At 73.0% G+C, this 56,658-nt stretch carries 55 protein-coding genes (2 of these 55 running past the window's edge); 27 read left to right on the top strand and 28 right to left on the bottom strand.

All coding sequences use genetic code 11. The features are described from left to right. The 7 genes from H7X46_RS08225 to H7X46_RS08255 form a co-directional block, all read right to left on the bottom strand. Positions 1-834, bottom strand: the beginning of a protein-coding gene (locus H7X46_RS08225; RefSeq protein ID WP_186358838.1) for an AMP-binding protein. Its footprint begins 1,701 nt before the window's first position; only the first 834 of its 2,535 coding nucleotides appear in the window; its start codon is at positions 832-834; its stop codon lies beyond the left edge, outside the window. Positions 835-866: 32 nt separating this feature from the next. After that, positions 867-1,931 carry an ABC transporter ATP-binding protein gene (locus tag H7X46_RS08230; RefSeq protein ID WP_186358839.1) on the bottom strand — a complete coding sequence of 355 codons (1,065 nt, stop codon included), beginning with the start codon at positions 1,929-1,931 and terminating at the stop codon, positions 867-869. Continuing rightward, positions 1,928-3,601 (bottom strand): iron ABC transporter permease, encoded by a 1,674-nt coding sequence (locus H7X46_RS08235; RefSeq protein WP_186358840.1) that lies wholly within the window; start codon positions 3,599-3,601, stop codon positions 1,928-1,930. The genes H7X46_RS08230 and H7X46_RS08235 overlap by 4 nt, the downstream gene beginning before the upstream one ends. Then, positions 3,598-4,608, bottom strand: a complete 1,011-nt coding sequence (locus H7X46_RS08240; RefSeq protein WP_186358841.1) for an extracellular solute-binding protein — start codon at positions 4,606-4,608, stop codon at positions 3,598-3,600. The genes H7X46_RS08235 and H7X46_RS08240 overlap by 4 nt, the downstream gene beginning before the upstream one ends. Positions 4,609-4,737: 129 nt before the next feature. After that, the gene (locus H7X46_RS08245; RefSeq protein ID WP_222131236.1) at positions 4,738-5,592 is read right to left on the bottom strand and encodes an SMP-30/gluconolactonase/LRE family protein; all 855 of its coding nucleotides are present in this window, start codon (positions 5,590-5,592) and stop codon (positions 4,738-4,740) included. Positions 5,593-5,639: 47 nt separating this feature from the next. Then, positions 5,640-6,980 carry a permease prefix domain 1-containing protein gene (locus H7X46_RS08250; RefSeq protein ID WP_186358843.1) on the bottom strand — a complete coding sequence of 447 codons (1,341 nt, stop codon included), beginning with the start codon at positions 6,978-6,980 and terminating at the stop codon, positions 5,640-5,642. A 3-nt stretch (positions 6,981-6,983) separates the two neighbouring features. Further along, positions 6,984-7,343: a PadR family transcriptional regulator gene (locus tag H7X46_RS08255; RefSeq protein WP_186358844.1), complete on the bottom strand. Its 360-nt coding sequence runs from the start codon at positions 7,341-7,343 to the stop codon at positions 6,984-6,986. 629 nt (positions 7,344-7,972) lie between these two features. Between H7X46_RS08255 and sbnA the strand changes: the two genes are divergently transcribed. Genes sbnA through H7X46_RS08290 form a run of 7 tightly spaced genes read left to right on the top strand, consistent with a single transcriptional unit; the run spans position 7,973 to position 17,390 of the window. Next, positions 7,973-9,022, top strand: a complete 1,050-nt coding sequence (gene sbnA, locus H7X46_RS08260; protein WP_370588656.1) for a 2,3-diaminopropionate biosynthesis protein SbnA — start codon at positions 7,973-7,975, stop codon at positions 9,020-9,022. Then, a complete protein-coding gene (locus tag H7X46_RS08265; RefSeq protein ID WP_186358845.1) occupies positions 9,022-10,821 on the top strand; it encodes an IucA/IucC family protein in 1,800 nt (599 codons plus the stop codon). The genes sbnA and H7X46_RS08265 overlap by 1 nt, the downstream gene beginning before the upstream one ends. Further along, positions 10,818-12,131, top strand: coding sequence for an MFS transporter (locus tag H7X46_RS08270; RefSeq protein WP_370588657.1), 1,314 nt, complete (start codon positions 10,818-10,820; stop codon positions 12,129-12,131). Before H7X46_RS08265 ends, H7X46_RS08270 begins: the two co-directional genes overlap by 4 nt. Beyond that, positions 12,128-13,720, top strand: a complete 1,593-nt coding sequence (locus H7X46_RS08275; protein ID WP_186358846.1) for an IucA/IucC family siderophore biosynthesis protein — start codon at positions 12,128-12,130, stop codon at positions 13,718-13,720. The genes H7X46_RS08270 and H7X46_RS08275 overlap by 4 nt, the downstream gene beginning before the upstream one ends. Then, on the top strand, positions 13,717-15,441 hold the full coding sequence (locus tag H7X46_RS08280; RefSeq protein ID WP_186358847.1) for an IucA/IucC family siderophore biosynthesis protein: 1,725 nt from the start codon (positions 13,717-13,719) through the stop codon (positions 15,439-15,441). Before H7X46_RS08275 ends, H7X46_RS08280 begins: the two co-directional genes overlap by 4 nt. Beyond that, positions 15,431-16,216 (top strand): HpcH/HpaI aldolase/citrate lyase family protein, encoded by a 786-nt coding sequence (locus H7X46_RS08285; RefSeq protein ID WP_370588658.1) that lies wholly within the window; start codon positions 15,431-15,433, stop codon positions 16,214-16,216. Before H7X46_RS08280 ends, H7X46_RS08285 begins: the two co-directional genes overlap by 11 nt. Next, entirely contained in the window at positions 16,209-17,390 is a 1,182-nt protein-coding gene (locus tag H7X46_RS08290; protein ID WP_186358848.1) for a type III PLP-dependent enzyme, read from the top strand. Before H7X46_RS08285 ends, H7X46_RS08290 begins: the two co-directional genes overlap by 8 nt. 3 nt (positions 17,391-17,393) lie before the next feature. Here the strand turns inward: H7X46_RS08290 and H7X46_RS08295 are convergent, their stop codons facing one another. Next, complete coding sequence (locus H7X46_RS08295) at positions 17,394-18,437, bottom strand: ornithine cyclodeaminase (RefSeq protein ID WP_222131238.1); 1,044 nt, start codon at positions 18,435-18,437, stop codon at positions 17,394-17,396. Between the two features lie 159 nt (positions 18,438-18,596). On the opposite strand from H7X46_RS08295, the gene H7X46_RS08300 reads away from it, so the two are divergent. Beyond that, entirely contained in the window at positions 18,597-19,523 is a 927-nt protein-coding gene (locus tag H7X46_RS08300; protein ID WP_186358849.1) for an iron-siderophore ABC transporter substrate-binding protein, read from the top strand. Between the two features lie 921 nt (positions 19,524-20,444). On the opposite strand, the gene H7X46_RS08305 is transcribed toward H7X46_RS08300, so the two are convergent. From H7X46_RS08305 to H7X46_RS08325, 5 genes are all read right to left on the bottom strand, one after another. Further along, positions 20,445-20,684, bottom strand: a complete 240-nt coding sequence (locus tag H7X46_RS08305; RefSeq protein ID WP_186358850.1) for an acyl carrier protein — start codon at positions 20,682-20,684, stop codon at positions 20,445-20,447. Positions 20,685-20,718: 34 nt separating this feature from the next. Further along, positions 20,719-21,111, bottom strand: a complete 393-nt coding sequence (locus tag H7X46_RS08310) for a DUF2267 domain-containing protein (RefSeq protein WP_186358851.1) — start codon at positions 21,109-21,111, stop codon at positions 20,719-20,721. 42 nt (positions 21,112-21,153) lie between these two features. Further along, positions 21,154-21,714, bottom strand: a complete 561-nt coding sequence (locus tag H7X46_RS08315) for a hemerythrin domain-containing protein (protein WP_186358852.1) — start codon at positions 21,712-21,714, stop codon at positions 21,154-21,156. Between the two features lie 107 nt (positions 21,715-21,821). After that, a complete protein-coding gene (locus tag H7X46_RS08320) occupies positions 21,822-22,496 on the bottom strand; it encodes a DUF6766 family protein (RefSeq protein ID WP_186358853.1) in 675 nt (224 codons plus the stop codon). Positions 22,497-22,590: 94 nt separating this feature from the next. Further along, positions 22,591-22,968, bottom strand: a complete 378-nt coding sequence (locus H7X46_RS08325; RefSeq protein WP_186358854.1) for a hypothetical protein — start codon at positions 22,966-22,968, stop codon at positions 22,591-22,593. An 83-nt stretch (positions 22,969-23,051) separates the two neighbouring features. Between H7X46_RS08325 and H7X46_RS08330 the strand changes: the two genes are divergently transcribed. The 7 genes from H7X46_RS08330 to H7X46_RS08360 all read left to right on the top strand — a co-directional run bounded on the left by H7X46_RS08330 (position 23,052) and on the right by H7X46_RS08360 (position 28,721). Next, positions 23,052-23,855 carry an SDR family oxidoreductase gene (locus H7X46_RS08330; protein WP_186358855.1) on the top strand — a complete coding sequence of 268 codons (804 nt, stop codon included), beginning with the start codon at positions 23,052-23,054 and terminating at the stop codon, positions 23,853-23,855. Positions 23,856-24,047: 192 nt separating this feature from the next. Next, a complete protein-coding gene (locus H7X46_RS08335; protein ID WP_186358856.1) occupies positions 24,048-24,683 on the top strand; it encodes a YbhB/YbcL family Raf kinase inhibitor-like protein in 636 nt (211 codons plus the stop codon). A gap of 131 nt (positions 24,684-24,814) precedes the next feature. Further along, on the top strand, positions 24,815-25,594 hold the full coding sequence (locus H7X46_RS08340; protein ID WP_186358857.1) for a hypothetical protein: 780 nt from the start codon (positions 24,815-24,817) through the stop codon (positions 25,592-25,594). Between the two features lie 42 nt (positions 25,595-25,636). After that, complete coding sequence (locus H7X46_RS08345) at positions 25,637-26,449, top strand: YqjF family protein (protein ID WP_186358858.1); 813 nt, start codon at positions 25,637-25,639, stop codon at positions 26,447-26,449. A 99-nt stretch (positions 26,450-26,548) separates the two neighbouring features. Further along, positions 26,549-26,725, top strand: coding sequence for a CDGSH iron-sulfur domain-containing protein (locus H7X46_RS29050; protein WP_370588659.1), 177 nt, complete (start codon positions 26,549-26,551; stop codon positions 26,723-26,725). Then, complete coding sequence (locus tag H7X46_RS08355; protein ID WP_370588660.1) at positions 26,722-27,759, top strand: iron-containing redox enzyme family protein; 1,038 nt, start codon at positions 26,722-26,724, stop codon at positions 27,757-27,759. The genes H7X46_RS29050 and H7X46_RS08355 overlap by 4 nt, the downstream gene beginning before the upstream one ends. Further along, positions 27,756-28,721 carry an L-histidine N(alpha)-methyltransferase gene (locus H7X46_RS08360; RefSeq protein ID WP_186358860.1) on the top strand — a complete coding sequence of 322 codons (966 nt, stop codon included), beginning with the start codon at positions 27,756-27,758 and terminating at the stop codon, positions 28,719-28,721. Before H7X46_RS08355 ends, H7X46_RS08360 begins: the two co-directional genes overlap by 4 nt. A gap of 99 nt (positions 28,722-28,820) precedes the next feature. On the opposite strand, the gene H7X46_RS08365 is transcribed toward H7X46_RS08360, so the two are convergent. Continuing rightward, positions 28,821-29,555, bottom strand: coding sequence for a GntR family transcriptional regulator (locus H7X46_RS08365; RefSeq protein WP_186358861.1), 735 nt, complete (start codon positions 29,553-29,555; stop codon positions 28,821-28,823). Between the two features lie 275 nt (positions 29,556-29,830). On the opposite strand from H7X46_RS08365, the gene H7X46_RS08370 reads away from it, so the two are divergent. The 4 genes from H7X46_RS08370 (at position 29,831) to H7X46_RS08385 (ending at position 35,400) form a co-directional block, all read left to right on the top strand. Beyond that, positions 29,831-31,210, top strand: coding sequence for a M24 family metallopeptidase (locus H7X46_RS08370; protein WP_186358862.1), 1,380 nt, complete (start codon positions 29,831-29,833; stop codon positions 31,208-31,210). Then, entirely contained in the window at positions 31,207-32,829 is a 1,623-nt protein-coding gene (locus tag H7X46_RS08375; RefSeq protein ID WP_186358863.1) for a thiamine pyrophosphate-dependent enzyme, read from the top strand. The genes H7X46_RS08370 and H7X46_RS08375 overlap by 4 nt, the downstream gene beginning before the upstream one ends. Before the next feature lie 40 nt (positions 32,830-32,869). Next, on the top strand, positions 32,870-34,183 hold the full coding sequence (locus tag H7X46_RS08380) for an MFS transporter (protein ID WP_222131240.1): 1,314 nt from the start codon (positions 32,870-32,872) through the stop codon (positions 34,181-34,183). A gap of 68 nt (positions 34,184-34,251) precedes the next feature. Further along, positions 34,252-35,400 (top strand): Glu/Leu/Phe/Val dehydrogenase, encoded by a 1,149-nt coding sequence (locus tag H7X46_RS08385; protein WP_255426099.1) that lies wholly within the window; start codon positions 34,252-34,254, stop codon positions 35,398-35,400. A 126-nt stretch (positions 35,401-35,526) separates the two neighbouring features. Here H7X46_RS08385 and H7X46_RS08390 read toward each other — a convergent pair whose 3' ends face one another. After that, the gene (locus H7X46_RS08390; RefSeq protein ID WP_186358864.1) at positions 35,527-36,366 is read right to left on the bottom strand and encodes a carbon-nitrogen hydrolase family protein; all 840 of its coding nucleotides are present in this window, start codon (positions 36,364-36,366) and stop codon (positions 35,527-35,529) included. A 55-nt stretch (positions 36,367-36,421) separates the two neighbouring features. After that, entirely contained in the window at positions 36,422-37,621 is a 1,200-nt protein-coding gene (locus tag H7X46_RS08395; RefSeq protein ID WP_186358865.1) for an amidohydrolase family protein, read from the bottom strand. 459 nt (positions 37,622-38,080) lie between these two features. On the opposite strand from H7X46_RS08395, the gene H7X46_RS08400 reads away from it, so the two are divergent. The 3 genes from H7X46_RS08400 to H7X46_RS08410 are packed head-to-tail and all read left to right on the top strand — an operon-like array spanning position 38,081 to position 40,471. Next, positions 38,081-38,707: an allophanate hydrolase subunit 1 gene (locus H7X46_RS08400; RefSeq protein ID WP_186358866.1), complete on the top strand. Its 627-nt coding sequence runs from the start codon at positions 38,081-38,083 to the stop codon at positions 38,705-38,707. Further along, positions 38,704-39,591 (top strand): biotin-dependent carboxyltransferase family protein, encoded by an 888-nt coding sequence (locus H7X46_RS08405; RefSeq protein ID WP_186358867.1) that lies wholly within the window; start codon positions 38,704-38,706, stop codon positions 39,589-39,591. Before H7X46_RS08400 ends, H7X46_RS08405 begins: the two co-directional genes overlap by 4 nt. A gap of 31 nt (positions 39,592-39,622) precedes the next feature. Then, on the top strand, positions 39,623-40,471 hold the full coding sequence (locus H7X46_RS08410) for a MurR/RpiR family transcriptional regulator (RefSeq protein ID WP_186358868.1): 849 nt from the start codon (positions 39,623-39,625) through the stop codon (positions 40,469-40,471). Between the two features lie 174 nt (positions 40,472-40,645). Here H7X46_RS08410 and H7X46_RS08415 read toward each other — a convergent pair whose 3' ends face one another. The 9 genes from H7X46_RS08415 to H7X46_RS08455 form a co-directional block, all read right to left on the bottom strand. Then, positions 40,646-41,422 carry an SDR family NAD(P)-dependent oxidoreductase gene (locus H7X46_RS08415; protein ID WP_186358869.1) on the bottom strand — a complete coding sequence of 259 codons (777 nt, stop codon included), beginning with the start codon at positions 41,420-41,422 and terminating at the stop codon, positions 40,646-40,648. After that, positions 41,419-41,907 carry a RidA family protein gene (locus H7X46_RS08420; protein WP_186358870.1) on the bottom strand — a complete coding sequence of 163 codons (489 nt, stop codon included), beginning with the start codon at positions 41,905-41,907 and terminating at the stop codon, positions 41,419-41,421. Before H7X46_RS08420 ends, H7X46_RS08415 begins: the two co-directional genes overlap by 4 nt. Before the next feature lie 30 nt (positions 41,908-41,937). Beyond that, positions 41,938-42,723, bottom strand: a complete 786-nt coding sequence (locus H7X46_RS08425; protein WP_186358871.1) for a glutamate racemase — start codon at positions 42,721-42,723, stop codon at positions 41,938-41,940. Positions 42,724-42,739: 16 nt separating this feature from the next. Then, positions 42,740-44,020, bottom strand: coding sequence for an MFS transporter (locus tag H7X46_RS08430; RefSeq protein WP_370588661.1), 1,281 nt, complete (start codon positions 44,018-44,020; stop codon positions 42,740-42,742). 190 nt (positions 44,021-44,210) lie between these two features. Next, on the bottom strand, positions 44,211-45,005 hold the full coding sequence (locus H7X46_RS08435; RefSeq protein ID WP_186358873.1) for a LamB/YcsF family protein: 795 nt from the start codon (positions 45,003-45,005) through the stop codon (positions 44,211-44,213). A gap of 38 nt (positions 45,006-45,043) precedes the next feature. Continuing rightward, complete coding sequence (locus H7X46_RS08440) at positions 45,044-46,267, bottom strand: pyridoxal phosphate-dependent aminotransferase (RefSeq protein WP_186358874.1); 1,224 nt, start codon at positions 46,265-46,267, stop codon at positions 45,044-45,046. A gap of 45 nt (positions 46,268-46,312) precedes the next feature. Beyond that, positions 46,313-47,020, bottom strand: coding sequence for a GntR family transcriptional regulator (locus H7X46_RS08445; protein WP_186358875.1), 708 nt, complete (start codon positions 47,018-47,020; stop codon positions 46,313-46,315). A 102-nt stretch (positions 47,021-47,122) separates the two neighbouring features. Further along, on the bottom strand, positions 47,123-48,661 hold the full coding sequence (locus tag H7X46_RS08450) for an FAD-dependent oxidoreductase (RefSeq protein WP_186358876.1): 1,539 nt from the start codon (positions 48,659-48,661) through the stop codon (positions 47,123-47,125). 71 nt (positions 48,662-48,732) lie between these two features. Further along, positions 48,733-49,326, bottom strand: a complete 594-nt coding sequence (locus tag H7X46_RS08455) for a TetR/AcrR family transcriptional regulator (protein WP_186358877.1) — start codon at positions 49,324-49,326, stop codon at positions 48,733-48,735. A 161-nt stretch (positions 49,327-49,487) separates the two neighbouring features. Here H7X46_RS08455 and H7X46_RS08460 point away from each other — a divergent pair, with 161 nt between their 5' ends. From H7X46_RS08460 to H7X46_RS08480, 5 genes are read left to right on the top strand one after another with little or no spacing between them, the layout of a single operon-like run. After that, positions 49,488-50,822 (top strand): cytochrome P450, encoded by a 1,335-nt coding sequence (locus H7X46_RS08460; protein ID WP_186358878.1) that lies wholly within the window; start codon positions 49,488-49,490, stop codon positions 50,820-50,822. A 29-nt stretch (positions 50,823-50,851) separates the two neighbouring features. After that, positions 50,852-51,052, top strand: a complete 201-nt coding sequence (locus H7X46_RS08465; RefSeq protein WP_186358879.1) for a ferredoxin — start codon at positions 50,852-50,854, stop codon at positions 51,050-51,052. Continuing rightward, positions 51,049-52,782 (top strand): GMC family oxidoreductase, encoded by a 1,734-nt coding sequence (locus H7X46_RS08470; RefSeq protein ID WP_186358880.1) that lies wholly within the window; start codon positions 51,049-51,051, stop codon positions 52,780-52,782. Before H7X46_RS08465 ends, H7X46_RS08470 begins: the two co-directional genes overlap by 4 nt. Continuing rightward, positions 52,779-54,011 carry an NAD(P)/FAD-dependent oxidoreductase gene (locus tag H7X46_RS08475; protein ID WP_186358881.1) on the top strand — a complete coding sequence of 411 codons (1,233 nt, stop codon included), beginning with the start codon at positions 52,779-52,781 and terminating at the stop codon, positions 54,009-54,011. The genes H7X46_RS08470 and H7X46_RS08475 overlap by 4 nt, the downstream gene beginning before the upstream one ends. Further along, the gene (locus tag H7X46_RS08480) at positions 54,001-54,627 is read left to right on the top strand and encodes a TetR/AcrR family transcriptional regulator (protein WP_186358882.1); all 627 of its coding nucleotides are present in this window, start codon (positions 54,001-54,003) and stop codon (positions 54,625-54,627) included. Before H7X46_RS08475 ends, H7X46_RS08480 begins: the two co-directional genes overlap by 11 nt. 46 nt (positions 54,628-54,673) lie before the next feature. Here H7X46_RS08480 and H7X46_RS08485 read toward each other — a convergent pair whose 3' ends face one another. The 3 genes from H7X46_RS08485 to H7X46_RS08495 all read right to left on the bottom strand — a co-directional run. Next, positions 54,674-56,020: an MFS transporter gene (locus H7X46_RS08485; protein WP_186358883.1), complete on the bottom strand. Its 1,347-nt coding sequence runs from the start codon at positions 56,018-56,020 to the stop codon at positions 54,674-54,676. Between the two features lie 73 nt (positions 56,021-56,093). Then, positions 56,094-56,618, bottom strand: coding sequence for a nuclear transport factor 2 family protein (locus tag H7X46_RS08490; RefSeq protein ID WP_186358884.1), 525 nt, complete (start codon positions 56,616-56,618; stop codon positions 56,094-56,096). Then, positions 56,615-56,658 carry the 3' portion of a phosphotriesterase gene (locus H7X46_RS08495; RefSeq protein WP_186358885.1) on the bottom strand. The gene runs 931 nt beyond the window's last position, so only the last 44 of its 975 coding nucleotides appear in the window; the start codon falls outside the window, past its right edge — the gene reads right to left on this strand; the stop codon is at positions 56,615-56,617. The genes H7X46_RS08490 and H7X46_RS08495 overlap by 4 nt, the downstream gene beginning before the upstream one ends.

A 56,658-nucleotide genomic window follows, 5' to 3' on the forward strand; every position in this document is an offset into this window, starting at 1 on the left:
CAGCCGCCAGCCCTCGGCCCGGCCGCGCCGGGCCACCGTGCGGACCCGTTCCGGATCCAGCCGGCCGCCGGCCTGGGTGACGTAGCGCAGCGACGGCAGCGGCGGCCAGCCGAGTGCGTCGAGCTGGTCGAACGTGTGCGGCACCCCGTGCAGGCTCGTCACCCCGTACGCGCGGGCGGTGTCCCAGAACGCGGGCTCGGTCACCGGCGTACCCGGCAGGACCAGCGCGGCCCCGCGCAGCAGGTTCGAGTGCAGCACCGACAGGCCGTAGCAGTAGTGCAGCGGCAGCATCGCCGGCGCCCGATCGGTCTCCCGGACGTCGAGGTAGTCGGCGATCGACTCGGCGTTGGCCTGCACGGCGCTCGCCGGCAGCCGGACCAGCTTGGGTGATCCGGTGGACCCGGAGGTGGTCAGCAGCAGTGCCAGCTCCGGGTGCAGCTCGTGCGCGCTCCCGGGACGGCGCGGGCTCAGGTCCCAGCCGGATCCCTGCGGTGCGGCCACCACGTCCGGGTCGTAGGCGGCGGTGAGCGCCGCGAGCCGGTCCGGGGCGGGGGAGCTGAGCAGCACCGGGTGCCCGCCGCGCACGGCTCCCAGGTAGGTCACCAGCGGGTCGACACCGGCTCCGGCGGCCACCAGCACCAGCCTGCGCTCCGGGCCGAGCCGGTCGGCGACGTCGTCGACCCGGTCGGCGAGCTCCCGGTAGTCCAGTGCGGTCCCGTCGGCGGCGAGCACCGCCGTCCGGTCACCGTGCGTACGGAGGTCGCGGACGAACCCGACCGTGTCGGTCCCCCGGACGGCCGTACCGGTACCGATCACGTCGTCAGGTCCGGACACCCTGACATTCGATAAGGGAAGGCTCACCATGGCTAGCCGCCGAACGAGCGACGGCGGGCCGCGACGGGTTCCGGCGCCTCCCGGGAGTCGTCGTGCGGGACCGGTGTCGGGGAGCGGCCCTCGGCGATCCGGGCCACGACGCGGTCGCCGACCCGCAGCGACGTGCTGTCCGGCAGCAGCGCGCGCAGCGTGCGGCCGGACCCCAGCCGGACCGCGTAGAGCGTGAACCCGCCCCGGAACTCCCGGTCCAGGACGACGGCGTCGCCGTCCGGGGCCGCCCGCAGCGTGACGTCGTGCGGACGCAGCATCACCAGGTCGCCGTCGGCCTCCGCGACCGCCCCGATCTCGCCGGCGTCGGCGGCGGGCAGGAAGTCGGCCTCCCCGAGGAAGGTGGCCACGAACCGGTTGCGCGGGGTGTGGAACACCTCCGGCGGCGTGCCGAGCTGCTCCACCCGCCCGGCACGCAGCACCGCCACCCGGTCCCCGACGGCCAGGGCCTCGGCCTGGTCGTGGGTGACCAGCACGGCCGTGGTCCCGGTGCGGCGCAGGACGGCGACGGTCTCCGCCCGGACCTGGTCGCGCAGCCCCCGGTCGAGGTGCGCGAACGGTTCGTCGAGCAGGAGCACCGCCGGCTCGGGCGCCAGCGCGCGGGCCAGCGCGACCCGCTGCTGCTCCCCGCCGGAGAGCTCGTGCGGGTAGCGCCCGGCCAGGCCGGCCAGGTTCACCAGCTCCAGGACCGTGCGGACCCGCTCCCGGCGTTCCGCGGCCGGGCGCCCGTCGAGCCCGAACGCGACGTTCCCGGCCACGTCCAGGTGCGGGAACAGGGCGTGGTCCTGGAAGACGACGCCGACCCGGCGGCGCTCCGGCGGCACCCAGGTGCCGGGGCCGGCGACGAGGCGGCCGGCGAGCCGGACCGTGCCGGCGTCCGGCCGGTCCAGCCCGGCGATCAGCCGCAGCGCGGTGGACTTGCCGCACCCCGACGGACCGACCACGGCCAGCAGCTCGCCGTCGCCGACCCGCAGGTCCAGCCGGCGTACCGCGTCGACCTTCCCGTAGCGGCGGCCCACGCCGTCGAGGGCCAGCACCTCGGCGGTCACGACGGCACCCGGGTGCGGGGCACCAGCAGCAGCACCGGCACGACCGCGACCAGCACGATCGTCAGGGCGGGCAGCGCGGCCGCCTGCCAGAAGTTCTCCGAGGCCAGCAGCCACACCCGCACGGCCAGCGTGTCGAACCCGGACGGGCGCAGCAGCAGCACGATCGGGAGCTCCTTGAGCACGTCGGCGATCACCAGGACGAGCGCGACCCCGATCCCGGCCCGGACCTGCGGCAGGTGCACCCGGGTCAGCACCCGCCGGGGTGGTGCGCCGAGGCAGAGCGCCGACCGGGTGGTGGCGGGGCCGAGCCCGGCCAGGCTCGCGTCGATGCTCTGGTGGCTCAGGGCGAGGAACCGGACCAGGTAGGCGTAGAGGATCCCGGCGACCGAGCCGGTGGCGAGCAGCCCGGTGCCGCCGGGCACGCCGAGCGCCTCCAGCGCGTCGTCCAGGCCGGCGGTCACCACCAGCACCCCGATCCCGAGGACGACACCGGGGACGGCGTAGCCGACCGTCGAAAGCGGGGCGGCGAACCGGACCAGCGGGCCGGGCGCCATCCGCCGCCCGTGCACCACGACCAGCGCCACCGCGGTGCAGCCTGCCGCGGTCAGCACGGCCAGCAGCAGGCCGTTGCCCAGGTGCTCGGCGAACCGGGCGGCCCCGCCGGAGCCGTGGCCCCCATCGGCGAGTGCCCAGCCGGCCAGCCGCAGCACCGGGAGCCCGAACGCGGCGGCCAGCACGACCGCGCACGCCGTGGTGGCTGCCGCGGCCCGCCGGCCGTGCAGCGCCACGGCCGGGAGCCCGCGCCCGGTGCCGCCGGCGCGGTCGAACCGGGCACGGCCGCGCAGCCGTCGTTCGGCGGCCAGGACCAGCAGCGCGAACACCAGCACCACGGTCGCCAGCCCGGCGGCCGCCTGCCGGTCGAAGGTCCCCTTCCACACCTGGTAGACGCCGACCGAGACGGTATGCAGGTCGAAGTACTGCACGGTGGCGAAGTCGGTGAGGGTCTCCATCAGCACCAGCGCGACCCCGGCCGCCAGCGCCGGGCGCGTCATCGGCGCGACCACCCGCAGGCCCGCGCGGGTGTGCCCGGCGCCGAGCGCGCGGGCCGCCTCGTAGCCGGCCGGGGCCTGCTCGGCCAGCGCGGCGCGGGCGAGCAGGTAGACGTAGGGGTACAGGCACAGCGTCAGGACGACGACGGCGCCGGCCAGCGAGCGGGGCTCCGGGAACCAGGCCTGCGGGCCGAGCAGCGACCGCCACGCGGTCTGCACCGGGCCGGTGTAGTCGACCACGGACAGGAACGCGAAACCCAGGACGTAGGCGGGCATCGCCAGCGGGAGCACCAGCAGCCAGGAGAACAGCGTCCGGCCCGGGAACCGGTGCGCCGCGACCAGCCAGGCCAGGCCGCCGCCCAGCAGCAGGGTCCCGGCGCCGACACCGACCATCAGGGCGAGCGTGGTCGCGACCATCCGCAGCATCGCCCCTGTCCCGAGCGCCGACCACGCGTCCGGCACCCGCAACAGCCCCTCCGCGCCCACCCCGAGCACCGGCAGCAGGGCCAGCGCCGCGGCGGCCACGACCGCGAGCCGCCAGCTGCGCCGCTCACCGGTGCCGAGCAGCCGGGACCGGGCCGCGCCGGGCGCGGTGACGTCAGGGAGGGGTGGCGCGCTCACCGGTAGCCGGCTTCGGCCATCAGCCGGACGGCCTCGGCGTTACCGCCGCCGTAGTCCTCCGCGTCGACCGGCGCGTACCGGAACGCACCCCAGCGCGCGATGGCGGGCTCGGGCGGGACCGACGGGTTGGCCGGGAACTCGTGGTTGCCGTCGACGAACGGGCGCTGCCCGGTGGTGGCCAGCCACTCGACGAACCGGCGGGCCAGCGGCGGGTTGTCCGAGTGCGCGACGATCCCGGCCCCGGAGATGTTCACGTGGACGCCGCGGCCCTGCTGGCCGGCCCAGTAGGGCGCGACCGGCAGGTCCGGGCGCTCGGCCAGCAGCCGGGCCAGGTAGTAGTGGTTGGTGACCCCGACGTCGCAGCCACCGGCCGCGACCTCCTCGAGGATCTGCACGTCGTTGTCCCGGATGCGCACGCCGTTGGCCACCCACCCGCGGACGACCTGCGCGGCCCGGTCCCGCCCCAGCTCACCGATCATGCTCGCGACCAGGGCCTGGGTGTAGGAGCTGTTCGCGGTCCGCATGCACACCCGGTCCCGCCACTTCGGGTCGGCGAGGGCCGCGTAGGTGTCGACCGGGTCGAGCTCGCCGGGCTGCACCCGCTGCGGGTTGTACATCACGGTGCGCACCCGCATGCTCAGCCCGTACCAGTGGCCGTCCGGGTCGCGCAGGCCGGCCGGGACGGCGCCGTCGAGCACCGGGGAGCCGGCCGGGGCGAGCAGACCCTCCCGCTCGGCCAGCCACAGGTTGCCCGCGTCGACGGTGAGGAACACGTCCGCCGGGGTGTCCTCGCCCTCGGCCTTGAGCCGTTCCCGCAGCTCGGCGTCGCTGCCGTTCAGGATCTCGACCGGGATCCCGGTCTCGTTCGTGAACTGGGTGAACGCGCGTTCCAGGTCGTAGTGCCGGCCGGAGTAGACCTGGACCGTGTCCGGGTCGGCCCCGCCGACGCCGCACCCCGCGACCAGCAACATCAGGGCGCCGACGGCGGCGAGCGCGGCTGTGCGCATGGAGTCTCCTGCCCGACCCTGGGATAAGTGAGGCTTACCATCACGAGGTGTGGTTTGCCTGTCAAGAGTGATCCACGCGGGTGGTAGAGGTGGGTCGCGGATCGGTTCGTCCGAGGGGCGGAGGGCGGCTCAGCCGGCTGCCGGTGACGCGGCTCGGCCCCGGGGCGCCGGGAACCGGGCGGCGATGCCGGTCGGGCCGTCCGGCTGCTCGTCGCCGAAGACCTGCCCGACGACGTACAGCCGCGGGTCCGGGCCGTCGTCGAGCACGCAGGAGAAGGCTCCCCGGTCGAACGGGACCGTCGCGAGCACCTCGCCGCCCTCGCGGACCCGCACGCAGTGCGCGTGGCCGACGTCGGCGTACCACAGCGCCCCGTCGCGGTCGAGGCAGATGCCGTCCGGATGGTCGCCGGGCGTGGCCGCCCAGACCCGCCGGTCGGCGAGCCGCCCATCGGCGTCCACCGTGTACGCGGTCACCTGCTCGGCGTAGGACTCGGCCACCAGCAACGTGGACCCGTCCGGGGTGACGGCCATGCCGTTGGGGAACGCGAGACCGTCGGCGACCCGGGTGACGGAGCCGTCCGGGCGGACCAGCGCGATGATCCCCGGCGCGAACTCGCCGGCCGGGAAGTCGAACCCGATGTTGTTCACGTAGGCCCGGCCGTGCCCGTCGACGACGATCTCGTTCCACGGCGTCGTGGCCTCCCCGGACAGGTCGGCGTGCCGGGACAGCGCGCCGCCGGGCTCCCGGCGCAGCACCGCACGGTCCGTCGAGGAGACGAGCAGCAGGCGCCCGTCGGGCAGGAAGTCGATGCACAGCGGGAACGAGGCGACCTCGGCCTCGACCGCGCGCGTCCCGTCGGGGGCGAGCGACCACACCCGTCCCGCGCCCCAGTCGCTCACCCAGAGCCGGCCGTCGTGCCACCGCGGGGACTCCGCGAACACGAGGCCGTCCATGACGACGTCCCTCTGCTGTGTGCTGTCCATGACGGTCAGACCCGGATCCGGGGCGGCACTCATCGGCCCCCGGTCGATCACTCGAAGCCGAAGACCGGGGGGAGCACGACGACGACCGCCGCGGCCCAGCCGGCGAAGACCGGCAGGTACGCGGTCTGCCACCGTTCGACGCGGTGGAACGGGACCCGCCCGGTGAGGAACCGCAGCGACAGCCAGGCGGTCCACCCGAGGTTCACGAGCAGGACCAGGTTGAGCCCGAGCGCCGCCGCCCGGTTCGGGGTGAACCCCAGGTCGCCGATGCGGGCGACCATCGAGCCGAGCACCAGCACGTCGAGCACGAGCGCGCTCGCGACGGTGAGCAGCCGGACGCCGTCCATCAGCCCGGCCGGCCGGGACGGGTCCCGCGCCGACGTGGCGTAGAGGACGAGCCCCAGCACGACGACCAGGAGGGCGTCGAAGACGCCGAGCAGCTCGCGGTCGAACGCGGCCCCGGACACGAGGTAGGCGACCGCCGCGACGCTGAGCATCACGGCGAACAGCGGCGTGAACAGCAGGGTGAGCACCGGCGCCATGTTCTCCACCACGTGCTGCTTCGACTCGACCAGCCACGCGGAGACGATCACGGCACCGGCCGCGCCCGACGGCACCACCCACTCGGCGACCAGCTCGACGTCGACCCCGATCGGGTCGAGGATCGCCCCGGTCAGCAGGAGCAGCACGCTGCCGCCGAGCGCGATGAGCACGTAGTAGATGATCCACTCGCCGGTGAAGCGGACGAAGTCCATGCGCCGCTCGTGCGACCGGAGCGTGCCGCCCATGTACGGGTGGGCGACCGCCAGCCACAGGACGACCGGCAGGTGCAGCCCCACGAGCACCTCGGTCGCACCGCCGGGCCGGAACGGGTACAGGTTGACCACGAGCGCGGCCAGCACGAACGGGGCCGCCGTGACCAGCCAGCCCCGGGTGTCGAGCCGCCGCCTCCGGGCGAGGTACCCGGCGAGGAACGGCAGCACGAGCAGGCCCGCGTTGCGCAGCAGCCACCCCGGCTCCTGGTCGGGGAACCCGGCGGCCAGGCGCGCGACCTGGACGGCGACGGCCGCGCCCACCGCGGGGACGAGCACCTCCAGCCAGCCGCCGGACCGGCGCACCGGCTCGGCGTCGTCGCCGTCGCGCAGGACGAGCTGCTTCCACAGCCGGCCGCTGTGCTCGCGGGCGAACTCCCGGGACAGGCTGTCGAGGTCGCCCATCCGCTTGACCGCGACGAGGAACGCCTCGTCGGCCGTGAGGTCCATCGCGTCCAGCTCGGCAATCTGGTCACGGAGGTGGGCCTCGAGCTCGTCGACGTCGCGGTCGCCGACCGCCGGGGCCTTCGCGACGTAGGCCCGCCACTCGGCGATCTGCGCCTCCACCGGGTCCATGGGTCACGCCTCACCGAGTGCGGGCATCAGCCCGCCGGGGCCCCGCCAGACGTCGCCGAGCGCACGGGTGACCGTCATCCACTGCCGTCGTTGCTCGGCGAGGGCCACCCGCCCGTCGTCGGTGATCGCGTAGTACCGGCGGCGCCGGCCCTCCGGCGGGGTCCGCCACTCCGTGGTCACGTAGCCGAGCCGGCGCAGCCGGTGCAGCAGCGGGTAGAGCATCCCGTCGGTCCACTCGAGCTCACCCCCGGAGAGCTCGCGCACCCGCTTGAGGATGGCGTAGCCGTAGCTCTCGCCCTCGGTGAGGATCGCGAGCACGAGCGGGGTGGCCGAGGCCGCGACCAGGTTTTTGTCGATCTGCACGGTCCCTCCATGGCTTGAAGCCTTATGCATAGAAGCACGAGGTATCGGTGATGGCAAGGCTCGAGGGCACTGGCCGGGTGCTCGAGCTCGACCACCTCCTGGCGGTGCTCGACACGACGCGAGAGCCGCCTGCCGGGCGCCGTGCGGCACCGGTGCACCCGTGCGGTGCCACGGGCGTCGACGCCGTCGAGCTGGTGGGGGGCGACGCCGCCGCTGCCCGGCCTGCCGTTCTCCGTGTCGGCGGTGCGCCCACGTCACGGGATGCGGCACCGTGGAGTTCTGACCGATCGTCCTCACACCCCTTCGCCACGCCGCACACCCGGCGCAATAGGTGTGACGCGCGGCGAAGGGGTGTGAGGTCGGAGCCGCCCTCGACTCACCCGTCGTCGAGCACGGCGGGCCGGTCGCTCATTCGGTTTCTCGGTGTCGGCGGCGCCATCGTCGAAGCCGATCACCTGCTGCGACCGCGAAATCCGCCGGACGGTCCGGCTGCTTCCGTCCACTGCGCCGGAAAGAGGTCTCCGTCACCCACTGTCCGGAGGCATGGACGCTGCGCCATCCGAAAGTTAGGTTCGCCTTGCATCAGAAGAAGGTAAGTAACCCTGCGCTGGTTGCCGACGGAGGTTGGAGTGCCCCCCACCCACGCCTCGGTCGAGCCGATCCTGGGCAGCGTCCTCGACTGTGTCGGGGCGACGCCACTGGTCTCGCTCGATCGACTGTTCCCCCATGCCGACGTGCAGGTTCTGGCCAAGCTGGAGCTGATGAACCCCGGCGGGAGCATGAAGGACCGCACCGCCCGGCACATCGTCGCCGGCGGGCTCGAGGACGGGTCGATCGCGCCGGGCAGCCGGCTCGTCGAGTCCAGCTCCGGCAACTTCGGTGTCGCCGTCGCCATGGCGGCCCGCCTGCACGGGTTGCGGTTCACCTGCGTGGTGGACCCGATGGCCGCGCCCGCCAACATCGCCATCATGCGGTCGCTCGGCGCCACCGTCGAACGCGTCCACCAGCCCGCCGAGGTCGGTGGCTTCCTGGCCGCCCGGCTCGACCGGGTCCAGGAGGTCCTCGCCGACGAGCCGGACGCGGTCTGGATCAACCAGTACGCGAACGACCACAACTGGCTGGCGCACTACCACGGCACGGGCGCCGAGGTCGCCGATGCGCTGCTGCTGCCGCCGACCGTGCTCGTCGCCCCGGTCAGTACCACCGGCAGCATCCTCGGCTGCGCCCGCCGGCTCCGCGAGCACGCGCCCGACCTGCGGGTGGTGGCCGTCGACGCGGTCGGATCCGTGATCTTCTCCGGGGACCGTCCGTCCCCGCCCGGCACCCGGGAGCTGCCCGGGGCGGGTTCCAGCCGGGTCCCCGAGCTGCACAGCCCGAACGAGATCGACGACGTCGTGCACGTCGACGACGCGTCCGCGGCCGAGGCCTGCCGGGAGCTCCTGCTCACCGAGGCGATCTTCGCCGGCGGCTCGACCGGCTCGGTGGTGGCCGCGATCCGGCGGATCCTGCCCACCCTGGAACGGCCGGCCCGGGTGATCGCCCTGTTCCCGGACCGGGGTGACCGCTACCTCGACCGGGTCTACGACGACGAGTGGCTGGACCGGGCCCGCGTCCGGGCCGGGCGTCCGGCGGCGGCCCCCGCCGACGCCCGTGCCGTGTCCGCGGTCGGGGTCGGCTGATGGGCCGGATGCCCTCGCCGGGCCGGTGGGTGACCGCCGACCTGCTCGAGGCGGCGACGATCGAGGGCCTGTGGGGGCTCGGCGAGCGCGACCTCGGACCGCCCCCGCCCGGGCTGCCGTCGGCGGCGCCGTGCCCGGGCTCCGGGTGGGTGCGGGTCGACCTGCCCGGTGGCGGGTGGCTGGCCTGGTCGGCCACCGACGGCGCGCCGGTGACCCGGACCCGGCACGCCGGGGGCCCGGTCTGGTACCGGGAGGACGCCGAGCACCACACGGCCTACCCGGTCGGGCCCGACCGGGTGCTCGCCCTGCTGGAGGGGGCCCGGCCGCACCGGGACGCGGTCCTCGCCGACCTGCGGACCGCCGTCCGGCACGCGCACGTCGTCCGTGCCGGCTGGCTGCGCCTGCCCGACCCGGCGCTCCGGCCCGCCGACCGGGACGGCGGGCCCGCGGCGACGCTGCTGGCCGGGGAGCGGCTCGCCGCGACCCGGGGGCGCCCGTTCCATCCCACCGCCCGCGCGGTGGGCGGGTGGACCGGCGAGGAGCTGGCCCGGTTCGGTCCGATGACGACCGAGCCGGTACCGCTGGACTGGGTGGGTGTGCGCCGCGACCACCTGCGGCTCGGCCCGGGCACGCACGCGGACCGGCTGGCCGAGCTGGTGCTCGGCGAACCCGCCGCGTCCCGGCTCACCGGGACGCTGCCCGATCCCGACGGGTTCGTGGCGCTGCCGGTGCACCCGTTCGACGGCGAGCACGTGCTGCCGAAGGAGTTCGGCGACGAGATCCGGGACGGGATCGTCGTCCCGCTGGGCCGCGCCGGCGAGGCCGGCCCGACGGCGTCGCTGCGCACGCTCGCGCTGCCCGGACGCACCCCGCGGCACCTGAAGCTGCCGCTCGCGGTGACCACGCTCGGCGCGGCCCGGCTGCTGCCACCGCGGCACCTCGACCACGGCGACCGGGCCACCCGGGTGATCTCCGCCGTGCTGGGGTCGGATCCCGGGCTGGCCGCGCGGGTCGGCGTCGCGGACGAGTCCGACTGGGCCGGGTTCGCCCGCCCGGACGGCTCGGACGAGTTCGACGACCGTCCCGGCCGGCTCGCCGCGCAGCTCCGGCACTACCCCGACCTCGGCGACTGCCCGCTACCGCTGGCCGCGCTCGCCGCGCCCGGGTGGGACCTGCTCGGCCCCCTGCTCGGGGTCGACGACCGGGCCGCTGCCGAGCGGTTCCTGGCCGCGCTGACCACCGACGTCCTCACCGCCGGGATCGGCTTCCTCGGGCACGGCGTGCTGCCGGAGATGCACGGCCAGAACGTCGTCGTCGCGTTCGACCGGGACCCGGACCGGCCCGCCCGGGTCCGGCAGCTGGTCCTGCGCGACCACGACACGCTGCGGGTGCACCCGGACTGGGCCCGTGCCGCCGGCACCCCCGACCCCGGGTACCGGATCGCCCCGGGGGCGTCGCAGTCCCTGGTGCTGGACCGGCCCGAGCGGCTCGTCGGCTACCTGCAGACCCTGGTCGTGCAGGTGGCGCTGCGCGGGGTCGCGGTCGCGATGGGGGAGGAGTTCGGGATCCCCGAGCCGGCGTGGTGGGACATGGTGCGCGACGCCGTCCCGGCCGCGCTGGACGCGGCGGACCCGCCCGCCGGGATCCGGGACGCGCTCACCGCGCTGCTCCTGGACGCCCCGGTGTGGCCGGCCCGTGCGGTGCTCGGGCCGCTGCTCGACCGCGGCCCGTCCGAGGGGGTCAGCATGCCGGCGGGCGTCGTCGAGGTCCCGAACCCGCTGCGCGGGCGGGCCCGGTGAGCGGCGCACCGGCACTCGCCGACCGGGCACCGGCCGCAGGCACCGCCCACCGGGTGATCTGGTTCGGCCAGTTCAGCGCCGTGGCCGGGCTGACCGTCGTCGTCCCGCTGCTGCCGTTCCAGCTCGCCGCGCTCGGCGCGCCGCCGGACACGGTGCCCTGGTGGACGGCGGCCTGCCTGGCGGCCCCCGCGCTGACCCAGATGGTGTCCGGGCCGCTGTGGGGCGCGCTGGGCGACCGCTGGGGCCGCCGGGCGATGGTGGTCCGCGCGCACCTCGGCCTGGCCGTCGCGGTGGGGTTGATGGCGCTGGCCGACACCCCGGGGGAGTTCCTGCTGTGCCGGCTGGCCCAGGGTGCCTTCGGGGGCGTGCTCGCGGCGACGGCCGCCTACGCGACGACGCTGAGCGCACCCCAGCGCCGCGGGCGGACGCTGGGCAACCTGTTCGCCGCCACCGCGGCCGGGTCCCTGATCGGCCCGCTGGTCGGCGGCGCCACGGCCGGGCTGCTCGGCTACGCGGTGGTGTTCGCCGCGATCGCGGCCATGCTGGTCCTCTCCGGGCTGCTGGCGTGGCTGCTGCTGCACGAACCGGCCGCCGACCCGGACGACCCCGGCGACCCGGCCGGAGCCGGCGACCCGGACGGACCCGACGGCAGGCTCGGCACGGGCACGACGGCGGCGGGCCGGCTCGCCGGTGCCCGGTCCGGCCTGGCGACCCTGCTCCGGACCCCGGCGACGCTGCGCGTGCTCGGCGCCGGGCTCGCCGCCCAGGCCGGCGTGTTCGGGCTGGTCGTGCTGTTCGCCCCGAAGGTGGCGTCGGTGGCCGGCTCGCCGGTGGCGGCCACCACCTGGGTCGGCGTGCTGCAGGCCCTGACCTGGGCCGCGTCCCTGCCCGGGGCGCGGTTCTGGGGGGCCCGCAGCGACCGGCCGGGCCCGCGCGGGCGCCCGGGCGCGGTGCGGGTCCTGGTCCCGGCCACCGCGGTGCTCGCGGTCGCCGTCGTGCTGCAGGCGGTACCGACGGATCCGGCCCTGCTGGTGCCGCTGCGCCTCGTGCAGGGGTTCTGCATCGCGGCCGTCATCCCGTGCGTGCTGCACGTGGTGACGTGCACGGTCGCCGACCGCGTCCGCGGCGCCGCCCTCGGGGTGGGCACCGCCGTGCTCGACCTCGGGCAGGTGCTCGGACCGGCCGTCGCCGCGCTCGCGGTGTCCCTGCTCTCCGGCGCCGCCGCGTTCGGTGTGCTCGGCGCCCTGTTCCTGCTCGCCGCGGGCCTCGCCGCGAGCACCCGCCGGACCGGTGCGGAGGTGACCGGATGACGACTGTTCCCTCGACCCCCTTGCATCCCACCGAGGACGTGGCGCCACCCGTCACGGCGGCGGCCGAGGCTGCCGCCCGGGAACGGCTGCTGCGCTGCCTGCTGCGGGAGACCGGGACCCCGGTGACCGCGCCCGGCCCGCTGCGGCTGCCGGTCCCGGGCCGCCCGCTCGTGGCGGAGGTGACGGTGGTGTCGCCGTCCGGGCACCACGGCTTCGCCGCACCGGTCCGCGACGAGGACGGTCGCCCGGTCGAGCACCACGCCGTCGTCGACGCCGTGCTGCGCGCCGCCGGCGGCGACCCGGACCGGGCCGCCGGCCTGGCCGGCGAGGTGGCCGACAGTGCCGCCCGCACCGCCCGCTACCTCGCCGGCGCACGGGGCCGGTGGGCGGACCGGCCCTCGGAGCTGTCCGTGCTGCGCGGGCACCCGTTCCATCCCACGCCGAAGAGTGCGGTCGGCTTCACCGACGCCGACCTCGGCGCCTACGCACCGGAGCTCGCCGCCGAGTTCCGGTGCGAGCACGTCGCCGTGCACCCGCAGCTGCTCGCCGAGCGCCGGGTCGCCCCCGGCGACTGGGGCCTCGAGCCGGCCCCCGACGGGTGGCCGGTGCTGCCGGTGCACCCGTGGCAGGCCCGCTGGCTGGCCGGTCACCCCCGTGGTGCGGAGCTGCTGGCCGACGGGTGGCTGCGGCGCCTCGGCCCGCGCGGGCCGGTCGTCCGGCCGACGTCGTCGGTGCGCACCGTGGCGGCGCCCGGAGCCCCGTCGGTGTGGAAGCTCCCGCTCGGGGTGCGGATCACCCACTTCGTCCGGACCAACCCGGCCGAGCACGTGCGGCGCGCGCTCGACGCGAGCGCGCTGGTGGCCCGCGCCGACCCGGCCGGCGAGCACCCGGGCTTCACGGTGCTGCTCGAGACCGGCTACCGCGGCGTCGCGGAGGAGCAGGCGGGTGCCGAACTGGCCGACGGGCTCGCCGTGCTGTTCCGCGAACCGCCCGGCGCCGACCTCGCGGTCCTGGCCGGGCTGCTGGAGGACGGCCCGTCCGGGGAGGAACCGGCACTGGCCCGCCTGCTCCGGGCCGCCGGCGGAGGACCGGCGGCCTGGCTGCGCCGGCACCTGGCCGTCGCGACCGTCCCGCTGCTGCGGGTGTTCGACCGGCACGGCATCGGGTTCGAGGCGCACGTGCAGAACACCCTGGTCGGCACCCGCGACGGCCGGCCGGTGCGGTGCGCGGTCCGCGACATGGAGGGCACCCACGTGGCCCGGGACGGCGCGGCCGCTGCGCTGCTGGAGACCGGCTCGCCGCTGCTCTACGACCGCGAGGAGGCCTGGCAGCGGCTGCGCTACCACGCGGTGACCAACCACCTCGCCCACCTGGTCGCGACCCTCGGCCGGGTCGGCCCGGTGAGCGAGCACGCGTTGTGGGCGGTGGTCGCCGAGGAGCTGGCCGCCGCCGGGACGCCGTCGGCGACCGCGCTGACCCGGGACCGGACCCTGCCGGCCAAGGCCAACCTGGCCAGCCGGCTCGGCGGGCACGGCGAGCGCCCCGACTACGTCGAGATCCCCAACCCCATCCAGGAGGCCGCCCGATGACCCCCGCCGACACCGTCGCGGACGCGCTGCGTGCCCCCACCGCCGACGCCGTGCGGCAGCGGGTGCTCGCCCAGCTGGTCGCGTCGCTGGTCGCCGAGGACGCGCTGAAGGCCGAACGGGACGGCACGTCGTACACGGTGCGCGGCACCGCGACCTACACGTTCACCGCCCGCGAGCACGGGTTCGGCCGGGTCCGCGTGCACGGGCCGGTGTACCGGGACGGCGAGCCGGCCCGCTCCCCGACCCGGTTCCTCGAGGAGGCCGGCGACCTGCTCGACGCCGACCCCGACCGGCTCCCCGGGTTCGCCCGGGAGCTGGAGGAGACCGTGCTCAAGGACGCGCTCGCCCAGCACGCCCGCCCGGCCGGCCCGATCGACCCCGGCGCCGGGCACGACGCGCTGGAGGCGCTGGCCGGCGACGGGCACCGCTACCACCCGGCGTACAAGTCCCGGCTCGGGTTCGACGTCGACGACCAGCTCGCCTTCGGGCCCGAGTTCGCCCCCACCGTGCACCCGGTGTGGCTGGCCGTGGACGCCGCGCTCGCCTCGGTCACCCCGTCCGCGACGGCGCCGGTCGGCAGCGACCCGGAGGCGCTGTGGTCGGCGCAGCTCGCGGGCACGGGCCTGGTCCCGCCACCCGGCACGGTGCCGGTCCCGGTGCATCCCTGGCAGTGGCGGACGGTGATCGCCCGCGCGTTCGCCCCGGAGCTCGCCTCCGGCGCGATCCGGGTGCTCGGCGTCGACCCGCACGGCTACCGGCCGCAGGCCTCGATCCGCACGCTGGCCTGCGTGGACGCGCCGTCGCTGCCGTCGCCGAAGCTGTCGTTGTCGATCACCAACACGTCCACGGCGCGGGGGCTCGCGCCGTACACGGTGCGCAACGCCGCCCCCATCTCGGACTGGCTGGCCGGCCTGGTCGCCGGCGACCCGGTGCTGCGCGCCGCGCGGCCGATCGTGCTGCGCGAGGTCCTCGGCATCTCGGTGGGCGAGGGGGCGGGCCCGCTGGACCGCGAACGCGAGGGCGCGCTCTCGGTGATCTGGCGGGAGAGCCTGCACACCCACCTGGACCCCGATGAGCGGGCCGTGCCGTTCCCCGGGCTCGCGGCCCGCTCCCCGGAGGGCGTGCCGCTGATCGACCCGTGGATCCGGGCCCGCGGCGCCCGGGCCTGGGCCCGCGAGCTGGCCGAGGTGGCGGTCGTGCCGCTGGTGCACCTGCTGGTGCGGCACGGCGTCGCCCTGGAGTCGCACGCGCAGAACATGCTGCTCGTGCACGACGGCGGCCGGCCCACCCGGGTCGCGCTCAAGGACTTCCACGACGGCGTGCGCTTCAGCCGGGCCGACCTCGCCGACCCGGCGGCCTGCCCGCCGCTGGAGGCACCGCCCGCCCACCACGGCAACGCGAACTCGTTCCTCGAGACCGACGACCTCGAGGCGGTGACCGGCTTCCTGCTGGACGCGCTGTGCTTCGTCAACCTCACCGACGTCGCGCACCTGCTGGAGACGGAGTACGGCCTCGCCGAGGCCGCGTTCTGGGCGGAGGTGGTCGGCGCGGTCCGGGCGCATGCCGCGCGGGTCGGCGAGTTCGCCGCCCGGTTGGACCGCTTCGACGTGTTCGCCCCGACCCTGGAGGTGGAGAAGCTGACCGCACGACGGCTGCACCCGGACACCGAGGTACGGGTCCGGCGGGTGCCCAACGAGTGGGCGGTGACCGGTGCTGCGTGAACGCCTGGGCGCGGGTGACGAGGTCTACGGCCTGTTCGTGGCCCTGCCGTCGCCGTCGCTGGTGGAGATGGTCGGCGCGGCAGGCTTCGACTTCGCGATCCTCGACGCCGAGCACGCCCTGGTCGACCCGCAGACGTTGCAGCACATGATCCGCGCCGCGGAGGCGTTCGGGATCGCGCCGCTGGTCCGGGTGCCCGAGCGGGACCCCGGGATGGTCCTGCGGGTCCTCGACGCCGGCGCGCACGGCGTCGTCGTCCCGCACGTCCGCGATCCGCAGGACGTCCGGGACGCCGTCCACGCGGCCCGCTACGCCCCGGCGGGCATGCGGTCGCTGAACGGCGGCCGCACCGCCGGCTACGGCCGGGTCGACCTGCGCGAGCACGTGGCCGCGTCGAACGCGCGGACGCTGGTCGTGCCGATGATCGAGGACGCGGAGGCGCTGGACCGGATCGACGAGATCGTCCGGGTCCCCGGCGTGGACATGGTGCTCGAAGGTGCCGCCGACCTCTCGCAGTCGCTGGGCGTGACCTGGCAGACCCGGCATCCGGACGTGGTGGCCGCGGTACGCGAGGTGGCCGCGGCCTGCGAGCGGGCAGGCGTGCCGTTCTGCGCGATCCCGCGGGTGCCCGAGGACCACGCGGCCTGGCGGGCGGCCGGGGTCCGCGCGTTCGTCCTCGGCGAGGAGCGGGGCATCGCGGCCCGGGCACTGCGCGCGCACCTGGCCGCGCACCGGGACACCGCAGCCGACGACGTGGTGGAGGCCGGCCGTGCGTGACCTGACTCCCGTCGTGCAGGAGCGGGCCGGTGCGGGCGAGCCGGTCTGCTTCTACGCCTACGACCTCGCCGCCCTGCGCGCCCACGTCCGCGGGGTGGTCGGTGCGCTGCCGGACCGGTGCCGGATGTTCTACGCGGTCAAGGCCAACACCGGCGGGCCGCTGCTGGAGGCGCTCGCGGGCGAGGTCGCCGGGTACGAGGTGGCCTCCGGCGGTGAGCTCGCCAAGGTGCGTGCCGCCGCCCCGGACGCGGACGTGCTCATGGGCGGGCCGGTGCCGACGCCGTCCGAGATCCGGGCGGGCCTGGACGCCGGCGTGCGGCGCTTCCACGTCGAGAGCCTGCTCGGTCTGCACCGGATCTCCCGGGTGGCGACCGAGGCCGGGGTGACGGCCGCGGTGCTGCTCCGGGTGAACCTGGCCGGGCCGTTCCCGGCGGCGACCCTGGCGATGGCCGGGCGGCCCACCCAGTTCGGGATCGACGAGTCCGACCTGCCCGCCGCCGTGCAGGCCGCGACGACCCTGCCCGGCGTGCGGCTGGACGGCTTCCACCTGCACTCGCTGTCGAACAACCTCTCCGCCGAGACGCACCTGCAGATGCTGGAGCTCTACCGGGACACCGTCGCGGGCTGGGAACACCGGTTCGGGCTGCGGTGCCGGGTCGTGAACGTGGGCGGCGGAATCGGCGTCGACTACGGCGACCTGGAGCGGACCTTCGACTGGGCGGCGTTCACCGACGGCCTGCACGACTGGGTGGACACGCTGCCCGGGCACTGGGAGGAGATCGACTTCGAGTGCGGGCGGTTCCTGGTCGCCGGCTGCGCCGGGTACGCCGTCGAGGTGCTCGACGTCAAGCACACCCACGGCCAGGCGTACGCCCTGGTCCGCGGCGGTACCCACCAGTTCCGGCTGCCGTCGTCGTGGCAGCACAGCCACCCGTTCGACGTGGTGCCGGTCGAGCGCTGGGACCCCGGGCTGCCCCGCCCGGAGCTGGTCGAGGAGAAGGTCACGGTGTGCGGGGAGCTGTGCACCCCGAAGGACGTGCTCGCCGTCGAGCACGTCACCCGGCTCCGGCCGGGCGACGTGCTCGTGTTCCGGGCCGCGGGGGCGTACGGCTGGGAGATCTCGCACCACGACTTCCTCAGCCATCCGCACCCGGAGCAGCTGTGGCTGTCCTGAGGGTTACAGCCGGACGAGGGTCCCGATGTCCTCGCGTTCGGCGACGTCCCGGACCGCCCCGGCCAGTGCCACGTCCAGCACGCCCATCCCGAACGGGTTGCTGAGCACGATGTCGGTGCTCGAGGCCCGGCCGGGGTGCGTGCCGGCGAGGATGCCGGCCAGGCTGGCGTCCACCCGGCGGCCCTTCTCGGGGGTGCCGTCCACGTGCTGACCCTCGGGTCCGGTGACCTCGCCCGACCGGTAGAGGCGCCCGAGGATCCGCCGGTCGTCGGCGGCGATCAGGTCCCAGTCGTCGACCACGAGCAGGTCGGCGCGCTCGATCACCTCGGGCAGCACGTCGTCCAGCGACACGTGCGCCACCAGCGCCCCGGGGGCGAGCCAGTCGTGGGCGATGTAGCCGGTGGTGGTCGTCGTCGTGCACACCACGAGGCCGGCACCGTCCACCGTGGAGCGCGGGTCGGTGCTGGGGTGCACGGTCAGCCCGCTCGCCGGGCCGGCCCACTCGTCGGCCAGCGCCCGGGCGCGGTCCGGGTCCAGGTCGTACACCGTGACCTCGGCGCCCGGCAGCTCCGCGGCGAGCAGCCGCAGGTGCGCGGCGGCCAGCGCGCCGCAGCCGAGCACGCCGATCCGGCGGACGCCCGGCGCGGCCAGCTCCCGGACGGACAGCACCGTGTAGGCGGCGGTGCGGGTGGCGGACAGCCAGGCCGCCTCCATCATCGCCGTGGGCCGGGCGGTGTCCGGGTCGAACAGGAACGTCAGGCCCTGGGCGCGGGGCAGCCCGCGTCCGGGGTTCTCCAGGCTCGAGTTGATCATCTTCAGGCCGATGGCGGGCCGCTCGCCCCAGACGGCCCCGGGCAGCGCGAGGCTGCGCGCGAACGCGCCGCCCTCGGTGTGCCAGGGCAGGTAGGCCTCGTCGGGCAGCGTGGTCGCGCCCTCGGCGTGGTGGATCAGGGTCTCGCGGACAACCGCAACCGGATCGAGGTCGGCTGCGGCACGGAGGACGTCCGCATGACCCAGGATGCGCAGGGGAGGTTCGTCGACGGTCACGCCATGATCGTGCACGGTGACTCTAGATATGGGAAGGCTGCCCTAACATTCGTGGTGTGGGTCGCAACACCGTGTCAAGATCCTAACGGGTATGGCGGAGGCCTCCTTTCGTCATGTATTGGTTAGCCTTCGCTTATCCGCGCACGTCAGGAGTTGTCAGTGTCACATGCCGGGCGGCTACTCGCCGCGATCATCGCCGTACTGGGCCTCGTCCTTGCGGGCTGTGGGGGAGCCGGCGGGGGCGCCGAGGGGCCGAAGCACAGCGTGCAGCACGCCATGGGCGCCTCCGACGTCCCGGTGAACCCGCAGCGGGTCGTCGTCCTCGACACCGGTGAGCTCGACTCGGTGCTCGCGCTGGGCGTCAAGCCGGTCGGCGCCGTGCGCGCCGACGAGGTCACGGGCCCCCAGTCCTACCTCGGCCAGAAGGCCCAGGGGATCCAGGAGGTCGGCACCATCGAGGCCCCGAACCTCGAGGCCATCGCCGCGCTGAAGCCCGACCTGATCCTGTCGAACAGCGTGCGGCACAAGGACATCTACCCGCAGCTGAGCGAGATCGCCCCCACCGTCTTCGCCGCATCGGTCGGGAAGTCCTGGAAGGAGAACTTCCGGCTGGCAGGCACGGCGCTGGGCAAGTCCGACCAGGCCGAGAAGATCCTCGCCGACTACCAGAACAAGGCCAAGCAGGTCGGCACCGCGTTCGGCAACCCGGCGCAGGTCGAGGTGAGCATGGTGCGGTTCATGGCCAACGGCGTCCGCGTCTACGGCCAGGGCTCGTTCATCGGGACGATCCTCGCCGACGCCGGCTTCGCCCGCCCGCAGATCGCGCGCACCGACAAGACCTTCGTCCAGGTCGGACCGGAGCAGATCACGCAGGCCGACGGGGACCTGCTGTTCTACGCCGGCTACGGCAAGGACGGCATGGACCAGCAGGCCAAGCTTGCCGCCGGCCCGCTGTGGCAGCGGCTCGGTGCGGTCACCCGCGGCGCCGCGCACCCGGTGAGCGACGACCTCTGGTACCTCGGGATCGGGCCGCTCGCGGCGAACCAGGTCCTCGACGAGCTCCCGCGGTACGCCCCGCGCGCCTGAGCTCCGCCACGACCCCCGGGCCCGGGTGCCCGCCGATCGACGACGGCGGCGCCCGGGCCCGCGTCGTTCCTGCCGGGTGTCGATCAGCACGGTCCAGCGCTGGTCGGGCCCGGAAGGCGCGTGTCGACCGCGGCGGGGCGACCGCGGCGGGTTGTCGATCAGCGCGTTGTCGCCGCGGTGGGGCGGGAGCGTGTGCCTCGGTCGGGTGCCTCGTGTTGATCAGCGCTCTTTCGCCCTGGTCGGGGCGGCAATGTGCGTGTCGGTCGACGGAACCGGGTCGATCAGCACGTTGTCGCCCTAGTGACGGCTGGATCGTGAGGCTCGACCAGGCGTCGGTGGTCGATCAGCGCGTTCTCGCCCTTGGCCGGGCGACAACGTGAGTGTCGCCGGCAGGCGCCCGGCCGATCAGCGCGTTCTCGCCCTCGCCGGGGCGGCAACGTGCGTGTCGACCGAAGGGAACGGGTCGATCAGCGCGGTTCCTCCCTGGCGAGGGCGGGATCGTGCAGGTCGGTCGGCACGTGCTGGATGTCGACCAGCGCGCTGGGGTCCTGGCCAGGGCAGGAGCGTGCGCGCCGATCTACGGGTGGCACCGGCGTTGCGGCGCTCGTGATCGGCGCTGCCGGTCGGGGCGACGCCACCGCCGGGCGGGGCAGCCCGGCGCCGCCCGCCGGGATCCCGCCGGCCACGCGCCGCCGGACCGGGTCCCGGCCCGGCAGCTCGTGTGCGGCGGTGTCGAGGGGACCGCCTTTGGCGGGAGCAGGCCGAGACCGACCAGCCGGCGGGCGCGAGCAGGAGTCCGGTGCCGGACCGGCCGCGCCGCGCCGCCTGCCCGCCCGCCCGGCTGCCCGGCTGCCCGGCTGCCCGGCTGCCCGGCTGCCCGGCTGCCCGGCCGCCCGCGAGGGTTTCGCCCCGGGCGGTCGATCAGGAGCGCCGCCCGGTGTCCTCCGACGGTGACAGCTTCACGAGCAGGTCGTGGCAGGTCGCCGCCCGCCGGGAGTCCTCCTCCATGACCTGCTCGAAGAACGCCGCGACGTCGTCGTGGCCCGCGTTGCGGGCGTCGCGGACGTACTGGCCGTAGTCGTGCCCGCCCTTGAGCGCGTGGTACTGGACCGAGACCAGGTCGTACACCACGTCGCTGAATCCGGTCTCACCGGTTGCCATCGATCTCCTCCTTCGGTGTGGTCGTGATGTGCGGTCAGCTCAGTTCCGCGCGGCCGAACAGGGCCGCGTAACCGGATGGGAGCTGGGTCAGGATGTGGTTCAGCTGCCCGCCGGTGACGGTCTCGGCGATCGTCGCCAGCACCGCTTCGGTGTGGGTGCGTGCCGCGGTCTCGTCGGTTCCGATCTGGTCGGCGACGCGCTGCACGAACTCGCTCACCCCGAAGTCGCCGTCCGCGGTCCGGTCGTCGCGGCCGCGCAGCTCCTCGTCCAGCGGCTGCGGTACCTGCGAGGCGAGGTCGCGGGCCTCGTTCCCGGTCAGCCGCGTGGACAGCACACGCAGGACGGCCCGGGTGGCCACCTCGGCTTCGGCCGGGTTCGCGTAGTTACCGCGCCGCTGGACCCCGGCCAGGAATTCGTGGGCTTTCATCGGTGTCCTTGCATCTTCTCGGGTGTCGGTACCGGTTTCCGTCTAGTTGCTGCGCCCGGTGAGCCGGTCCCGGAGCCGGTCGACGAGACCGACGCCCGGACCGGCCAGCTTGTGGAACAGCTCGGCGTTGGGCGCGTCCGGGTGCGGCCGGGTCGGTGCCGCCGTCTTCGCCTTCGCGACCTTCTCCCGGAGCTCGACCAGCACGTTCTGCGGCAGCCGGGCACGAAGCTGCGGGAACTGCTCGCTCTCCTCCTCCGCCGCGTGGTGGCGCAGCGCGTTGGTCATCTCGGCGACCAGCGTGTCGAACCGCTCGTCGGACGGGTCGGCGGACTCGAGGCGCTTCATGATGCGCTCGAGCTCCTGGTGCTCCTCGGCATCGTGCCGGACGGTGCCCTGCCCGTCGTCGAGGTTGTCCTTCATGGCCGGGTAGACGTACATCTCCTCGGCCACCGAGTGCCGGACGACCTCGGCGATCACGGTGTCGGCCATGTCCCGGCGCTCGGACGGGCTGTCGGACCGGGAGATGCGATCGAGCAGGTCCAGCGCCTCCCGGTGGTCGGTGGTGAGCTCGTCGACGACGTCGACGGCGTGGGTGTGGGCCATGGTCACTCCTGGTGGTGGGGCGTTCGGGTGCGGAGTGCGTACCCGCCGTCGGCGAGGCCATGCGCGCGGGGGACGGCGGCCGCCGTTCCGCGGAACGCGCGCCGCCGTCACCCGGTCTCGCCGGTGTCGGCGTGCGCGGCGCCCACCGGCTTGGACTCCGGCGAGCCGCGCTGGCGCAGGTAGATCGCGAGGACCGCCATCGATCCCACGGCGAGCATCTCGGACTGCCAGTTCTGCAGGGTCCGGTTCCAGAAGTCGGCTCCGCCGATGTACTCCAGCCAGCCGACCGGGTCCTGGTGGTGGCCGAGCTGCTCGGTGTTGTAGGCCGCCCACCCGGTGACCGCCTGGGCCAGCCACGACAGCACGAAGATCCCGCCCATCACGAGCCCCAGCGAGTGCGCGAACACGGCCTGCCGCCAGCCGTGCCGGTGCGCCCAGCGCGGCGAGTCCGCGCGGGCGTGCGGGCCCACCAGCTGCTCCGCGTCGGATTCCGAGCCGGCCTTCTCCACGTCCTTCGACTCCGGCGAGCCCTTCTGGACCAGCCACACCGTGGCGAAGATGTAGAGGAAGAACTGCAGGTACTCCGACTGCCAGTTCTCGACGACGTCGACGGCGAACGTCGACGACGTCACCCACTGGACCAGCGACACCGGTTCCGCGCCGCGGGTGAGCTGCTCGTCGTTGTACTGCGCCTGCCCGGCGACCGCCTGGCCCGCCAGCGTGACCAGGAACAGGGCGCCGAACCCCAGCCCCAGCCCGTTGACGCGAAGGTTCCGGCGCATGCCACTCACCGGCCCAGCAGCCCGAGCAGCGTGAAGTACGCCAGCCCGAGCCCGATCACGGCCAGGTAGGTCACGAACAGCACGCGTACCGATCTCACGGCCCCTCCAGGCGGCATGCGTAGGGCGCCTCCCCGGCGGGGGCGCAGCCGGCTGCGGACACGGCCCAGCCGTCGCCGGCACGGGTGAGGAACAGTGTGTCGCCGGCGACGCGGACCAGGGCCTGGTCGCCCCACACCTCGACGTGCTGCACCTGCCCGCCCGGGCGGGTGCCGCCGGCCACCGTGTCCGGGCACGCGCCCGGCCGGTCGTGCTCGACGGCCGCGCGCGTGGCGGGGGCGAGCAGAGCGCAGCGGGTGGCCGGGTCGCCGGTGGCGAATGCGGTGGCGACCCGTTCGACCTGCGGGACCTGGCCTGCCGCGCAGGCACTCACCAGCCCGGCCGCCGCAGCGGCCAGGCCGAGCACACCGACCATGGCCACGATCGTTGCTACCCCTCCGGAGTGGACCGGAAACCCCGGCCGGGCATGACCGGCGTGCCCGGGGGTAGGCGCGGCCGATGACGGAGACGAGCAGACGCGACAGGCCGCTGGCCCTGGTCACCGGGGCATCCTCGGGCATCGGGCGGGAGCTGGCCCGCGAACTGGCCGGGCGCGGGTTCGACCTGGTCGTCTGTGCCGAGGACGCGGAGCTGGACGACGCGGCCCGCGCGTTCGAGGAGTCCGGAGCCGAGGTCGCACCGGTCCGGACCGACCTGCGCCGGCCGGAGGGCGTGGACCAGGTGTGGTCGGCGGTCGAGGCCGGCGGGCGCCCGCTCGCGGCGGCCGCGTTGAACGCCGGTGTCGGGCAGGGCGGTCCGTTCGTCGGGACCGACCTCGTCGAGGACCGCTCGATCATCGACCTCAACATCACCTCGACCGTGCACCTGGCCAAGCTCGTGCTCACCGACATGGTCGCCCGGGGCGAGGGACGGGTGCTGATCACCTCGTCGGTCGCGGCGACGACGCCGGGGACCTACCAGGCCGTCTACAACGCGTCGAAGTCGTTCCTGCAGTCGTTCGCGCTCGCCGTGCGGGCCGAGCTGCGCGACACCGGCGTGACCGTGACGTCGTTGATGCCGGGCCCGACCGAGACCGAGTTCTTCGAGCGTGCCGACATGACCGACACCCGGGTCGGCGCGGGGGAGAAGGACGACCCGGTGCAGGTGGCCCGGCAGGGTGTCGAGGCGATGCTCGACGGCCGGGAGAAGGTGCTGGCCGGGTCGCTGTCGACCCGGGCGACCGGGGCGGCGACCGCAGTGCTCCCGGACTCGGTGAAGGCGGCGGTGCACGGGCGGATGGCGAAGCCCGGCTCCGCCGGGTGACCACAGCGGGACAGCGGACCGCGCTGCAGCTCGGCCGGGTCCTGGTGGGAGCCCAACCGACGGTCCGGGACTGGGGCGCACCCGGTTCCGGCGCCCGGGACGCCACGCCGACGCCATCCGCGCGCGCACCGCGCGTGAACACTGCGGATCACGGGTAGCCGCAGGACGGACGCGACCACCGAGGAGGTAGCGATGCCGAACCCGGGAAGCCACAGCTACGACGTCAAGCGGACCCGGCTGCGCGACCGGTACGACGACGAGGGCACGCTGCACACCAACGACGGCAAGGCCGACCGGGCCGCGAACGCCGAGCTCGAACGCGAGCACCCGCCGAGGACGCTCGGTGACCCGGACCGTGCGGCCGGGCCGCGGGGCGAGCAGGGCGGTACCGGTGCCGCCACACCCGTCCTGCGCAGCACCGCGTTCGTGGATCACGACCTGATCCCCGCCGAGTACATCGAGGCCGGGCCGCCGCTGCAGTGGGCCGGTGCGCCGGACGGCACCGCCGAGTTCGCGCTGCTCTGCGAGGACCGCGACGCCGGCGACGCCGCGCACTGGGTCGCCGCCGGTATCCCCGGTGACGTCACCGGGATCGACTCGCCGCGCGCCCTACCGGAGGGCGCCGTGCCCGGGCTGTCCGACGACGGCACGCTCGGCTGGCGGGCGCCCCAGCCGCCGGTCGGGGACGCGCATCGCCTGGTGTTCCGGCTGCTGGCGCTGGACCGCACGCTCGGGTTCGGCGAGGGGGTGACGGCGGCCGAGGTGCGCCGCGCCGCCGAGGGGCACGTCCTCGCGCGCGGCAACCTGGTCGGCGTGGTGGCGCGGTAGCCGCCACCACGCGCGGCACGCCGGCCCGGCCGGCGGGTGCCGAGGGTGGGCATGGACGCCGGCGACCGCGGGTAGTCGACCTCCGGTTGAGCCACCAGCCCGAGCAGTGACCCCGCACGGCTGGAGCGACCATGCCCACCGACCTCATCGTCCGCGGCGCCGAGCGGATCGGCGCCGCACTCGTCGCCGGCCTCGACGACGGACCGGGCGGGCCGCGCGACGGCGAGCAGGCGGCCCCGGTCGACGGGGACCCGGTGCTGCTCGTCGGCGGTTTCGCCACCACGCCACCGCTGCTGGGCCCGATGGCCCGCTGGCTGTCCGCCCTCGGCTACGCCCCGACACCGGTGGCGATCGGCGCCGGCCTGGACTGCGGGCAGCGCAGCGTCGACGCCCTCACCGAGCGGGTGCGCGAGCGTGCCGACCGCACGGGGCGCCCGGTGCGGCTGCTCGGGCACAGCCGTGGCGGGCAGTTCGCCCGTGCGGCCGGTGCCCGGACCCCCGGCCACGTGGCCGGCCTGGTCACCCTGGGCACCCCGTTCGACCTGTACGGGCTCGCAGTGCCGACGATGGGCGCGATGGCGACCGTCGCCGTGGCCGGCACCATCGGGCTGCCCCGGCTGGCCCGGCTCAGCTGCCTGTTCGGCGAGTGCTGCCGCCGCTTCCGGTCGGAGCTGCGTGCCCCGTGGCCGGACGGGACACCGTTCACCAGCATCTACAGCCGCGCCGACCGGGTCGTCCCGGCCCGCGCCAGCATCGATCCCTCGGCGAGCAACGTCGAGGTGCCCGGCACCCACAACGGCCTGCTCCTCGGCCGCACCGCGCACCGCGCGATCGCCGAGGCGTTGGCCCGCTGCGAACCGGCCCCGGCCGCGGAGCAGCGGGGCGGGGCGCTCCGGGCGACGGTGGCGTAGCGCCGCGTCGAGGGACGAGCCGGAGCCGGGCATCCTGGTCCGATGCCCGACCCGCCCCCGCGGACAGCGCCGCCGCTGCCGCGCCCGCACCTGCTCCGGCAGCACTGGTGCGACGTCACGTTCCTGCACTGGGCCGTCCCACCGGGCAGCGTGCAGCACCTGCTCCCGCCCGGTACCGAGCCGGACGTCGCGGACGGGGCGACCTACGTCGGGCTGGTGCCGTTCCGGCTGGTCGGCACGGCGGCCGCCCACGGTCCCGCGATCCCGTGGGCCGGCACGTTCCTCGAGACGAACGTGCGCCTCTACACGGTCGACGGAACCGGCCGCCGTGGCGTCGTCTTCCTCAGCATGGACGCCGGGCGCGCCCTGCCCGTCGTCGTGGGGCGCGCCGTGTTCGGGCTGCCCTACCGGTGGTCGCGGATGCGGTTCCGCGCCGACGGGGACGTCCGCTCGTACACCACCCGGCTCCGCGGGCGCGGACCGGAGACCCGCAGCCGGGTGGTGGTCCGCCCGGCCGGGCCCGCGCCGGACGGGCCGCTGGAACGGTTCCTCACCGCACGCTGGGGCCTGCACGTGGCGCGGCTCGGCCGCACCTGGTACCTCCCGAACAGCCACGCCCCCTGGCCGCTGCGGCGGGCAGAGCTGCTCGAGCTCGACGACGGCCTGCTCGCCGCGGCCGGCCTGGGTGACGTGGCGCGGCGGCCACCGGACCACGTGGCGTTCAGCGAGGGTGTCACGGCGACATTCGCTCCTCCGGCGCCCGTGAGTGGTGAGCGGTGCCAGGGCACTGCCAACCACTCACGAGCGCCGGAGGGGCCGCCTGGTTCGGGCCCGGCCCGCCGGGGTACGGCGTGACCAGCACCCGTTCGCACGACCGGAGGCACCGTGAGGGAGACATCGAGGAGCTCGTCGTGATCGAGGCGTCCCGTGCCGGCTGAACCGACCCGTGTGACCGTGACCGACGACGGGCCGCTCCTCGTCCACGGGCCGGTGGAGGTCGAGCTGCCCGACGGGCGCCGGGTCCGGTCCGACCGCCCGGTCACGGCCCTGTGCACCTGCCGGCGCACCCGGCGTCCGCCGTTCTGCGACACCAGCCACCGCGCCCGGGTCCGAGAGGAGCGACGACCGTGACCAGCACCGTGACCACCACCGGGCCGATCGCCCGGACCGGCCTCGCCCCGCTGCCGGGTGCGCGCGGCCCGCTGTCGGCGACGGTGCTCGCGCTCCTGTGGGGCGAGGACCCGCCGCCCGCCGATCCCGGCTCCGCGGACCCGTTCGGCGACGACCTGCACCTCGCCCTGCACTGCTGTTACGAGCTGCACTACCGCGGCTTCACCGGTGTCGACGACGACCGGGAGTGGGACCTGCGGCTGCTGGGGATGCGGCGGTCGCTGGAGGAGCGGTTCCTGGCCGCGCTGCGGGCCGAGGTGGCACCGGACGACGACGTCGCGGGCGCCGTCGACGCCCTGCTGGTCGAACCGGTGGGGCCCGGCGCCGAGCCCGGCGTCTCGCACCACCTCCAGCGCAGCGGGGAGTTCTGGCAGCTGCGCGAGTACGTCGTGCACCGCTCGATCTACCACCTGAAGGAGGCCGACCCGCAGGCGTGGGTGATTCCCCGGCTGCCGGTCGCGGCCAAGGCCGGGCTGGTCGGCGTCGAGCACGACGAGTACGGCGCGGGCGACCCGGACCGGACGCACGCGAACCTGTTCGCCGCCATGATGCGCGAGCTCGGCCTGTCCGACGGGTACGGCCACTACGTCGACGCGGTGCCCGCCGCCACGCTCGCCGAGGTCAACTTCATGTCGCTGTGCGGGCTGCGGCGCAGCCTGCGCGGCGCGCTGGTCGGCCAGTTCGCGCTGGTCGAGCTGACGTCGTCACCCGGATCTGCACGGCTGGTCCGCGGTATGCGCCGGCTCGGCTGCGGACCGGCCGCGGTCCGGTTCTACGACGAGCACGTCGAGGCCGACGCGGTGCACGAGCAGGTCGTCCGCCGCGGGGTGCTGGCCCCGCTGCTCGCCGACGAGCCCGGCCTCGCCGCGGATGTCGTGTTCGGGATCCGGGCGGCCGGCGTCCTCGGCGACCGGCTCGGTGCGGCGATGCTCGACGCCTGGTCGGCCGGCCGGTCCAGCCTGCGCGTGCCGCTGCCGGACGGGCCCGGCCGGTGAACGCCGGTCCGGTCGCGCTCGAGCACGGCGCCGTCGACGAGGCCGCCGAGCTGCGCGCCCGCCTCACCGAACCCGACCCGGGGATCCCGCCGTGGTTCGGCTACGACGCGCGCGGGTCGCAGCTGTTCGAGCAGATCACCGAGCTGCCGACGTACTACCTGACCCGGGTCGAGTGGGGCCTGCTGCGGCGCCACACCGACGACATCGCCCAGCGGCTGGGCTGCGCCCGGGTCGCCGAGCTGGGCTCGGGCAGCGGGAAGAAGACCCGGCTGCTCCTGGCGGCCTGCGCGCGGCGCCGGCCCACCACCTACCTGCCGGTCGACGTGAGCCGGGAGATGCTCGAGCACAGCGCCGCGCGGCTCGCCGGGATCCCCGGCCTGGCCGTGACCGGGCTGTGGGGTCGGTACGAGGCCGGCCTCGACCGGCTGCGCGACGACGGCGGCGCGCCGCTGGCGGTGCTGTTCCTCGGCGCCAACATCGGCAACGCCACCCCGGCCGAGCGTGCCGCGCTGCTCGCCCGCGTCGCGGCCACCCTCCGCCCCGGCGACGCCCTGCTCGTCTCGGCCGACCTGCTCAAACCGGCGACGGTGTTCGAGACCTGCTACAACGACCCGCCCGGCCACACCGCGTTCGCGGAGTTCCGGCTCAACCACCTCACGCGGCTCGCGTGCCGCTTCGGGGAGGGCCGGGTCGACCTGACCGGCTTCCGGCCCGCCGCGCACTACGACGGCGCCGCCGAGGTCGTCGACGGCCGGCTGTGGGCCCGCCGCGACCAGCAAATCACCCTGCCGGGGCTCGGGCTGGACCTCGCGCTGCGCCGCGGCGACGGCCTCAACGTCGGCGTCTCCGCGAAGTTCGACCGGGACCGGTTCTGCCGGGAGGTCGCCTCGCACGGCCTGGCGAGCGAGGCCGAGTGGATCGACCACGACAACCGGTACGGGATCTTCCTGTTCCGCCGCTGAGCCCGGAGCCGGAGGCCACGTCGTCGATAGCGATCGCCGAGTACCTGGTCGCGGAGCACGCGAGCGCGGGCCGTGAGATCCGCGGTGGTCGTCGGTGCTTCACCTCCCGCCGTCCGCCTCGCTCCGATAGACACAGGCGAACCCTTCGATGTGCTCGCGCATCAGGGTGCTCGCACGATCGGCGTCACCGTCGAGGTAGGCCTCGACGATCTCGCGGTGCTCGTCGAGCTCCTTGATGCTCGTGTCGTATCGCTGCCACCCCTGCACGACGGCGAGCGTGAGCCGGTCGCCGTACGACGCGACGACGTCGATGATCTCCTGGTTGCCGCATTCCGCGATCAAGGCGCCGTGCAGGCGGCGGTTGGCCTGCGCCAGCGTGGGGTGGCGGGTGTGCTGGGCGACCTCCTCGATGCTGCGCATCGTCTCGCGAACGTGCCGGCGGCCTTCCTGCGTGCTGCGGGTGCATGCTCGCCCGATTGCCGTCGATTCCAGGATCGCCCGGATATCGAAGATGTTCTGCACGTCCTCGGAGGACAGGACGCGGACGCGCCAGGTGCGGAACGCGTCCGTGGTGATCAGGCCGCTGTGCGCGAGGAGTCGCAGCGCTTCCCGCACCGGTGTCTTCGACATGCCCAGTTGCTGCACGAGGTCGGCCTCGACGAGTGGAGCGCCCGGGAGTAGTGCTCCCTCGAGAATTGCGCTGCGCAACTGCTGCTCTGCCTTGTCCGCCAGCGGGACCCGCGTCGTTCCCGACCTCTTCGGGGCCCGGTCCCAACGCGGTGTGGCTTCCGCTCCTGCGACCTCTGCGCGACCGCCGTTGACACCGTCTGGCATGGTGCGTACCTTTCGCGTATCAAATGATATACCGTTTGAGGAGCGGCCTGGTGAGACTGACTTCGAACCTCGACTCTCTGGATCAGCAGGGGTTGCGACCGCGCACCGAGCTCCTCAGTCCACACCTGCGTCGCGATGCACTCCTGATGACCACCCCGCTCCTCGTCGAAGACGATACCAAATGGTGTCGTACGTGGCTCGTGCGTCACCAAGAGCGGGGTGCCATCGAGGCGTCGTCGGTCGACGTGGCCCACGTCGTGTTCCATGACCCATACATGACGTTGCGGCCCGAGCCCGACGAGGTCGCTCCCGACCTGGGCGCAGCCGTGGCCGGTCTGGTCGGTCGTGGACCGGTGGAGGTGGACCCGGAGCTGCCGCTCGCCCGCTACCGGGAGATTGCCCGCCACGTCGAGTTGTACGTGGGCGGGGACGTCGTGCGTCCGGCTGTCGCTGCGGGCTCGGTCGGGACGGGCGAGGTGTCCGAGACCGTGGCGCGGGCCGTGGCCCGGATCCGGCTGGCCGCAGCCGAGTTGATCGAGCAGACGCCGTCGCTGCGGCCGTTGGCGCCCTACCTCGAGGAGTGGTCGGCGGACACCCGCTTCACCGACCTCGACGAGGTGCTCGCGCGGACCGGCGCCGACGCCGTGCTCACCTCGTCCCCGATCGGTGTGGAGGAGTTGTGCGCGCTGCCCGGCCGGGATGGCAGCGCACTCTACCGGCGCGGCTCGGACTCGGTGGAGTACGGCCCGTCGGCGGCCGTGCTCGTCGAGGCTGCCGGTGTCCGCCGGGTTCTGGTCGAGGAGTGGGGCCTCGGGATCGGCGAGGCCGAGGAGCTGCAGCAGCTCGGCGTCACCCTGGTCGACGGTTCACACGCCATCGCCAAGTGGCGGGAGCGGCGCGATCACCAGTACCTCCCCGCCGTCGTCGTGGTCGCCCGGGCCACCGGGCACGCCCTCGACTCGGCCGTCGAGTTCGCACGTGACGCGGTCGCACGGGTTCGGCCGATCACCGAGAACGACGTCCGCGCGGCCTACCTCGATGCAGCGCACGCGTTCGCCGACAGCATCGGACTGACCGGTCACATCCACGAGTTCTTCACGAACTGCCACGCCGGGGACCGGTCGATCCATCCGTGCCTGGCCACCGACCATCCGGTCGGGCCCGGCACCACGTCGCTCAAGCTCGACGCCGGGCTCGCGGTCGTGGTCGACGGCCTCACCCTGGCCACCTCGGACGCGGCCCGTACCTTTGTCAGCGATCCCGATGCCGAGCGCGCCTACGAGATCCTGATCAGGATCGTGCGCAGCACGATCTCGGAGCAGATCACCGAGGGCGCCGTGTTCGCCGACGTTCACCGCCGGGTCGTGGATCAGCTGGTCGCCGAGCGCGACGGCCTCGTGAAGGCCGGCTTCTGGCCCGAACAGATCGATCTCGCCGGGCGGTACGCCCTGCGCAACGTCGGACATCTCATGGGCCGCCAGGAGTCGTTCTCCTCCGAGTTCCGGCCCGGTGACCGTGAGGTCGTGCGGGTCGGTGACTTCGGCGCCTGCGAGATCCAGTGGCCGATCGGTGAGTACTCGATCGGCGCCGAGGACATGTGGCTGGTCCTCCCGAGCACCACCGTCAACCTGACCCAGCAGGGTGATGCGCCGTGAGTTCACCCGAGCCGCACCGCTCGAGCCGCCCAGGTGGGCACGCGCTGGTCGAGCAGCTGGTCGCGCACGGTGTCACCCGGGCATACGGCGTGCCGGGGGAGAGCTATCTCGCCGTGCTCGACGGGATGCACGAACACGGCGACCGGCTCTCCTTCGTCGCGACCCGCCAGGAAGGCGGCGCCGCGCTGATGGCGGCCGCACACGGTAGGCTGACCGGCCGTCCGGGGATCTGCATGGTCACCCGCGGGCCCGGCGCGACGAACGCCGCGATCGGGGTGCACGTCGCCGCCCAGGACGCCAGCCCGATGCTGCTGCTCGTGGGCCAGGTACCACGCCGGGAACGAGGCCGCCGGGCCTTCCAGGAGATCGACTACAGCGTGATGTTCGGCGGGATCGCAAAGGCCGTCGTCGAGATCAACGAACCCGCGCGCGTGCCGGAGCTGACCTCGCGTGCGCTGACGTTGGCGACGTCCGGCGAGCCCGGTCCCGTCGTCGTCGTGCTGCCCGAGGACGTGGTGTCCGGCCCGACCTCGGCGCCGGTCCGGCCCGTGTCCGCCGTCGCCGACGCTGCGCCACGGGGCGAGGACGTGCGCCTCACCGTGGAGCTGCTCGAGTCGGCCCGGGCACCGGTCGTCGTCACCGGACGGTGTGGCTGGGACGCCGACACCACCGCCGCCGTGCGGGACTTCGCCGAGCGGTCGGCCGTCCCCCTGGTGACGGGGTTGCGGAACCAGGACACCGTCGACCCGGCGTCGCCGATGTTCGCCGGAACCCTCGGCCTGAACACGACGGCGGGGTTGCCCGAGCGGCTCGGTGCGGCGGATCTCGTGATCCTCCTCGGCAGCCGACCCGACGGACTCACCGCCCAGGCACTGGAGCCCGCGCTGCACGGGGCCCGGGTCGTCCACGTCTATCCTGGTGCGGACGACCTGGGTGTATCCGTTGCGGCCGACGTCGCCGTGGCCTGTTCGCCCGCGGCGTTCGTCGCCGCACTGCCCGAGCGGATCGAGCCCTGTGACGAACGGCGCCGGTGGGCGGACAGCCTGCGGTCGGCGTTCCACGAGGCCCACGACACCGTGCACGCTCGCGATCCGGCCGCCGCGTTCATGCGGGTGTTCGACGAGCAGGTGGGTTCCGACGCCATCGTCAGCTGCGGTGCAGGCAACTACACGGCCTGGCCGCAGCGCTTCCACCGGTTCGGTGTCTACCCGTCCCAGCTCGCATCGACCAGCGGGGCGATGGGTTACGGCATCCCCGCAGCGATCGCCGCCGCGTTCGAGCAACCCCACCGGGAGGTCGTGGCCTTCGCCGGGGACGGCTGTTTCCTGATGACCGGCCAGGAGCTGGCCACCATCACGCAGTACCAGCTGAACGTCCTCGTGATCGTGGTCAACAACGGCCGCTACGGCACGATCCGCGACCACCAGGAACGGGTCTACCCCGGCCGGGTCAGCGGCACGGACCTGACCAACCCCGAGTTCGTCCCGCTCGCCGAGGCGTTCGGTGGCCTCGCCGCGCAGGTTCGCACGCCCGAAGAGCTCGCCGTCGCACTGACCAAGCTCCGCCAGGCCGACGGTCTACGACTGATCGAGATCCGTACAGACAACCTTCCCAAATAGGCCGCCCCACGCAGGGGCAGTCGGTCACAACGAGGTGCCCATGACCCAGGCAGATCACACCGTGCGCCATGACCACCACGCCGGAAGCAGCCCACGGCGAGTGGCCGCCGGTGCCGCCGTCGGCCAGTTCGTCGAATGGTACGACTACGGGATCTACGGCTTCCTCGCCGTCCCCATCGCCGCCACGTTCTTCGCCTCGCAGGATCCGACCACGGCCCTGCTGTCGACCTTCGCCGTCTTCGCCGTTCCCTTCGTTGCGCGACCGTTCGGCGGTGTCCTCTGCGGGTACCTCGCGGACCGGTTCGGTCGGCAGAAGGTGCTCGTCGGGGTGCTGATGTTGATCTCGGCGGCCACCGTGCTCATCGGGCTGCTCCCCGGGCTGGCAACCATCGGGATCGCGGCCCCGATCCTGCTGGTGTTGTTCCGGTTGATGCAGGGCGTCTCGGCCGGTGGCGAGATCGTGAGCGCGATGTCGTTCGTCGCCGAGCACGCGCCGCTCGGGAAGCGGGCGTTCTACATGTGCTGGGGCCAGACCGGCTCGTTCCTCGCCCTGCTCGCCGGAAACCTTGCCGGCCTGGGCCTGACCGTGGCCCTCAGCGAGGAACAACTCCTGGCCTGGGGCTGGCGGATCCCGTTCCTGCTCGCCCTGCCGCTGGCGTTGATCGGTATCTATCTTCGCCGTCGTCTCGACGAGTCCCCGGCCTTCCTCGCGGCCCTGAAGGCGGCGTCGGCCGAGCAGCGCCAGCCGCTACGCGCCTCGCTCGCGGTGCCCGCCGTGCGCAGGGCGATCATGCGGTGCGGGGCTCTCTCCCTGCTGAACAGCTCCGGCTACTACGCCCTGCTGACCTACATGCCGACCTACCTCAAGACCGAGCTCGGTCATTCCCAGGGGCAGGCATTCGCAGCGACGGGGACAGCGGTCGCGGTCCTGCTCGTGCTCATCCCGTTCGGCGCCGTGCTGGCCGACCGGATCGGACGGCGACCGGTCATCATCGGCGCCTCTCTCGCCGTGGCGTTGACGGCGGTCCCGGGGTTCCTCCTGCTGCGCCAGGGGGGCTTGTCGATGGTCCTCGGGCTGACGATGATCGCCGCCGCGTTCGCCTTCTACACCGGTACGATCCACGCCGCATTGGCCGAGCTGTTCCCGACCAGCGTCCGGGTCACCGCCTATTCGGTTGGCTACAATTTCTCGACCGCTGTCTTCGGCGGCGCGGCCCCGTTCCTCATGATCTACCTCATCGGTCTCACCGGGAGCTCGCTGATCCCGGCTGTCTACATGGTCCTGACCGCACTCGGCACGGGAATTGCCGCGCTGAGCCTGGGCGAGACCCGGGCAGCCGAACTGCCCAATTAGCGTTTCGAGCGGGCGATTCCGCTCGCCGAGCATCTGTCACCGATTTCTGGTTCACGGAGGTACCACCCATGATGCCCGACCTGTTCCCCTCCATCGACGAATGGGGACCCGAGCGGATCGTCGTCGTCTCGGACGCCAAGACCGGGATGAAGGGAGTCCTGGTCATCGACAACACCGCGCGCGGCATGGGCAAGGGCGGCACCCGCATGTCGTCCACCCTGCAGGTGGGAGAGGTCGCCCGGCTCGCGCGGGTGATGACCTGGAAGTGGGCCGCCACCGACCTGTTGTTCGGCGGTGCGAAGGCAGGCATTCTCGGTGACCCGGCAGGCGTAGACCGCGAACGGGTCATCCGGGCCTTTGCACGCAAGCTCGCCAACGAGGTGCCCCGCGAGTACGTGTTCGGCCTGGACATGGGGCTGACCGAGAACGACGCGGCCCTGATCCAGGACGAGCTCGGCGACCGGGGTGCCAGCGTCGGTGCCCCGGCGGTGCTCGGTGGAATGCCCTACGACGAACTCGGTGTAACCGGTCACGGCGTCGCCGAAGCGGTCGCCACGATCCTCGACGTCGAAGGCAGGCAGGTCGCGGGCACCCGGGTCAGCGTCCAGGGCCTCGGCGCGGTCGGCGCAGCCACCGCCCGACGCCTTGCCGGGATGGGCGCCCTGATCGTGGCCGCATCCACGGCCAAGGGCGCCCTGGTCGACCCGGACGGTCTCGACATCGCCGCGCTGCTGAAACTCCGCGAGGAGTACGGCGACGCCTGCGTCGACCACTATGACGCCGCCGTGCAACCGCTCGGCACCGAGCTCGTGTGCGACACCGACGTCCTCGTCCCGTCCGCGACCCAGGACGTTATCGACACCGGGCTGGTCGACGAGCTCAAGGCCTCGATCATCGTCGAGGGCGCCAACCTCCCGATCACCCCGGACGCACTGAACCTCCTGTACGAGCGCGGGGTCCCGGTGGTCCCGGACTTCATCGCCAACGCCGGGGGAACGATCGCCGCGGCCTACAGCATGGACATGCGCTACTCGGCCTTCCGCCCGGACACCGACGCCATCTTCACGACCACCGCCGAGAAGATCCGCACCAACGTGGCCACCGTCGCCGCCAAGTCGGCGGTCGACGGGCTCCGCCCGCACAACGCCGCCCGAGCGCTGGCCCAGGAACGGGTCCGCCATGCGATGGAGGTTCGGGGCGGCGTCACGCGGTCGTGACAGGACGGCCCAGGGACAGGCTGGACGTGGACCGTCCGACGATCGAGCCGTCCATCGACGGCGCCGGTCGGGTGTCGGCGCGACGCTCATGGAGGTGCTCAAGCACGCCGCGCCACACGAGGGTGGTCAGAGCGGGTTGACGAGCTCGGAGTAGAGGTCCGGCCGTCGGTCGCGGAAAATGGTCATCTGCGCGCGCTCCTCGACCAGGGCCGCCTGGTCGAGTTCGCCATGGATGATGGTGTCCTCCGTCGTGGCCGCGGCGATGGTCTCGCCGAGCGGGTTCGCGATGGCGCTGTGCCCGAAGAAGCGGATGTCGTTGTTCTCGCCGATCCGGTTGCAAGAGACCGCGAACATGCGATTCTCGAATGCGCGCACCGACGTCAGGTGATGCAGGATGCTGCCGTCGTTGGAGAAGCTCGGCATGTTCCACAGCATCACCAGGATCTCAGCGCCCCTCAGGGCGTAGGTCCGCGTGAGCTCGGCGAACTGGTTGTCGTAGCAGACACCGACGCCCACGGTGCCGATGTCGGTCTCGATGACGCCGTTGGTGTTGGACGGAACGAAGTAGTGCTTCTCGTAACCGGGGATGTGCGCCTTGCGGTGCACCCCGTGGACCTTGCCCGACGGGCCGATGACCACGGCGGTGTTGTAGAGCGTCGCCGGCACGGTGGGATGAAGCTCAGCCATACCTGCGATGATGTAGGCACCGCTGGAGCTCGCGAGTTCACCGAGCGCCCCGGTGAACTCTCCTGGGACCTTCTCGGCTGCTTGGATGTACCTCGCGCCGAAGTGCTTGTCTCGCCCCTTGATGTAGCCGATGTTGGACAGCTCGGGAAACACGATCAGGTCGGGGCTCGCCTCGGCCGTGGCCCGTCCGACCGCTGCGTCGATCCGTTCCAGATTCTTCTGGACGTCGAAGAGCTCGACGTCCATCTGCACGGCGGCGACGGTGAGCTTCTTCTTCATGGAAGTCCTCCGGGAGCGCGGTTGCGTCGGATACCCGGTCGCGGTGTCGGGTGGGTCAGGCGATTCGTCGACCGTCCCGGTATGTCGCCAGGACGTTCCGGGTCGCCCGGATGTCCTCGGTCGGATCGCCGTCGAAGAGCGCGAGGTCCGCGCGGTGGCCTGGGCGGATGTACCCGACTTCGTGGTCGATACGCAGGTACGTGGCGTTCCCGCTCGTGGCGAGAGTGAGGATCTCGGTCGCGGAGTAGCCGGAGAGCGAGAGCAGCCCCAGTTCGGTCGAGAAGTCACCGAAGGCGGTGTGCTTCCAGCCGGCATCGCTGGCCGGAGCGATGCGGCCGCCGAGGGCCCTCAAACGGCCGGCGTTGTGCACGTAGTAGTCGGTTCGTTCGCGCTGTTCGTCGACCTCATGGTCGGAGACCTCGCCCTGCTCGGCGAGCTCGACATAGTGGAAGTTGCAGCCCAGGGTCGACCCGAAGGTGGTCCCGTGCTCGACGGCGAGCGCGACGAGCTTCTCGTCGAAAGCTGCCGAGCCGTCGGGGCCGAGGAAGGCGATGTGCTCGATCCCGTCACTGCCGGACACGATCGCCCGGCGAATCGACTCGTTGGACAGGGCGTGGGTCGTAGCGAGCAGTCCGTGCTCGTGTGCGACCGACACCGCGGCGCGGATCTGGTCCTCCGTCAGTGTCTCGTGGTGGGGGATCGTGCCTTCGGTGCCACCACCTGTCGCCGCGATCTTGATGCCTTCGGCTCCTAGCGCGATGTTGCGGCGGGCGATGGCGGCCGCCTGCTCGGCATCGGCGGCGTCGCCACCGAAGAGATGCATGTGGCCACCGACCCCCGTGACCGGCATGCCGTAGCGGATCAGCCGTGGCAGATCGGCGGGCTCGGCCGGAAGCCAGCTGAGGAAGTCGGGATGCGAGCCGAGGTCGCGCACGGTGGTCACACCGCCGGCGGCGTGTGCGCGCAGATTCGCCGCGGCCTGGGCGAATCTGGCTTCGGCAGCACGGTTCACCGCCGGTTCGTACGCGGTCCCGTCGCCCGGCATCGTCAGGTGCACATGGCTGTCGATCAAGCCGGGGCTGAGGGTCGCTCCCGGATAGTGGTCGACGGGGATGCCGGGCCACCGCTGGAGCACTTCGTGGGCGGCGCCGACCTCGGCGATGGTGTGGCCATCGAGCGCCACTGCCGCCTCACCTGCGCCGAGCTGTTCTCCATCGAAGACCTGGCCTGCGTGGACGAGTCGGTCGACGGGCACGTCAATCCTCCTTGATCGAGACATCTGGTGGTCGTCGCAGCGGCGCCCCGGGTGAGGGGTGCGTGGGACCCGGGGGTGAGCCCTCCTTGGCTCGATCTTGCATCATTGCTACATGTGATGCAAGAAACGGATTCCTTGTCGAAGTACAGACGTCTCGGTGATCGATGCGCCGGGGGTTGTCGTCGACACAATGCCCCCGTTAGAAGCATCACCTGCGTCGGGGTCGCGACGCTCAAACCGCTTGCCCTGGCTGTGCGCGGAGAGCAAGGGCTTGCATCTGGACATCATATGACGCAAGCTCGCGAGTGAGGCCGGACAGGGAGACACGATGACGTGGACTGATGCCGGGGAATCGCCGCCGGCCCTCGATCGCGGCTGCGAGGCGCGCCGCAGCGCTCGCGGAGACGCCGAGCGCGAGGCTCCGATACTCCGAGCCCTGCCCAGGAGGGGCGTGATCCGATGAGTGGAACCGTTGAGACCGTCCGCAAGGTCGGTGAGCGTGGCCTGCTCATCGAGTTGGCAGCCGGCATCGATTCCCATCGAGTTGCTGCGTGGGTACGACGACACGAGGTCCGGGCGCAGCTGACCGAGGTGGTTCCCGCCGCACGGACGGTGTTCGTGCTGGGCGACCCCGACGCAGTGCGGCAAGTGGCGGAGGGCGTCGAGTCGGCGACCATTCCCGAAGCGGAGAGCCGCGCGTCCAAGACGGTGATCGTTCCGGTCCGCTACGACGGTCCCGACCTGTCCGACGTCGCTGAACTCACGGGACTGTCGGAAAGGGAGGTGATCGAAGCGCACACCGGTACGGAGTTCACCGTGTCGTTCTTCGGGTTCGCTCCCGGTCAGGCGTTCTTCGCCCCACTACCCGACCGGGTGCGGGTTCCTCGCCGGACCAGCCCGCGCACGCGTGTCCCGTCGGGCAGCGTGGCCATCGCGAACGAGTTCACGATCATCTATCCGCTCGACTCACCGGGAGGATGGAACTTGATCGGAACACGGATGGGTCCGTCGCTGTGGGACGTCCGTGCGGAGCCCCCGAACGCCGTCGCGGTCGGGGATCGAGTGGTGTTCGAGCAGGTCCGATGATCGAGATCGTGCGTACCGGTCCTCAGGCGACGGTGCAGGACGCCGGACGGGTCGGACACGGCCACCTCGGTGTACCGCGCGCCGGCGCGATGGACCTCCGCGCTCTCGAGCAGGCGAACCGCCTGGTGGGCAATCCTCCGGGCACCGCCGCGATCGAGATCCTCCTGGGCGGCGTGGCGATCCGGTTCCACGCCGACGTGTCTTTCGCGCTGACCGGAGCCCCGCTCGTCGCGACCTTGCACGGCCGACCCGTCCACCGGAACGCATGGACCTACGCCCGTCGCGGCGAGGAACTGGTCGTGTGCGGGCGCCCGCTGTTCGGGCTGTACAGCTATCTCGCCGTGGCCGGCGGGATAGCCGTCGAACCGGTCCTGAGCAGCAGATCGACGGACTCGCTGTCCGGGCTGGGGCCGCCTGCCCTGGCGGCCGGGGACGTTCTGCCGATCGGCTCGGAGCGCGGTGTCCCCTCAGAGCCGGGGGACGTGTTGCTCGAGACCGCGTCTCCGGACACCGTGCTGGATGTGCGATTCCAGTGGGGCCCGCGCAGCGACTGGTTCACCGGCGCGGCTCGGGCGCGGCTCGCCTCGACGCGTTGGACGATCAGCAACGAGGTCAACCGCATCGCGGCACGTCTGACCGGACCCGCGCTCGAGTACGCCCGTACCGATCAGTTGCCGACCGAGGGAGTCCATCCGGGTTCTGTGCAGGTGCCGCCCTCCGGGCTGCCGCTGCTCTTCCTCGCCAACCACCCCCCGACCGGCGGCTACCCGGTGATCGCAGTGGTCTGCGAACGGGACCTGCCCCGGATCGCCCAGGCGCCGCCGGGAACTATCTTGTCGATGCGGCCTGTTCGGTGCAGGCACACGACCACGGTGTCCGGCTGAGAGGTGAGAAGTGTCGACTGGCGCAGGTTCGTTGCCCGAGCGGATCCGCGTCCGTTTCGACCTGCTGAGCAGCAGCCAGCGCAAGATCGCGCGGTACTGCCTGTCGCGCCCCGGCGACGCCGGCACGCTGACCGCCCTGCGCATCGCCGAGCAGCTGGGAGTCAGCGAGTCCACGGTCGTCCGGTTCGCGATCAAACTCGGCTACGACGGGTTCCCGTCGATGCAGGAGGCCATTCGCTCCGAGGACCACTCTGCCACGATGCACGACGACCAGGACGTCCCTGCCGATCCTGTGCAAGGGACCACGTCGCGCTCGCTACGCAACGATCTCGACGTGCTCGGTCAGTCCATCGCCGAGCTCGACCTGCGCGCGGTCGGTCACGCGGTGCGAGCGCTGTCGGAGGCGGACCGCATACTCGTGTGCGGCTTCCGCACGTCGTTCAGCCTGGCGCACCTGGCGCACTTCCATCTGCGCAAGGTCCACCGCGACACCAGGCTGCTCGACGACCTGGGCGGGACTCTGGTCGACGACCTGGAGCTCGTCCGGGGCGGCGACGCGGTGTGGGCCTTCACCTTCCCTGTCTATGACGAACGGACCATCCAGGTCGTCAATCACGCGGAGTCGGTCGGAGCGTCCAGCGTCGTCGTCACCGACAGTGCGTTGGCACCGCTGCCGATCGGGCCGAGCATCCATCCGCTGATGGTCCGGCACGACAGCGTGAGTTTCTTCAACACCACAGTCGCTGCAGTCGCTCTGGTGAACGCCGTGGTCTCGGAGCTGACGGAGATCAGGACAAGGAACGACCCGATGTTCGCACGTCAGCTGTCCCGCAAGTTTCACACGAAGGGCCAGCTGCGCGCCGCGACCCGTTCCGAATGAGGGCGATCACGGGCACGAGGCGTGCCTCGAGTTCCGGTACCGGGACGATCTGGTCGGGTTGGAACCGGTACTCGACGCAGCCGCGACGCGCGGGTGCCCGCCGCTGGTCACCAGCCACATGCGGCGTAGCAAATGCTCCCGGAGCGTCGCCGATGTTCATGGGACTCCCGGCGCTCAGGTTCGGAGGTGGCTGGCGCCGTTGACGTCGAGGATTGCGCCGGTCGTCCATTCGGCGTGCGGCGAGGCCAGGTACAGCACGGCGGAGGCGATCTCGGCCGGTTGTGCGACGCGTCCCAGCGGGCTCTGGTCCCGGATTCCCTTGCCTTCGGGACCGTCGAGGCGACCGGCAACGCGCTCGGTCTCGACGAAGCCGGGGGCGACCGTGGTGACCGAGATGCCGTGCTTGCCGAGGGCCAGCGCGAGCGACTGCCCCAGGGCGTTGAGAGCAGCCTTGCTGGCTCCGTACGCCGGGTGGTGGGGCTCACCGCGAAAGGCACCGCGCGAGCTGACGTTGACGATGCGTCCTGCCCTCTGACCGGCGATCATGTGCCGGGCGGCGCAGTAGCTGACGTTCGCCGCGGCGAACACGTTGACGGCGAAGGTCTGTTGCCAGGCCTGCTGCCAGTCGTCGTAGGAGCAGTCGTCGATCGAGCTGGGAAGCATGATCGCCGCGTTGTTGACCACCACGTCAATTCCGCCGAGGTCGTGTTCTGCGGTGTCGACGAGATGTGCGACCTGTCCGGAATCCGACAGGTCCGCGCGGATCAGGGTGTGGCCGTCGCCGCGGAGACCGGCGCGGGTGCTCTCCGCGTCGACGTCGCGGCTCGCGTAATGAAGTGCGACCCGATCGCCGTTGCCGGCGAACGCGGTGGCGATTGCGCGTCCGATGCCGCGGGCGGCACCGGTGACCAGGACTCCTCGGGAACGGGGAGAGCCCGCGTCTCGGGTCATCGGCCTCGCTCTCCGTTCAGCGCAGCGGTGGCGGGCGCGGTCGTGAACACGGCGGTGACCTCCACCGGTGCGCCTTCCGGCAGGCTGCTCACACCGACGGTGGCGCGCGCGGGTACGTGCGAGTGCAGCATCTGCGAGAGGACCGCGCTCGCTCCGTCGGCGACGGCGCTGTGTGAGGTGAACTCCGGGATCGCTCTGACATAGACGGTCAGCGAAACTGATTGGTCGACCGTGAGCCCGGCATCCTGTGCGACGGCTCGAGCTGCGCCGATCGCTCGATGGGCTGCGTGCGCGGCGAGACGGGCAGCGTCGTCGACGTCGATGTCGGCGCCGACGACACCGACACCGTCCATGGTGGCTCCTCGTCGTGGCGTCATCCCGGCGGTGAACACCAATCCTCCACCCAGCCGGGCCACGGAGTAGTCACCATGTGCTCGCGGCTGGTCCGCGGTGCCCGGCGGAGGGTGCTGGTCGGTCGTGCTCATCGGTCCTCTGGTGGTGGTGTTGTTGCGTGGTCAGACGGCACCGACGGTCGGGAGCGTCGCGTAGTCCACCGGCGGTAGATCCAGGCCGTAGGTGTCGCGGGCCAACTGGCGGATGTCGACCTCGTGCGGGCCGGTGAGGTACAACCGGTCTCCGCGGCCCGGGCCGGCGTGGGCGGCGACGCGCGCCGCGGTGTCCAGGACGAGGTCGGCAGCGGCGCCAAGGGGGTCGATGACGGCGATGCCGTCCGACGCAGCCGTGATGAGGTCCAGCACGCAGGTGAAGTCGGTGCAGGCCAGCAGTATCGATGTGCAGTGCCAGCCGCGTAGGATCGCGACGGCCTCGTCCACCAGGGTCTGGAGCCGCCGCGGGTCGTCCCCGCCGTCGATCTCGGCGAGGCGCAGCAGGTCCTCGGTGGCCAGCTCGCGTACGTCGCGGTCCGAGATCGCGCGACCGACCGCACCGCTGGCGACCGTGCCGGCGGTGGCCAACACCCCGATCGTCCCGGCCGGCGCAGTGTCGGCGGCGGCTCTGTTGGCCATGAGCATGTCGACCCGTGGAATGAGACGAGCGGGCTGGTCTTCGAGGACGACGCTCGCGGTGTTGCACGCGACCGCCCAGACGTCGCAGCCGGCGTCGGCGAAGAACTGCTCGGCCTCGGCGACGTACTGGGTGACCTCTGCGGCCGGTCTCGGCCCGTATGGTCGCCGGGCGGCGTCTCCGAGGTAGACCAACGAGTGCTGGGGTGCCCTGTGACGCAGGATCGAGGCGAGTGGGAGTCCCCCGATCCCCGCGTCGAACACGCCGATGGTCGCCATGGGCAATCTGTGTGGCTCAGTCATCGACCAAGGCCTCGTGCGCGGTCTCGCGGGTCAGCCAGACCGCGATGCCGGTGGCCACGGCACAGAAGAGCACGTAGTACGCCGGGACTGACGGGTTCCCGCTGACCCCGATGAGATAGGTGACGATCAGGGGCGCGGCGCCGCCGAAGATCGCGGTACCGACGTTGTAACCGAGGGAGTATGCGGTGTAGCGCACGCGCGTCGGGAACAGCTCCGCGAGAACGGTGTGGATGATCCCCGTGTGACCGGCGTAGGCAAGGGCCAGTAGCGCTGCGCCCAGGGCGGCGAGCGGGACAGAGCCGTGGGTCATGAGCCCGTAGCAGGGCAGAGCCAGTCCGCCGACGAGCACCGACGACCCGATCATCGTGGGCCGGCGCCCGATGCGGTCGGAGAGCCGACCGGCCAGCGGGATCGCCACCATGACCGCGACGAGCGAGATGCTGGTAACCATCAGTCCCTGTCCGACGGTGAAGTGAAGGGTCCGGTTGAGAAACGTCGGCATGTAGGTGAACAGGATGTAGTAGCCCGCACCGTTCAGCATCGGGATGGTAATTGCGAACAGCACGGCTCGGCGGTGGCGCTTGGACGCGAGCGCCTCGCGCAGGGGGTTCCCGGCACGGGTGTTCGTCTTGCGGAGCTCCCTGAACTTCGGGGTGTCGTCCAGCTTGTTACGGATGTAGAAGCCGACCAGGCCGAGCGGGAGCGCGAGCAGGAAGGGGATGCGCCAGCCCCAGGCCTCGAGGTCGTCGCTGCTGAGGGTCTCGGCGATGATCGTGCCCATCATCGTCGCGGCGAACAGCGACAGGTACGAGGCCATCTGCGCCCACGCCACCAACCGGCCACGCTCTCCGGTGGGTGCGTACTCGGCGACGAACGACATCGCCCCGGCGGACTCGCCGCCCGTCGCGAAACCCTGCACCAGACGGAGCAGCAACAGTAGGATGGGAGCCGCGATCCCGATCGCGGCGTAGGAGGGAAGCAGGCCGATCATCGCGGTGGACACCGTGATGAGAGCCATGATGAACACCAATGTGCGCTGGCGACCGATGCGGTCTCCCATGAAGCCGCACACCACGCCACCCAGCGGGCGGATGAAGAACGTCAGTCCGAAGATGGCGAACGTCAGCATGAGGGCGGCGGCGGGATCGTCCGCGGGGAAGAAGACCAAGGCGATGGTCGAGGCAAAGAACCCGTAGATCCCGTAGTCGAAGAACTCGACGAAGAGCCCGGCCGAGGCGCCGAGCGTGACCCGGCGCAGTGTCCTGCGATCCACCGGGGTGTCCTGTTGGACGTGTGTGTGTTCCATGGCAGCTCCAGCCGTGAGGCGGGGTCAACTCTGACCTGACCACCGCAGGTTGGTGACGAACTGAGTCGTCCGGGTGCTAGGACAGGGCCCGCCGAGCGTGAGGCGTCCGGCGTCCGATCTGCCCGCAGCGTTGCCTGGTACGTGGACGAACGGCGTGCTACGCGGGTGTGGCGGTGGATCGGTCCGCGAGGATCTCCCCGACCGGAGCGATGCGCACGCCAGCCTCCTCGAGGTCGGCCCGGATCCGGGTGGCGAGTGCGACGGCACCGGGGCTGTCCCCGTGGACGAGCACGGTGTCGCACGTCACCGGCAGGTCCTTACCGTTGATCGACTCGACCAGTCCCTCGGTCACCATGCGGACGGTCCGTGCCGCGACGACGTCCTCGTCGTGGATGACGGCGCCGGTTTCCCGGCGGGGCACGAGCGTCCCGTCGTCGAGGTAGGCGCGGTCGGCCATTCCGATGATGCCGACCTCGAGCCCTCGCTCGCGCGCGATGCGCGCGAGCTCGCCTTCCTGGGTGAGGATGATCAGACCCGGGTCGAACTGCTCGACCGCGTCGGCGACTCCGAGCGCGTACTCGGTCTCGGTGACCACCAGGTTGCCCAGCCGTCCGTGTGCGGTCAGGTGCGCGATGGCGGTCCGGTGCGCGGTGGTGAAGGCACTGAGGGCGCCGACCTGGTAGAGGACGTCGGTGCGGATCTCGTCGCGGGTGAGTGTCATGTCCCGTCGGCCGAACCCGACCAGGTCCGGGAAGCCGGGGTGGGCACCGACGGATACGCCAGCGCGGCGACACGCGGCCACCGTGGCGTCCATAACGCGCGGGTCGCCGGCGTGGAAGCCGCAGGCCAGATTCGCCGAGCTGACCAGCCTCAGCATGGCCGAGTCGTCTGCCATCCGATAGGCGCCGTAGGCCTCACCCAGGTCGGCGACGACATCGATCGCGGTCGTCATCGAAGCCCTCCTCCTTCGTTCGTGCTCGGTTGTCATCCTCAGGCGAACGAGGTGACGACATCGATGATGCGGTCGAGGGCTCGGTCCCAGACCTGCTCGTCCTGGGCGAAGCACAGCCGCATGTGGCCCACTCCGCCGGGCCCCGACTGGTAACCCGGGTTGACCACGACGCCGGCGCGAGACTTCAGCGCAAGCGCGAGCTCCTGGTCGGTGGCGTCGACCAGGACCTTGGGGAAGAGGTAGGCCGTTCCGAAGCTGGGTTCGACGGAGAACACTCCGCTGTCGTTGAGCTTCTGCGCCGTGGAGTCGCGCAGCACCTGGTACTCCTTGATGCGGCCGACCAGGTACTCCTCGTCGTCGGCGATCCAGCGCGCGAGCAGGTGCTGCGCGTAGGACGGGGCGCGCAGTGCGGTGCAGGACTGCACGTCCTCCATGGCCGGGAGCAGGGTTGCCGGGGCGACGGCGATCCCGAGGCGGTAGCCGGACAGCGACTCGGTCTTCGACGGGCCGAGCAGGGTCACGGTGCGTTCGGCCATGCCCGGGCGGGCCGCGAGGTGGTGGAACGGCTCGCCGTCGTAGACCAGCCGGCAGTAGAGTTCGTCGGCGATGACCGTGAAGTCGTGACACTGGGCGAGCTCCGCGATGGCGGAAATGGTCTCCTCGCCGTAGATCCCGCCGGTGGGGTTGTTCGGGTGGGAGAAGACCATCAGCTTCGGCTTGCGGGCCGCGGCCTTCTCGAGTGCGTCGAGGTCGAGGGTTGGACGAGCTCGGTTGCCCAGCGGCCCCGGCTCGGTCGGCCAGACCATCGGCACGCGCACGACCTCTGCGCCGAAGTAGCGCAGCATCCGCTCCGTGGACAGGTAGTCCGGGTCGGGGAGGACGACGAGGTCGCCGGGAGAGAGGATCGCTGCCAGGGCGGTGAACAGCGCGCCCTGGGTACCCGGCGTGAGCATGACCGAGGCGGGTTCCGTGGTGGGTACGCCCAGGACCGACGCCACGTTCTGTGCGACGGCCGCACGCACGCCATGGTCGCCGCGGTAGGGGGTGTAGGTCATCCCCGATCCGGACGCCGCCTGCTCGAAGGTGGGCAGGGCCCACTCCGGCGGGGGGAACCTGTGGGTGTCGGCGTACGTGGCGTCGAGGATCTGCGAGGGGCCCTCGGCCTCCTCGAGCTCACGCTCGGCGGCGCGCAGCGGCTTTCCGACGTAGCTCGTCGCCTCGGGGACCAGGAGTCGGTCGACGGCCTCGGGCTGGGAACGCATGGATGTCCTTTCTCGGATGTGGGAGTGCGACGTGCGGTGGGGCGGTCAGCCAGACGTGGTCGGCGGCTCGTCGGCCTCCAGCGACGCGACGAGGCTGCACCACCCGCCGAGGACGTGATCGCGGGTCAGAACCGCAGTGCGGTCGGCGTCGCCGGCATCGAGGGCGGTGAGGATCTGCTCGTGTTCGGCCAGGGAATCCTGCGCCCGGTCGAGCCGGGCGAGATGCAGTGAAACGTACCGATCGCTGCGGGTGCGGAGGAGCTGCAGCGCCGAGAGCGAGGCGGGCATCCGTGCCAGCTCGTAGATGCGGGTGTGGAACTCGTGGTCGAGACGCATGAGCTCCCGACGGTCCTGGTCGCGGGCCGCGTCATGCTGACTGCGCAGGACGTGCTCGATGCCGATCAATCCCGGAAGCGGTGTCTCGCTCTCGGCGACGCGGTTCGCGGCGGCCCTCGCGAGTGCTTCCTCCAGCGCGGCGCGACCGAGGTAGAGGTCTCGCGCATCCTCGACCGAGATCTCGGCGACCGTCCAGCTCTGATGCGGGCGGTCGACGACCAGGCCGTCGGCCGCGAGGCGGGACAGGGCGTGGCGTAGCGGAATCCGGCTGACGGTCAGTTCGTCGGCGAGCTCCTGCTGCCGGATCGTCTCCCCGGGCCCCATCTCGCCGGTGAGGATGCGGTCGCGGATGACCTGGTAGGCCCAGTCCTGCTTGCGCAGGGAGAAGGGAATCTGGGGGGCCCGCGACTTGGCCATCTGCACAACCTCACTGTTTCCGCAGCTAGCTAGCTTGTGTATCCAATATGCAACCTAGCGCGGTCGTGCGTGTCTGGGCAAGTGGTGATATCAGTGCGGTCGTCAGCCCCGCGGCCGGACGACCGCGGCCAGGCCGGGCGGGTCGCCGAGCGGCTCGGTGGACGGCCCCTCCAGCACGGTGCCGTCCGGGGCGAACCGGGACGCGTGCAGCGGGCAGTCCCAGCTGAGCTCGGCGTCGTTCCACTCGACGATCCCGCCCAGGTGCGGGCACACGGCGCTGCGCTCGTAGGCCCGGCCGCCGACCCGGCAGCGGGCGACCTTCCCGCGCCGGGTCGTCTCCACCCGGCCCTCACCGTCGGCGAGACCGTCGCGCGGCAGGTCCGGCCGTGCCCATCCGGTGGCCAGGTAGCGGGTGACCTGGCCGTTGGCCATCGCCAGGGTCGGCAGCGCGCGCGGCCGTGGAACCCGGTCGGCCCGCATCCGGGAGGCCCACGGCGTCGTCCGGCCCAGGACGTGGTCGGTGAGCGCGACGGCGGCGGCGGTCCCGCCGGTCATGCCCCACTTCGCGAAGCCGAACCCGACGAGGACCTGCGGGGACAGCGGGCTGATCGGGCCGAGGAACGGCAGCCCGTCCTCGGTCCGGTAGTCCTGCGCCGACCAGCGGTGGACGACCGCCTCGACCGGCCAGTGCCGCGACGCCCACCCGGCCAGGTCGCGTTCGTGCTGCAGCATCGGCGCGGTGGTGCCCACCCGGTGCCCGTCGCCGCCGACGAGCAGCAGCCGCTCGCCGTCACCGGCGGCGTCGCGGATCGAGCGGGTCGGGGAGTCGGCGCAGAGGTACATCCCGGCCGGCAGCTCGGCACCACACCGCAGCGCCAGCGTGTAGGAGCGCGAGGGCTCCATCCGGGTCGAGTGCAGGCCGCGTTCGAGGATCGGTAGCCCGGTCGCGACGACGACCCAGCGCGACCGCACCCGCCCGCCGGGCGTCCGCACCTCGTGCGGGGCGCGCCAGGACACGGACCGGACCCGGGTGTCCTCGTGCACCGCGCCGCCGCTGCCGTGCACCTCGGCAGCGAGATCGCGCAGGTAGGGGACGGGGTCGAACTGGGACTGGCCGGGGAGGGTGACCGCCTCGGACACCGCGAAGGGCAGGCCGACGTCGGTGCCGCCGGTCACCGGCAGCCCGGCCCCGGCGAGCAGTTCGCGTTCGCGGCGCACGGTGCGCGCCGCGGACCCGTCCCGCGGGCCGGTGCTGTAGGTGACCGCCGGCCGCCGCTCCAGGTCGCAGTCCACCCCGGCGGCCCGATCGAGCAGCCAGCGCATGCCGGCCGCGTGCGCCGCGAGGTGGTCGTCCACGGCGGCGCGGCCCGCGGAGCGGGCGACGTCCGCCGCACGGGTCCCCTGCAGCAGCGAGATCTTCGCGGTGGTGCGGCCCGAGGTGGTGGCGGCGAGGTGCCGGGCCTCCAGCACGGCGACCGTGCAGCCGGCTCGCGTGAGCATCACCGCGGTGGACAGGCCCGTGATGCCGGCCCCGACGACGGTGACGTCGACGTCGAGGTCCTGCTCCAGCCGCGGGTAGGTGGGGGCGGCGCCGTCGTCGAGCCACAGCGACGACGACCGGGGCGGCAGCGGTGGGGTCATGCGCCGGTGGCTTCCCGCGTCCGGCCCGGTGAAACCCCGCGCCGCACGCCCCGCCGGCCGGGCGGGAGGGGTCACGCCCCGGGGTCGGCGGACCTCAGGTAGCCGGTCGCCAGCTCGGCGATGTCGGTGGCCGCCCGCTCGATGCCTGCTCCCGGGCGGACGATGTGGCTGAGCGTCAACCGGACCGTGGCCTCGGCGGCGAGCCGGGTCGGCCGCTCGGGCAGGTCCGGCCACCGCTCGCGGGCCGCCCGGGTGAGCCGGTGGGTCGCGCGTTCGATGACCGCGCCGCCCTCGCTGGTGAGCAGCGGGAGGAACTCGGCGCTGTCGACGCCGGCCAGGACCGTGCCCAGCAGCGGGTCCTCGTCGGCGGCGCGCAGGGCGCAGTGGACGGCGTCGTGCCAGCTGGTGGTCAGGTCGGGGGTCGCGACGAGGACGGCGTGCACGTCGTCGAGGAACCGCTCGGTGACGCGCATGATCAGTGCCTCGGCGAGCCGAGCCTTGGTGCCGAACTCGTTGTACACGGTCCGCCTGCTGACCCCGACCCGCTCGGCGATCGCCTGCATCCGCAGCTGCTGCCAGCCCCCGTCGACGACCATGCCGGCCGCCGCGTCGATCAGCTCCTCGCGGAGCTGGGCGCGGACCCGCTCGCCGAACGTGGCCGTCATGCCGCCCAGTCTCGGACGGGACAGGCAGATCGCGCAAGGTGCTCACAGAGCAGGTACCGCGGGACACAGCTGCACAAAACTCAAAACTTGTGCAGGCTCTGCAATCTCTGGCACCATCTGTGCACTCCACGTCAGGCGCTCGGAGCAAGGAGGCACGGCGAATGACGGACACCGAGAAGTTCAGCGGGCAGGGAACGGGCCTGACGCAGCAGGCCAGCGGCAACCCGGACCGGCCCTACTGTGAGATCGACATCTCCGGCAAGGAGTTCTGGTCCACCACCGCCGACGAGCGGGAGCGGACCTTCGCGCGGCTGCGGGCGGGCAGCCCGATCAGCTGGCAGCCCCCGCTGGAGGACAACCTCCTGCCGGTCGAGGACGACCACGGCTACTGGGCGATCACCACGCACCGGCACCTCACCGAGGTCACCAAGCGCAACGCCGACTTCCTGTCCGGCCCGGGCATCGTCGGCGACAACATGCCGGTCGAGATGCTCGAGGCGGCCCAGTCGATCATCGCGATGGACCCGCCCCGGCACACGAAGCTGCGCCGCCTGGTCTCGGCCGCGTTCACGCCGAAACAGGTGCGCCGGATCGAGGACCGGATCAAGGGCAACGCCCGGCGGGTCGTCGACAACCTGGTGGAGAAGGCCCGGTCGGCACCCGACGGCCGGGTGGACTGGGTCGCCGAGTGCGGCGCGCTGCTGCCGATGCACAACTTCAACGACATGATGGGCGTCCCGGAGGGCGAGCGGGAGAAGACGTCGCAGCAGATGACGTTGCTGATGTCCTGGGGCGACGACGACGTCAGCGGCGCCGACCGCGAGCAGAAGCTCGGGACGATGCTGCAGGCGCTCGTCTACATGCACGAGCTGTCCGCGCGGATCGTCGCCGAGCGCCGGGAGAACCCGCAGGACGACCTGTTCACCGCGCTCGCCCAGGCCGAGGTGGACGGTGAGCGGCTCACCGACCACGAGATCGGGTCGTTCTTCGTGCTGCTGACGATCGCCGGGAACGACACCACCCGGCAGTCGCTGGCGCACGGCGTGCGGGCCCTCACCACGCATCCGGAGCAGCGGGCCTGGCTCGCCGAGGACCTCGAGGGCCGGGTCACCACCGCCGTCGAGGAGATCGTCCGCTGGGCGACGCCGATCATGACGTTCCGCCGGACGGCGGCCCACGACACCGAGCTGGACGGCGTCCCGATCACCGCCGGCGACAAGCTGATCATGTTCTACAGCTCGGCCAACCGGGACGAGCAGGCCATCGAGCGGCCGCACGAGCTCGACCTGTCCCGGCACCCGAACCCGCACGTGTCGTTCGGGGGCGGCGGCATCCACCACTGCCTCGGCAACCAGCTCGCCCGGTTCCAGCTGCGCGCGTTGTTCGTGGAGCTGCTGACCCGCTGCCCGGACATCGTCGCCGAGGAGCCCGAGCTGTCCCCGGGCAGCTTCTTCCACGTCGTCAAGCGGATGGCCTGCCGCCCGTTCCCGAACTGACTCCCACCACCACGAGGAGGACACCCGCCATGCGGATCGTGCTCGACGAGTCCAAGTGCTCCGGCCTCGGCATGTGCGAGGCCGAGGCCCCCGATCTGTTCGAGGTCCAGGACGACGGCTCCCTGCGGGTCCTGGACGACCGCCCGCCCGAGGACCAGTACGAGGTGGCCCGTGCGGCCTGCGACGCCTGCCCGACCGAGGCGCTCTCGATCGTCGAGGACGACCGGTGACCGCGGCACCGCCGGCCCACTACGACGTCGTCGTGGTCGGGTCCGGCTTCGGCGGCAGCGTGGCCGCGCTCCGGCTGACCGAGAAGGGCTACCGGGTCGGGGTGCTGGAGGCGGGCCGGCGGTTCAGCGCCGAGACGCTGCCCCGGACGTCCTGGGACGTGCGGAGCTTCCTGTGGGCCCCGCGGCTCGGCTGCTTCGGCGTGCAGCGGATCCACCTGCTGCGGGACGTCGTCATCCTCGCCGGGGCGGGCGTCGGCGGCGGATCGCTGAACTACGCCAACACGCTGTACCGCCCGCCCGCGGCGTTCTACGCCGACCCGCAGTGGGCGCACCTGACCGACTGGGGCGACGAGCTCGCGGAGCACTACGACCGGGCCGAACGGATGCTCGGCGTCACCGAGAACCCGCGGGAGTCCCGGGCCGACGGGGTCATCCGCGCGGTCGCCGAGGAGATGGGCGTCGGCGACACGTACCACCGCACCCGGGTCGGCGTGCTGTTCGGCGCCCCCGGCGACGCCCCGGGGGCCGCGGTCCCGGACCCGTACTTCGGTGGTGCCGGCCCGCCGCGGCACACCTGCACCGCCTGCGGATCGTGCATGACCGGGTGCCGGGTGGGCGCCAAGAACACCCTCGACCGCAACTACCTCTACCTCGCCGAGCAGGCCGGCGCGACCGTGCACCCGCTCACCACGGTGCAGGCCGTCCGGCCGCGCCCGGGTGGCGGCTACACCGTCGAGACGACGGCCACCGGACGGTCACCGCGCCGCGCGCGCCACCGGTGGACGGTCACCGCCGACCAGGTCGTCCTCGCCGCGGGCACCTACAACACCCAGAAGCTGCTGCACGCCATGCGCGACAGCGGTGACCTGCCGCACCTGTCGCCGCGGCTCGGCGTGCTGACCCGCACGAACTCGGAGTCGATCCTCTGCGCGAAGGGGCCCGACCCCGAGGTCGACTACACCGACGGCGTCGCCATCACCTCGTCGTTCCACCCGGACGACCACACCCACGTCGAGCCGGTCCGGTACGGGCGCGGCAGCAACCTGATGGGGATGCTGCTCACCGCGCTGACCGACGGCGGCGGGCCCCGCCCGCGCTGGACGACCTGGCTCGCGACGATGATCCGCCGGCCCCGCAACCTCGGCTGGCTCTCGGTCCGCCGCTGGTCCGAGCGGTCGATCATCCTGCTGGTGATGCAGAGCCTGGACAACTCGATCACGGTGTCCGGGCGCAGGCGGTTCGGGCGGTTCCGCCTGACCTCCGGGCGCGGGCACGGCGAGCCGAACCCGACCTGGATCCGGGCGGGCAACGAGGCGGCCCGCCGGGTCGCCGCGAGGATCGGTGGCATCGCGGGCGGCTCGATCGGGGAGATCCTCAACGTCCCGATGACCGCCCACTTCATCGGCGGTTGCGCCATCGGCGCCGACCCCGGGCAGGGCGTCGTCGACCCGTACCACCGGGTGTTCGGGCATCCCGGCCTGCACGTCGTCGACGGCTCGGCGATCTCGGCGAACCTCGGTGTCAACCCGTCGCTGACCATCACCGCGCAGGCCGAACGGGCGCTGGCGATGTGGCCGAACCGGGGCGAGCCCGACCCGCGCCCCGCGCCCGGTGCGCCCTACCGCCGCGTTCCGCCGGTGCCGCCGCGGCACCCGGCGGTCCCGGACGGTGCCCCGGCCGCCATCACCGTGCCGGTCCCGTCCGTCCCCGCCCGGGCGGTCGCGTCATGAGCGCGGCGGATCGCTTCGTCGTCGTGGGGGCCTCGCTGGCCGGGCTGCGCGCGGCACAGGCCGCACGCCGGCAGGGCTTCGACGGGCCGTTGACCCTGGTCGGGGCCGAGCCCCACCTGCCCTACGACCGCCCCCCGCTGTCGAAGGAGCATCTGGAGCCCGGCGACGAGCCGGCCGACCCGGTCTTCCGGTCCGAGGCCGAGCTCCGCGACGAGCTGGGGATCGACCTGCGGTGCGGCACCCGGGCCACCGGGCTGGACGAGCGCCGCGGGGTGGTCGCGCTGCAGGGACCGGACGGCGAGTCCGAACTGGACTACACCCGGCTGGTGATCGCGACCGGTGCCACCGCCCGCACCCTGCCGGACGCCGACGGGGTCACCGGCGTGCACACGTTGCGCACCCTCGACGACGCCCGCGCGGTCCGGGCCGCGCTGGACGCGGGCGCGCGCACCGTCGTCGTCGGCGCCGGGTTCATCGGGTCCGAGGTGGCCTCGGGGGCCCGGAAGCGGGGCCTGCCGGTGACGGTGCTGGAGGCGCTGCCGGTCCCGCTGGTGCGGTCGGTGGGGGAGGACGTCGGACGCGCCTGTGCCGAGCTGCACCGCCGGAACGGGGCCGACCTGCGGTGCGGGGTCCGGGTGAGCGGGCTGGAGCAGGACGGCGGCCGGGTGACCGGTGTCCGGCTCGACGACGGCGACGTCGTCCCGGCCGATCTGGTCGTGGTCGGGACCGGCGTCGCCCCGAACACGGGCTGGCTGGCGGGGACCGGGGTCCGCCTGCACGAGCGGGACGGCGGGGTGGTCTGCGACGCCACCCTGTCCACCGGCGTCCCGGGCGTCTACGCGGCCGGGGACGTCGCGCACTTCCCGCACCCGCTGTTCGACGACGACGTGCTGCGCCTGGAGCACTGGACCAACGCCCAGGAGCAGGGCACCCTGGCCGCCCGCAACGCGCTCGCGCCGGACGCGGCGGCGGCCGTGACCGGGGTCCCGTACTTCTGGTCGGACTGGTACGGCAGCCGCATCCAGTTCGTCGGGGTCCCGCGGGCCGACGAGATCCGGGTGGTGTCCGAGGAGCTGGGCGACGACCGGTTCCTGGCCCTCTACCGGCGGGGTGACCGGATCACCGGCTGCCTCTGCATCGACCGGCCGTCGCAGGTGATGAAGTACCGCAAGCTCATCGCCCGCAGCGCGACCTGGGACGAGGCCCTGGAGTTCGCGGGTGCGTCCTGACGGGGGACCGGGCGGGGCCGGCCGCGGCCCGGCGATCTCGGGCCGGGCCGGGCGGCTCCCCGCCACCCCGCGGCAGTACCTCGACGCGGGGCTCGACCTGCTCGCCGAGCACGGGCCGGCCGGCACGACGATCACGGCGCTGTGCCGGCGGCTGGGGACCACGAGCGGCTCGTTCTACCACCACTTCTCCGGGTGGGACTGCTACCGGGAACGGCTCGTGCAGCACTGGGAGCGTCGCCATCTCGACCACCAGCGTGCGGTCACGGGGACCCCCGGCGGACCCCCGCAGGCCGGCCTGGCCCGGTACCGCGCCGCCGTGCTCGCGCTGCCGCACAGCGTCGACGCGGCCGTCCGGGTCTGGGCGGTCGCCCGCCCGGAGGTGGCCGCCGCCGCGCAGCGCGTCGACTCCGGGTGGTTCCACGCGCTGCACGGGCTCCTGCTCGACGTGTGCGCCGACGCGGCGACCGCCCGGCGGCTGGCCACCCTCGGTCACGCGCTGGTCGTGGGCTGCCAGCTCGTGCACGGCCGCCGGACCGGTGAGGTCGTCGGGGACATGCTCGCCGACTTCGAGACGATGGTCGGGCAGGCCGCGCCGCACCGGGCGACGCCGCCGTGACGGGGCGGCGCCCGGTGCGACCACCGGTGGGCCGGGCCGTGCCCGGTCAGGACCGGGCCGGCTCCGGGGACCCGGTGCTCCCGCCGGTGCCGCCCGGACCGGCCGGGTCACCCTCCGCCGGGCCGGCCGTCCGGCGTCCGCGCCGCGCACCCCGGTTGAGGACGAGCGCCGACACCAGGGAGAGCACCCCCATCGCGATCATGTAGACACCCAGAGCCGCGATGCCCGCCGCGGCCACCAGGCTCGCGGCGATCATCGGCGCGACGGCGCTCCCCGCGATCATCCCGATCGTGTAGCCCAGCGACAGCCCCGAGTACCGGACGGTCGCCCCGTACACCTCCGCCAGGTACACGCCGGCGACACCCTGGGTCGCGGCGTGCGGGACGGCCATCATCAGGTATCCGAGCAGGACGATCCACGGCTCGCCGGTCCCGAGCAGCCACAGCCACGGGAACGCGAGCACGAGCATCCCGGCGACACCACCGGCGTACACCGGGCCGCGGCCGACCCGGTCGGACAGCCGCCCGAACCCGATGATCATCAGGCAGTCGACGACCATCGTCACGAGCACGATCAGCAGGATCGTGCTCCGTGGCATCTGCAGGGTGGACGTGCTGTAGGACAGGCCGAACACGGCCATCATGTAGAAGGTGACGCCCCCGCCGAGCGTGGCGCCGGCCACCAGCAGGGTCCGGGCGGGGTACTGGCGCAGGACGGTCAGCAGCGGTGCGCGGTCGACCGCGCCGGTGCGCTTGACCTCGGTGAAGGCCGGGCTCTCGTGGATCGTGCGGCGCAGCACGTAGCCGACGACGATCAGCACGACGCTGAGCAGGAACGGGATCCGCCACCCCCAGGTCAGGAACTCCTCCTGCGGGAGCGTCGCGATCGGCAGGAAGACGAGGTTCGCCAGCACCAGCCCGAGCGGGCCCCCGGTCTGCACCCAGCTGCCGAAGAAGCCGCGCCGGCGCGCGTCGCTGTGCTCCATCGTCAGGACGACGGCGCCGCCGAACTCGCCGCCGAGCGCGAAGCCCTGCACGATCCGCAGCAGCACGAGCAGGATCGGTGCGGCGATCCCGATCGAGGCGTACCCGGGAAGCAGGCCGATCAGCAGCGTGGCCGCACCCATCGAGACGAGGGTGAAGACCAGCATCGGCCGCCGGCCCAGCTTGTCGCCGAGATGCCCGATCACGATCCCGCCGATCGGCCGGACGACGAACGCGATCGCGAACGTGGACAGCGAGATCAACGTCCCGGCGAGGCCGTCGAACGAGGGGAAGAAGACCTTGTTGAAGACCAGGGCGGCGGCCGTGGCGTAGATGAAGAAGTCGTAGTACTCGATCGTGGTACCGATGAGCGACGCCGCGGCGGCACGCCGCGGCTGGAGGACGGACATGACGAGCTCCTGGGGGAGAGTGACGGTACCGGTCGCCCCGGAGGGGACCGGTCGTGCGGGACGGTGGTGCGGGTCAGCCGGAGCGGAGGAAGGGCGCCGACGGATCGGCGTCACCGAGCGCGCCCCGCTTCCAGGTGGGGCCGGCGGGAACCGCGGGGGCACGCGCCCCGGACTGCTCCCAGTCCAGGACGACGGTGCGCTCGGCGATCGCCCATCGGCCGTCCCTCCGCTCGAGCCGGTCGAGGTAGCGCAGGCCCTGCAGGACCGCGTCCTCCGGCGCGCTGTCGTGGGTCTCGCGCCGGTAGAGGCAGTAGGTCTCGGCCAGCGCGGTGCCGGGCCCGGTGAACCGGATCCACGGTGGACCCATCTGGTGGAACGTGCGGCGCAACGTCGAGCCGAGCGCGGCGAAGAACTCGATGAGCCCGTCGACCCCGCCGGAGTAGCGACCGTGGTCGTCGACGGCGTCGGGGTGGTAACAGGACCGGGCGAGATCGAGGTCCTGCCGGTCGACCGCGTGGGCGTAGCACAGCAGGACGTCGGTGATCGCGATGCGGTCGGCGACGGTCCCGGGTGCGTCGACGGCGCCGGGCGCGGTCACGAGGGCCGCCCGGCGAGGATGCGACGCGGGGTGTCCACGA

It is taken from the genome of Pseudonocardia sp. C8 (genome assembly GCF_014267175.1).
Classification (GTDB): Bacteria; Actinomycetota; Actinomycetes; order Mycobacteriales; family Pseudonocardiaceae; genus Pseudonocardia.

Coding starts and splice junctions, on each gene's coding strand:
- H7X46_RS08240 (WP_186358841.1), bottom strand. CDS start 4,608: ATGCGCACAGCCGCGCTCGCCGCCGTCGGCGCCCTGATGTTGCTGGTC.
- H7X46_RS08245 (WP_222131236.1), bottom strand. CDS start 5,592: ATGGACAGCACACAGCAGAGGGACGTCGTCATGGACGGCCTCGTGTTC.
- H7X46_RS08250 (WP_186358843.1), bottom strand. CDS start 6,980: ATGGACCCGGTGGAGGCGCAGATCGCCGAGTGGCGGGCCTACGTCGCG.
- H7X46_RS08265 (WP_186358845.1), top strand. CDS start 9,022: ATGGGCCGGATGCCCTCGCCGGGCCGGTGGGTGACCGCCGACCTGCTC.
- H7X46_RS08275 (WP_186358846.1), top strand. CDS start 12,128: ATGACGACTGTTCCCTCGACCCCCTTGCATCCCACCGAGGACGTGGCG.
- H7X46_RS08280 (WP_186358847.1), top strand. CDS start 13,717: ATGACCCCCGCCGACACCGTCGCGGACGCGCTGCGTGCCCCCACCGCC.
- H7X46_RS08305 (WP_186358850.1), bottom strand. CDS start 20,684: ATGGCAACCGGTGAGACCGGATTCAGCGACGTGGTGTACGACCTGGTC.
- H7X46_RS08310 (WP_186358851.1), bottom strand. CDS start 21,111: ATGAAAGCCCACGAATTCCTGGCCGGGGTCCAGCGGCGCGGTAACTAC.
- H7X46_RS08315 (WP_186358852.1), bottom strand. CDS start 21,714: ATGGCCCACACCCACGCCGTCGACGTCGTCGACGAGCTCACCACCGAC.
- H7X46_RS08320 (WP_186358853.1), bottom strand. CDS start 22,496: ATGCGCCGGAACCTTCGCGTCAACGGGCTGGGGCTGGGGTTCGGCGCC.
- H7X46_RS08325 (WP_186358854.1), bottom strand. CDS start 22,968: ATGGTCGGTGTGCTCGGCCTGGCCGCTGCGGCGGCCGGGCTGGTGAGT.
- H7X46_RS08330 (WP_186358855.1), top strand. CDS start 23,052: ATGACGGAGACGAGCAGACGCGACAGGCCGCTGGCCCTGGTCACCGGG.
- H7X46_RS08335 (WP_186358856.1), top strand. CDS start 24,048: ATGCCGAACCCGGGAAGCCACAGCTACGACGTCAAGCGGACCCGGCTG.
- H7X46_RS08340 (WP_186358857.1), top strand. CDS start 24,815: ATGCCCACCGACCTCATCGTCCGCGGCGCCGAGCGGATCGGCGCCGCA.
- H7X46_RS08345 (WP_186358858.1), top strand. CDS start 25,637: ATGCCCGACCCGCCCCCGCGGACAGCGCCGCCGCTGCCGCGCCCGCAC.
- H7X46_RS08365 (WP_186358861.1), bottom strand. CDS start 29,555: ATGCCAGACGGTGTCAACGGCGGTCGCGCAGAGGTCGCAGGAGCGGAA.
- H7X46_RS08370 (WP_186358862.1), top strand. CDS start 29,831: ATGACGTTGCGGCCCGAGCCCGACGAGGTCGCTCCCGACCTGGGCGCA.
- H7X46_RS08380 (WP_222131240.1), top strand. CDS start 32,870: ATGACCCAGGCAGATCACACCGTGCGCCATGACCACCACGCCGGAAGC.
- H7X46_RS08385 (WP_255426099.1), top strand. CDS start 34,252: ATGATGCCCGACCTGTTCCCCTCCATCGACGAATGGGGACCCGAGCGG.
- H7X46_RS08390 (WP_186358864.1), bottom strand. CDS start 36,366: ATGAAGAAGAAGCTCACCGTCGCCGCCGTGCAGATGGACGTCGAGCTC.
- H7X46_RS08400 (WP_186358866.1), top strand. CDS start 38,081: ATGAGTGGAACCGTTGAGACCGTCCGCAAGGTCGGTGAGCGTGGCCTG.
- H7X46_RS08405 (WP_186358867.1), top strand. CDS start 38,704: ATGATCGAGATCGTGCGTACCGGTCCTCAGGCGACGGTGCAGGACGCC.
- H7X46_RS08415 (WP_186358869.1), bottom strand. CDS start 41,422: ATGACCCGAGACGCGGGCTCTCCCCGTTCCCGAGGAGTCCTGGTCACC.
- H7X46_RS08420 (WP_186358870.1), bottom strand. CDS start 41,907: ATGAGCACGACCGACCAGCACCCTCCGCCGGGCACCGCGGACCAGCCG.
- H7X46_RS08425 (WP_186358871.1), bottom strand. CDS start 42,723: ATGGCGACCATCGGCGTGTTCGACGCGGGGATCGGGGGACTCCCACTC.
- H7X46_RS08435 (WP_186358873.1), bottom strand. CDS start 45,005: ATGACGACCGCGATCGATGTCGTCGCCGACCTGGGTGAGGCCTACGGC.
- H7X46_RS08440 (WP_186358874.1), bottom strand. CDS start 46,267: ATGCGTTCCCAGCCCGAGGCCGTCGACCGACTCCTGGTCCCCGAGGCG.
- H7X46_RS08445 (WP_186358875.1), bottom strand. CDS start 47,020: ATGGCCAAGTCGCGGGCCCCCCAGATTCCCTTCTCCCTGCGCAAGCAG.
- H7X46_RS08450 (WP_186358876.1), bottom strand. CDS start 48,661: ATGACCCCACCGCTGCCGCCCCGGTCGTCGTCGCTGTGGCTCGACGAC.
- H7X46_RS08455 (WP_186358877.1), bottom strand. CDS start 49,326: ATGACGGCCACGTTCGGCGAGCGGGTCCGCGCCCAGCTCCGCGAGGAG.
- H7X46_RS08460 (WP_186358878.1), top strand. CDS start 49,488: ATGACGGACACCGAGAAGTTCAGCGGGCAGGGAACGGGCCTGACGCAG.
- H7X46_RS08465 (WP_186358879.1), top strand. CDS start 50,852: ATGCGGATCGTGCTCGACGAGTCCAAGTGCTCCGGCCTCGGCATGTGC.
- H7X46_RS08475 (WP_186358881.1), top strand. CDS start 52,779: ATGAGCGCGGCGGATCGCTTCGTCGTCGTGGGGGCCTCGCTGGCCGGG.
- H7X46_RS08485 (WP_186358883.1), bottom strand. CDS start 56,020: ATGTCCGTCCTCCAGCCGCGGCGTGCCGCCGCGGCGTCGCTCATCGGT.